The sequence below is a fragment of the Advenella alkanexedens genome (assembly GCF_019132845.1).
Lineage (GTDB): Bacteria > Pseudomonadota > Gammaproteobacteria > Burkholderiales > Burkholderiaceae_B > Advenella > Advenella alkanexedens.
In genome coordinates this window covers 1-57,671 of record NZ_JAHSPR010000010.1, presented here as the reverse complement: position 1 = coordinate 57,671, position 57,671 = coordinate 1, and the positions used below count along the sequence as shown (strand labels likewise).

Genomic DNA, 57,671 nt, shown 5'->3' with positions numbered 1-57,671 from the left:
TCACCCACCACCAAGTGATACCACAAGGCCTCGCATTAAGTTTAATTTTTCACCCAGTCATGCAAAGGATGCCGGACCAAGCCCCGAGCGGCGATTATCCGCTCAACAGGCACAGAGGCCCCCTGGTTGAATGCAGGCAACGCGACCTCAAGCTCATGCCCGACCTGCAAGGCATCTTCGTAAGAATTGAAAGGCGCGAAAAAACAGGCCCCCGACCCGGTCATGCGTGCCTTCACCTGCCGGACATCCAACCAGTCCACCAACTGCTGCAATCCGGGATGCTGGCGACAAGCCACCGCCTCCAGATCATTATGACCAAAAAAAGCGGGCTGGCTTAATGATGAGGCTTCAGATATGGGCAAAGACAGGCTTTGCTGCACGTCCTGAACCGTAACCAATGGGGTATTTCGACAAAGGTCGGGATCGGTGAAAATGGCCGGAGTGGGAATTCCCAGCCGGGGCTGAAAAACCAGGTACGCGTGCCCAGGCACACGACAGGCGGTAAATGCTTCACCAATACCTTCGGCAAACGTATTTTGACCAAACACAAACACCGGAACATCAGCCCCTAATGGCAAAGCCAGTTGCTGTAATTCCCAACGGCTTAATCCCGTTTGCCATAAGCGGTTAAGCGCAATCAGGGTACTTGCCGCATCACTGGAACCCCCCCCAAGGCCACCGCCGGCCGGAATGTTTTTTTGCACCTGGATCGTGGCCCCCTTGGCGGTGCCTGTCGCCTTTTGCAAAGCACGGGCAGCGCGCACAATCAGGTCGCTGTCGTGATCAATCCCTGGCAAGCTGGTTTGCCGGCATATCACACCATCATTACGCAACTCAAACTGCAGGCGGTCAGCCAGATCTATGAACACAAAAACCGTTTGCAGCAAATGATAGCCATCTTCCCGGCGACCGGTCACATGCAAAAAAAGGTTCAGCTTGGCCGGTGCCGGCACATCGTACAGATGCTTCATTATTCTTGACTATTCATTAATGACCAATCTGACCGTAATGGTCTGAAAGGGTTCGTTGCGCACCATGCCCAGTTTACGAGGACCTTTATGATCATAATCAGACAGGGTGACTTTCCAGCCAGCCTGGATAAATGAGCCCAACTTACCTTGCGCATCGCGTTGCTCCTGCTCTACGTTTGCCGGTGCCACAATGCCTTTGAGCCAGTAACGCAAGTCCGAAACCGGAATCTCGCTACCCAACACCTCGGCCACCAGGGCATCGGGATTTTCTGCCGTAACAATGGAGCCATCGGCATGAGTCAGCGTGGCACTGTCTGGCGTGACCGATACCCGGGCAAGCGTGGACCCCAAAGGGTTTCGCAAGTCCAGATCCAGGCGTTGCCTGGTATCAAACCATAAAAACCCGCCTTGCACGGCTTCTTTATTACGGTCAACGGTTTTATCCCATACCGTCAGGGCAAACCGCCCCGCCCGGCTGTAAGTGCCTTCATCCTGTTCGGGTTGTTTAAGGGCCGGTGCGCAGGCGGCCAGCGCACCCATCAAGCTCAACGCACCCACATAACGAAAAAACCGCTTGAACTGCTTCATTTTTTATCTCGCAAAGAAATACCAAGACGCTTGATTGCATCTTCCAGTGTCTTGTTTTGTTTTTCCAGTTCCCGGCCTTTTATGAAAATATCACGTGCCCGATTCTTTTCCCCCTTGACCCACAGCACTTCGCCAAGATGGGCAGCGATATCCGCCTGTTCGGACAATTCAAAAGCATTTTCAAGATACTCAAGCGCCAGCTCAAGATTGCCCAAACGGAACTGCAGCCACCCCATGCTATCCAGAATGAACGGATTATCGGGTGCCAGCGCAACCGCCCTATCCAGCAACAACTGGGCCTCATCAAGATGCATGTTGCGATCGGCAAAGACATAGCCCAAGGCATTATAAGCCTCCGGTGAAGACGGTTTGAGAGCGATCACTTCCCGCAACAAGGTTTCCATTTCTTCAAAACTTCCCTGCTGCTCGTACATCATGGCCAGCTCATACTTGATAAGGGCATTCCTGGGCATGTCGTTGTCGGCCTGCCTCAAATAACGAATGGCCTGATCCGCCTTGCCGGCATTACGATAAATAAGGGCTTGCGTCAGACGAATGCGCACGGCATCGTCTTCCTCTTCAGGCTGAAGCGATTTCAACAATGCGGTTGCCTTGGCCTCATTGCCGTTTTTGCCATGCAAGACGGCAATTTGCATTTGGATCTGTAGCTGCGCACTGGGATCATCAATTTTTTCCAATTGACTGATTGCGGCCCGATAATTTTGTTCTTCTTCGTAAATTTGTGCCAGCATAATCCGGGCATCCGCAGACTGTCCCTGGGCATCGGTTTCGGCATCAGACAGGGCCTCACGGCGCTGCGTCTGGACATCCAGAAACTGTTTAAGCAATTTTTTAGCCTGGGTCAGCTGCCTGGCCTGGTAATAAACCTGCGCTTCCATATACAACAAATCAAAGTCTTCCGGAAAGTTTTTTTCCATTTCCTTCAACTCATGGATCGCGGCATCAAACTCCCTGTCATTGACCATCTCGCTAATATAAAGCAAACGCAACCGTCGTGCGGTCGTATTGGCCCGAATGAAGTTGCCGACAAGCTCCATCGCCTCTTTCTTATGGCTTTCCCGTCCGTATTGCAGAACCCGTTCGGCAGCGGCATCAGAGGCGGCATCAAGCTCGAGGGCTTTCAGGGATGAGTGCCAGGCTTTATCCAGCTCTTTGGCCTGATAGGCCAAATCAGCCAGCAACATGAAAGTGGTCGACTCATCGTCCACCAATGCTTCCACCGCTTTTTCATACACATCCAGCGCCATTCTTTTATCATTCATTCTGGCAACAATGGAAGCAGTCTGATAAATCGCCCGTTCTTTATTCTTGGCCTGTTTCAGCCGCAATCTTAATGCATTTACCAGCCCTTCGGTTTCTCCGTTAGAAGCGGCCAGTGCCAAGGCGGTAGCAGCCGCCTCTTCATTGTCAGGGTCAAGTTTGTACCACAGCCTGGCCGCATCTGCCGCTTTCTGGCTGGAAGAACTGGCCAAATACAATTGCATGGCTTTCCTGGCCATTGGCACATCATTTTTTTCTTTGGCAAAATCAAATGCAGCCTGGGCAGCCAGCTCGAACTTCTCATCCTGAATGGCAAACTCGACCACCAGCAAACTGAAAATATCGTCCGCATTGGTATGGTCTACCAACTGGACCGGCTTAAGCTTATAGGCAGGAATGAAATCAAGAGCGGCATGCAAACGGGGCATGACCGGCGCCATTTCGTCCTGGGCGCAGGCAGGGATACCCCACAGGGTGGAAACCGAGACAGCAGAGAGGAGGAGAATTTTTCTGAAAACAGTCACAGATGGAAAAATGGCCATACCGGAAAAAGTTCATACAGGAATACTGATATTATCATTCTTAAGTACAATTTCAGGTAAAACCACTTGTTGGTAAATGTTTAAACACTTGCCAGCACCGTAAAAAACAACACTTTTCACCTAAGCAACATACCTAAGCAACATGCCAGAATTACCTGAAGTAGAAACCACCCGGCGCGGTCTGGACAGCGTCATTACCGGCCATCAACTTAACGAAATCCGCATTCATCATCACCAGTTCCGCTGGCCCATACCGGAAAACCTGAATCAAATCCTGCAAGGCCATGTTTTACAGGCTTGTGAACGGCGCGGCAAATATTTGCTATTAGCCTTTGAACATGGGGTTTTAATCATTCATCTGGGCATGTCGGGCTCCATTCGTCGTGTTGCGCCCGGCGAATTTTTACTTAAACACGATCATGTCGAGTTTGTTTTTGACAATGCCGAATTCCGCCTGAACGATCCTCGGCGTTTTGGCGCGGTTTTATGGCATCCGGCCGAAAACGGCGATATCCTGAACCACCAACTGTTGGCCAGGCTGGGCATTGAGCCCTTTGACCCGCAATTTACGGCCACTTACCTGCACAAGGCCTTGCAGGACAAGAAAAGCGCCATCAAAACCGTCTTGCTAAACGGTGAAATTGTAGTGGGCGTGGGCAATATTTATGCCTCGGAAAGTTTGTTCAGGGCGCGCATAAATCCTCAAACCACCGCACAAACCCTTTCCCTGGCTCGCTGCAAACGGCTACATCAGGCCATTATGGACACCCTGGCCGCCGCCCTTGAATCAGGCGGCAGCACACTGAAAGACTATACCGGCACCAACGGCGAAGTGGGTGCCTATTTTGCCATTCACGCTGCTGTTTATGATAAAGAAAACGTGCCTTGCAAATCATGTGGCACCCCAATCCGAAAAATCATCCAGGGCCAGCGTGCCACCTATTTCTGTCCTAAATGTCAACGCTATTGATGACTTTGCCCGGATTCATGATGCCATTAGGATCAAGCGCCCGCTTGATCTTGCGCATCAGGGACAATTCCACGGCAGACTTGTAATTGGGCAACAGGTCTTTTTTCAGTTGACCAACACCGTGTTCGGCACTGATGGAACCGTTAAAGGCATGCACGCTATTGTGCACCACTTCGTAGATTTCTTTTTGGCGGGACAGAAAACCTTCTTCCTGGCCAAGAGGCGCCCCCACGTTATAGTGCAGGTTGCCATCACCCAAGTGACCAAAAATGATATGGCGCACACCGGGAAAAGACGCCTGTAACAGCTCATTGGTTTTAGCCACAAATTCGGCAATTCTGGATACCGGAATAGACACGTCATGCTTGATGCCCTTGCCAATTTCCGCCTCCGCCAAAGGAATGCTTTCACGCAAATGCCACAGGTCTTTACTTTGCTGGATAGACTCGGCAATAACCGCATCCTGCACTTCACCCGCTTCTATCGCCTCACCCACCACCAACTCGAACCGCTCGCGGGCGTGCCCGGCACTTTCACTGTCGGAAATTTCAAGCAGGGCATACCACTCGGACTCAAGACTGGGGCCTTCGAACGGCATTTTTTGCTGGGGAAACAGCTTGGTCACCGACGTCAGGCAGTAATTGGACATCAACTCGAATCCGGTTAAAGAGGCGCCAAATCCGCTACGGGCACGTGACAGCATTTTAACTGCTGCATCAATATCATCCAGGGCAAGCAGTGCCGTACATTTGGCCACCGGCTGCGGGTACAGCTTAAGCGTGGCCGCGGTAATAATACCCAGCGTACCCTCACTGCCAATATACAAATTGCGCAAGTCATAACCGGTATTGTCCTTGCGCAAACCGCGCAGACCATCCCAAATTTCACCATCGGCCGTCACCACTTGCAGGCCAAGCGCAAGATCGCGGGCATTGCCATAACGCAAAACCTGGGTACCTCCGGCATTGGTGGCCAAATTGCCACCAATCGTGCAACTGCCCTCTGCCGCCAGACTTAACGGAAACAACCGCCCTGCCTTTGCCGCTGCCTCCTGGACCGATTGCAGGATGCAACCGGCCTGGACAGTGATGGTATCATTATCGGTATCAATTTCGAGCACCTGGTTAAGCCTGGTTAGCAAAACAACAATGGCATCACCTTTGTTGTTGGGCGTCGCTCCACCGCACAGGCCTGTATTCCCACCTTGCGGCACAACCGGAATATCGTACTGCAGGCAGGTTTTCACCACCTTTGCGACTTCTTCAACCGACCCCGGGCGAACCACCGCCTGCGCCTTGCCGGTATAACGACCGCGCCAATCGGTTAAATAAGCTTGCGCCTGTTCTGCGACAAGGACATGTTCAGCCCCAACGATTTCCTGTAAAACTGCCAAAATGCTCATATCACGACCTGTAAAAATTCTGTCCGTCATAAAACCACCTTCATGCGGACAACGGTGGTTTTATAATGTATGTAATTAATTTATTCTATCATTCTACCCAAATTGCATTCTATCGTTAAGTTTCACGTACGATTCAAAACGATTAGTTATCCCTATAAGGATTTATTACGTGGCGTCATTATTAGCAGCAAGTGTATTCAAGGCCTATGACATCCGGGGTACTGTCCCCGAACAACTCAATCCCGGATTTGCCTACCTGCTTGGGCGGGCGCTGGCTGCCCGGGCCAAAAAACAGGACATTACCACCATTGTCACCGGCTATGACGGGCGCAACAGCAGTCCGGAACTGTCCGAAGCCCTGCAACAGGGCATCAATGATGAAGGTGTCAATACCATCAACCTGGGCCAGGTACCCACCCCCTTGGTTTATTTTGTTGCCTATGCCAGAAATATTGGCACAGCGGTAGCCATTACCGGCAGCCACAATCCCCCGCAATACAACGGCTTTAAAATGATGATTGGCGGCAAGGCCCTTTATGGCAGCGAAGTTCTGCAATTGCGCGATGAAATGCTGGCCATTGAATCCCTGCCACTGGCCAAGATCCCCGGTAACAAAGAGAACCTGGACATTATTCCCGAATATATCCAGCGGGTTTGCAGTGATGTCAAACTGGCACGCCCCATGAAAATCGCGATAGACTGCGGCAATGGTGTGGGCGGCAACGTTGCCCCCGCCCTGTTCAGGCAACTGGGCTGCGAGGTGGACGAGCTGTTCTGTGAAGTGGATGGCAGTTTCCCCAACCACCACCCCGACCCGGCCGACCCGCACAATCTTGAAGACCTGATCCGGCACGTGCAAAACACCGATTGCGAGCTTGGACTGGCTTTTGACGGCGACGCCGACCGTCTGGGTGTGGTCACTAAAACCGGTACGATCATCTGGCCCGACCGCCAGCTCATTCTGTTTGCCCGCGATGTGCTGGAACGCTGTCCCGGTGAAACCATTATTTATGATGTCAAATGCAGCCGCCACGTGGCCGAAGGCATTTCACTGGCCGGAGGCAAACCCCTGATGTGGCAAACCGGACATTCATTGATCAAGGCCAAACTGGCTGAAACAGGTGCTCCGCTGGCCGGTGAAATGAGCGGCCATATTTTCTTCAAGGAACGCTGGTATGGTTTTGATGATGGCTTGTACACCGGTACCCGCCTGCTGGAAATCCTGTCTCGCCATGACAACCCCAGTGATATCCTGAATGCCATTCCCCAGGATATCTCCACCCCTGAACTGAAACTTGAAATGCAGGAAGGCCAGCCTCATGCCCTGATCAAAACCCTGCAGGAACAGGCTTCATTTGCAACCGCACGGGCCATCAATACCATTGATGGCGTACGCGCCGAATATGCAGACGGGTTTGGTCTGGCACGGGCCTCCAATACCACGCCGGTTGTGGTCCTGCGCTTTGAGGCTGAAAATCCGGCTGCCCTGGCCCGCATCCAGGATGAGTTCAGGCAAGTGTTTAGCACCCATGCCCCTGAATCCAAGCTGCCGTTTTAATTAAATATCAACTCTGCATTCCCAAATATCAACTCTGCATTCCCACGCGGGAGCGTGGGAACGAGTACGAGTAAATATGTATTCCCACGCGGGAGCTTGGGAATGAGTATTAGCTTGGGAATACGTATTATTTGAGACAAATAAAGCTTGAAACTTCAATCAAGAAGCTCACGATAAATTGCAAGGTGCTTATCAACCACCTTGCGAATATCAAATTCTTCCAAAGCCAGGATACGTCCTGCATTGCCCATGCTTAACCGCAGGTTGTCATCAGCCGCCAGTCGGGCCACTGCCTCATACAGTTTTTGCGCATCCCGGACTGGCACCAGCAAACCCGATTGCTCAATGTCTATGGCATCCCGGCATCCCGGCACATCGGTAGTGACCACCGCCCTGCCACAGGCCGCCGCCTCTACCAGCGATTTGGGCAAGCCTTCACGATAAGAAGGCAGCGCTACAATATGGGACTGGGCATACAGGCGGGCAATATCCTTGACCTCTCCCAACACCTTCACCTCGGGCCCCCAGCTTTGCACCTCAGCCTGGGTGACCGAAGCCGGATTGCCCGGGTCGGGCGTACCGGCCAGTTGCCAGCGTATGTCTCTGCCATGGCGGGCGGAGATTCCTGCCGCCTCGACAAACTCCATCACCCCCTTGTCTTTAAGCAAACGGGCAGCCATGGTCACCACAACCGGTTTGAGTGGCTCTGGCTGTGTGGCAAAGACAGCCACATCAACCCCCGACCCCCTGATTTTTACTGCCTGCGCTTCTTGCATGGCACCCATATCCAGCAAAATCTGTCTGTCATTGTCATTCTGGACAATCACACGACTATGCCTATGCCCCAGTGCCAAACGGTAAAGCTGCCGGGTGATTTGCCTGACCCAATCGATCCCCTTTCGTTCGCGGGTAAAAAGAAAACCCAGCCCGGAAATGGCATAAACCACCGCTTTCACCCTAGCCAGGCGGGCAGCAATACCCCCATACAAAACCGGCTTTATCGTGACCAAATGCACCAGGTCTGGCTGATAGTTGCGATATAAACGATACAGTGCATAAATGGTTCTTAGCTCGGCAAACGGATTCATGCCACTACGCGACATGGGAATCACAAAATGCCTCAGGCCATGCGCCACAATTTGTGCCACCGCCTGTCCTGGCATGGTGGCAACCGCCACCTCATAACCCTCCTCTTTTGCCTTCAGGGCAATAGGCAGGCGGTGCGACAGGAAAAAAGCCGGATTATTCACCACAAACAGTATTTTTCTGGACATATCCATCCTTTTATTTTGTCTTGCCGTTTTCACTTAGCATGTCCATCCAGGTTTGCCGGTATCCGGCAACCATTTTTTCAAGACTGAACGCATTCATGACCCGTTCCCGTACCTGCCGGGCCAAGGTGCTTTTACCGGTCTCTTCAATATAATCAAGGGCCTGAATAATTTTTTCAGCCAGCCTTTCAGGATCAGAAGCAGGAGCCACCCAGCCATCCTCCCCCACGATCAGGGCGGCATCCCCCACATTGGTCACCACATTGGGCACACCACACGCCATGGCTTCGGCCACGACATTGGGAAAGCCCTCGGCAATACTGGACAGCACATGCAAATCAAGGGCACTCATGATACTGGGCACATCATTGCGCATGCCCAGCAAAATGGTTTTCTCCCTGACCCCGTACTCAGTCAACAATCCCATTAACACCGGATTGCCGTCATCCATGTCCTTACCCACCAGGACACAATGCAAATCGGGCTGTTTGGCAAGGCATTGGGCAAAAGCCTTAATCAGGGTTGCATGGTCTTTTAGCGGATTCCAGCGCGCCACAAAACCCATCAGCGGGATCTGCTCGCCAAGTCCCCACTCATTTCTCAAGGTACGGCGGGCCGTCTCATTCCGGACCCAGCGGGACAGATCGTAGCCATTTTGAATAACCACCATTTTTCGAGGATCATATCCCCATTGAACATGACGATGACGGGCCTCTTCGGCACAACAGACAATCCGCTGGGGCACCCAGCGCGAAAAAAAGCCGCTCAGCCGGGCAAACAGATAGGCCGAACGGCTGCTCTTGGCCAGACTGGCACCCGAATTACGGATTCCCCAGGCAACATGCCGGAATCCTGCCACACGGGCAGCCAGACCGCCAATCAGGTCAGCATGATACATCCAGGTCTGGATCACATCAGGATCAAGCCGGGTCAGGCATTTTTTAAGTCGCCAGAAATCTGCCGGGCTCAGGCGCCCCGGGGTCATGCCCAACATTTCCACCTCAACCCCGGCGTCCATCAGCGACTGGCCATAAATACCGCCATCGGCAAATGACACGACAATATGTTCCACTTCCGGGTCTGGCCAGGTGACCAGACGAAACAGGACCGACTCGGCCCCGCCCTGCAAAAGACCGCTAATCAGATGCACGACTCGTATTTTTTTATTTGTCTTCATTCCATTTTGCCTGAAACCGGCACACCCACTTGCCTGAAAAGCGCATCCCACTGCAGCAAGACCGTTTCAAGCCTATATCTGGACCAGACCGCCTGTTTGCCACGGGCACCCAAAGCACACCGAAACTCATCATCACCGAAAAACCGCCGGATTGCCTTTTCCAGTTCAAGCCTGTCATTCAGGCGCACCAGCAAACCCACCGTTCCCTGTTGTGTCAACTCTGCCGGACCACTGGGACAATCAAAACTGATACAGGGCAATCCCAACGCCATTGCCTCGAGCAGGACATTGGGAAAACCTTCCACACGCGACGTCATGGCAAATGCATGGGCATGTGACAGTTCCGCCCAGGGTTCAGTCGTTTTACCCGGCAAGGTAATCCGCTGGCTACAACCCTTTTTTTTCACCTTGTCAATCAAGGCCGCACGCTCTGGGCCATCCCCCCAGATACATAAGTCCCAATCGGGATAGTCCTGGCTAACCGAGGTAAAAACATCGATCAGCACATCAAACTGCTTGGCAGGCACAAAGCGCCCCATAGCAACCAGTGTCTTGCGCCCGCTGACGTTACAAAGCCCATTGCAGCTCATCTGCTGCTCAATCCCCTCGGGCAGAGGATTCGGGATAACCGCCACATGCTTCAGGCCAGGCAGTACCTGCATGAACGCCTTTGCCGCATCGGCAGTCTGAATCATCACGGCATCAGCCTGAGGGTACAGCTTATTGCGCAACACCTTCAGAAAGCCGCCAATATTGCTACTCACCACTGGGTGGGTCCTTTCACAAACAATCAGGGGAATATCAATGCCGCGGGTTGCCATCAAGGCCGTCACATTCACATTGGTCAGAAAAGAAACGATCACATCCGGCTGTTCCGCCCTGATTCGCTTCCTGAGCACAAACGGTTTACTGAGCCGGCCCAGCCACTTCTGACGGGGCAACTCATCGGCCAGCCATCGCACCTGGACTTCGGAAGACAAAGGGTAAAACGATTGACCGCTCCCTTTTGAAAAACAAGGCACAAGCACCACTTGATGACCCTGTCTGACCCAGGCATTTGCCAATGTGGCGGCAACACGCTCGGCACCCCCTGCATTCATTGAACTGACCAGCAACATGATTTTCATAATGCCCAACCTTTTATTATGTCTTACGACCTTGCCGCAGAATATTAGCCCTGTATATCGTAATGATCCATCCAGGCTTGCAACATCAAGACCCCCCACAAATGAGGGCTCCAGTCAAACTGCTGCGCCTGGTGCTGTTGCCAGCGTTCATGTATCTGGGCCACATCAAGCAAACCCTGCTTGCGCAGGCGGACAGGATCAAGCAAATCGCTGGCCCAATCTTTCAGCGGACCTCTCAGCCACTCACCCATCGGTACCGAAAAACCCTTTTTAGGGCGATCCAGCAAGGAACGGGGCACCAGTCGGTATAAAAGCTGTTTCAACAGCCACTTGTTCTGGCCATCACGCACCCGGTATTTGTCTTCAAGACCCCAGGCAAATTCAAACATATGGGGATCCAGCAAAGGAACTCGCGTTTCCAGAGAGCACGCCATGGCAGCCCTGTCAACCTTGACCAGAATATCATCGGGCAAATAAGAAACCGTATCGACAATCATCATGGTTTCAAGAAAAGAACCAATGGGTGCCAGGCTGAAAGCGGTTGCCAGCTCCCGACCCCCCAACACCACGCTTGACGGATCTTTCCAGTATGAAACAAACTGCCGGTAAAAATCAACCGCATCGGTGGCACGCAGCACTTCCTGCAGCTTTTGCAATTTGTCTTTTTTATTGCCACCAAAACCCGGGGCCAGTTTTCCCGCTGCGCTGGCCACCAGCGAACGGACTAAAGGCACGGTTTTTTCACGACGATCCCACCAGGACGCAGCCCGCTGATAGCGGGAATAGCCACCAAACAGTTCATCCCCGGCGTCTCCCGATAAAGCCACCGTTACCGACTGGGATGCCATTTTCGTTACCAGCGCCATGGGAATTTGTGAAGAATCGGCAAACGGCTCATCGTACATGGCGGGTAACGATTGCACCAAGGCAAGGCCGTCATTGGCACTGACGTACAGCTCGGTATGATCGGTACCCAAATGTTGGGCAATAGACCTTGCATATTCGGCTTCATTATATTTTTTTTCATGAAAACCGATGGAAAAAGTCTTGACGGCCTGTGCGCTTTGCTGCTGCATCAAGGCGACAATCAGGGATGAATCGGTCCCCCCGGACAAAAACGCGCCCAGCTCCACATCGGAAATCAACTGTGACTGAATGGACCGGGAAAGTACGCCTGCCAGCGCATCAATCGCGGCATCATCAGATTCGTAATGAACCTTGGGTTGCTGCCGGGCTGTTTCATAAGCAGACCAGTAAACCTGTGGCTCCGGTTTGCGCCTGTTTTGCCAGTCCTGTTCAGACAGGCTTAACCAGGTGCCTGGGGGCAACTTAAAAACATCCTGAAAAATACTATGAGGCGCAGGAATGTAGTTGTGCCTAAGCAATAAAGTCACTGCATCACGGTTAAGTGTTTTTTCAAACCCGGGCACATCCATCATGGCCTTGAGTTCCGAGGCAAATACCAGCCCCTGCCTGGTAAAACCATAGTACAAGGGCTTTTCACCAAAGCGGTCGCGCGCCAGGGTTAGTTTTTTTTCTTGCTGGTCCCAGACCGCAATGGCAAACATGCCTATGGCCTTTTTCAGGGTTTGCGCGATGCCCCAGGCACAAAAACAGGCCAGCAACGTTTCGGTATCGGAATGGCCACGCCAGGCCGGTGCCTGAGCACTTTGTTCCAGTTGTGCACGCAATTCAAGATGATTGTAAATTTCCCCGTTAAACACCATCATGAAACGCTGGTCTGCCGAAGCCATGGGCTGGTGCCCCTGCACGGATAAATCCTGAATGGCCAGCCTGACATGACCAAAACCGATCTGTCCTTCCTGACTTAGCCAGACACCCTGGCTATCGGGGCCACGGTAAGCAATTTTGCGACAACTGTCACGCAGTATGTTTTCCTTGCCCTCGTAGCTGCCTGCAATACCCACTATTCCACACATGCTTACCCCTTTTGGCCATTCTTTTTATGGTCCAGGACTTCATTGAACACTTGCTCCCACAACCCTGAAATCCGGCGCATTGAGAAACGGTCACGAACATCAATTGCCCGCTTGCCCAACTCCACCTGTTTGGCCTGATTGAACATGAGGGCCGACAAATGGGCAGCCAGGGCCTCCTCATCTTCGGCGGGTTGCACCAGCACACCATCCAGATCGGGGCGAATGATTTCGCGAGGTCCGGTATCACAATCGAAGGCCACACTGGGCACGCCACAGGCCATGGCCTCAAGCAGGCTGTTTGACAGGCCTTCCGCGCGCGAACTCAACACGTAAATATCCACCATCCTGGACCAGGCAAGCATATTCCCGGCCCTTCCCGGCATGGAAATACGCTCATTCATGCCGGCCTCTTCAAGCTGCTTTTGCAACGCGTCCCGCTTGTCACCCTCACCCAAAATAACCAAATCCCATTCGGGATGCAAATGGGCAATAGAGGCAAAGGCATTGATTAACAAATCGAACCCTTTGTCATGATGCAAGCGCCCCACCCCCAGCAAAAGCTTGCGACCTGGTGCTTTTTCATATTGAATAGCCGGTTCTTTATTTTCAAGCGGCCAATGCACCGCATTGGGTATCACGGCAATATTCGATCCAGGTACATGCTTCTCAAGCCACGCTTCTGTCCCGTGAGTCAGGGCAATCACCTTGGAAGCCTTGGGGTAGGTATAACGACGCAGTTTTTGCCACAGGCCGGACAGTGTTTGGGACGGTGGATGGGTATGTTCGGTCGCAATCACATGACAACCCGAGATGCCCGAAGCAGCCAAAACCGCCAGAATGGAAGAGGTTGTCATGAAACCAATCACGATATCAGGACGGTGACGCCTGATTTCCCGGCGCAAAATATAAACTCGCCGCAAATTGGCCATAACCCCCTTAAGGCCAGCCGTATTCAGGCAAATCCGCTGCACCTGTTTATTCAACTCATAAGCATCTTCAGAGTCATCGGTCTGGGTCACCAGCAAGACATCATGCCCATTGGCAATCCAGCGTGCGGCCAAATCAACCGCCACCCGCTCGGCACCTCCTCCTCGAAGTGAATGAATAAACAGCATGATTCGCAAAGGAGGGGTTTTCGTATGCATCTCGAAAGACATATTTAATTCAGGCTGAAGAAGTTTTTTTTGTCGCGCCATATTTCAGGACCGCAAAAAAATAACAGAGATAAGACAACAAATACATGAGACTTGTCGCCAGCATAATGCCTTCGGCGCCCATTACAGGAGCAAGTATGACATTCATACATGCCTTTAATGAAAAATTGCCAATGGCAATAATGGCCATCAGTTTATAACGGTTCTGGCTGGCCATTAACTGAACCAGGATCAATACGCCAAAATAAAAAGGCAATTGCAATAGCCCCCAGCGCAGCACCGAGGCCACTTTCATTGTATCTTGTGCAGTAAATGCCCCATTTTCAAACAGGAGCTTTACCAGCCAGGGCGCCAGAAACCAGCCAAACAAAACCGCTATCGTACCCGCCATTAACATTAAAGCCGACCATTTAAGCGCCATGGTACGTGCCTGGGCGGGGTTGCCACGACTTTGCACATCGGCCAAGACCGGCAACGCTGCGCGGCCCACTGAAGCGGCACCGATCCCGATAACCAGCGACAGCAAACGGGTTGCATAACCCAGGGTTGCATTGGCATTATCGCCCAGACTGGCTGCCGCCATTTGATCAAGCGGCCCAACAAAACTCATGGCGACTTGCCCAATCAGCATAATACCGGCCGCATTCAGCAACATGGGCCACTGCGGTGATTGCAAACCCGGTCTGGGCCAGCGCCAATGAGCACCATCCGCCTTGCGTGCCAGCGCGGATAACCATATTGCCTGCACCAGATAACCCAGCAATGTACCCCATAGTAGCGGATAAACGCTGGTATTACCCGGTGTTATCAGGATAGCCAGCAGAATCATTAGGGCAGGTATACTGTCCAACAGGTTATTGATGTGCCGCTCGTGGGCCCGCAGTCGGGAAGTACATACCCCTATAACCAGCGTAAGCAGGACAGCAGGCGCAAAGGCTTGGATCAGCTCGCTACTGGCCTGTCTGGTTTGCTCACTTAAGTTGCCACCCGTATATTGCAAAACTTCTGGCCAGAAAAAATAGGTACCCATGGAAAGCAGTACTCCCAGCACCACAATCCAGCCCTGCAATTCACGAATAAAACGGGAGCGCTCATGCTGGCCGGCATACCGAACCTTGACCAGCGTAGGGATAAGAACGATTGAGAAGGCACCCACCATGGTTACCGGTAACCAATTGGCCATGGTTAGGGTGAACTGGTAAGCATCCACGACATCGCTTACCCCGTAACGGTGAGCCACCGCAATTTCCTTGATGGCACCGGCCATTTTCCCGATCAGTAAAAAGAACGCAACGCGCATTGCCCCTTGGGCAATACGCTTATGATCGGGGTGCAGGCGGTTAAGCCTGATACGAAGCTGCTTCAAAAAAAGACTATTTCAAGAATTGAATATACCAGGGCATAGCGGTTTCAATACCCTGAAGAATAGTATGGCTGGGCGCATAGCCCAACTGCGCCTGTGCCTTGCCGATATCCGCCTGTGAATGACGCACATCGCCCTGACGAAAATCACGGTAAACCGGTTGTTTGTCATACTGAATACCATTGGCAGCCAAGGTGGCAGACAAGTAGGAAAACAACTCATTCAGGCTGGTTCTTGCATTAACCGCCACGTTATACACCTCGAAACCACTTTCAGGCATATTGGCCCCCGCCAGCAGATTGGCCTGTACGGCATTATCCACAAAGCAAAAATCACGGCTGGTTTCACCATCACCATTGACCAGGACATCTTCACCCTTGATCATGGCAGCCGTCCATTTGGGAATGACGGCTGCATAAGCGCCATCAGGATCCTGGCGTTTGCCAAACACATTGAAATAACGCAGGCCAATTGAACGGAAACCATAGGTACGGGCAAAAACACTGGCATACAGCTCATCGACATACTTGGTTACCGCATAAGGCGACAAGGGATTGCCGATTTTATCTTCCACTTTAGGCAAATCGGGGTGATCACCATAGGTGGAGCTGGAAGCTGCAAACACAAATGAAGTGACCCCCGCATCACGGGCCGCCACCATCATGTTGAGAAAGCCGCCAATATTCACTTCATTGGTGGTAATGGGATCATTGATGGAACGCGGCACCGAACCCAAGGCTGCCTGATGCAACACGATATCCACACCTTCACATGCCTGGCGACAGGTTTCCAGGTTGCGGATATCTCCTTCGATAAAATTGAAGTTGCGCCATTGCGAGTCGGAAACCTGGCTCTGGACTTCATCAAGATTATGCTGATAACCGGTTGCAAAGTTGTCCAGCCCAACCACTTTCTGATTAAGCCGCAAAAGCGTTTCCAGCAGGTTGGAGCCGATAAAACCGGCACAACCGGTTACCAGCCATGTACGGGGCTGACGCTGTAAATCGGCTTTCAACATTTCAAATGCCTGACTCATGCTTTATTTTCCTTTTACCCAATTAAAGACGAATATCAGCCTGTTCTGCCGTTAACACGTATTTCAGGTCGTACAGAACATGGACAGGTTTGCCCAGCGCACGAATCGCCTCTGCACCCATTTCCACAAACTGCTTATGGGAAACGGCCAGAATGATGCCATCATAAACACCCTGCTGAACCTGGCTGACAGGAGTCACACCATACTCGCGCTGCGCTTCCTGGGCATCCACCCATGGATCGTACACATCGACATCCATATTGTATTCATCCAACTCCTTAAGGATGTCCACCACCCGGGTATTGCGCAGGTCGGGGCAATTTTCCTTGAAGGTTAAGCCCATTACCAGCACTTTGGCACCCTGGACCTGGATGCATTTTTTCGTCATGGCCTTAACCAGCTGGGCCACCACATAAGGCCCCATGCTGTCGTTCAGGCGACGACCGGCCAGAATAATTTCAGGGTGATAGCCAATGGACTGGGCTTTGTGGGTTAAATAATAAGGATCAACGCCAATGCAGTGACCGCCCACCAGACCGGGCCGGAACGGCAGGAAATTCCATTTGGTGCCCGCCGCTTCCAGCACGGCCTCGGTATCAATACCCATTTTATTGAAAATAAGCGCCAGCTCATTGATGAGCGCAATATTCACGTCACGCTGGGTGTTCTCAATCACCTTGGCGGCTTCGGCCACCCGAATGCTGCTGGCCTTATGGGTACCGGCAACAATAATTTCACGGTATAACTGGTCAACCACCTCGGCCACTTCAGGCGTGGAGCCGGAAGTGACTTTCTTGATGGTGGAAACACGGTGTGCCTTATCGCCCGGGTTAATGCGCTCGGGGCTGTAACCGGCAAAAAAATCCACGTTGTACTTTAAACCAGAGAATTTTTCCAGCACCGGCACACAATCTTCTTCGGTGGCACCGGGATAGACCGTGGATTCATAAATGACAATATCGCCTTTTTTCAGGACCTTGCCAATGGTTTCACTGGCTTTTACCAATGGTGTCAGATCGGGGCGCTTGTATTCATCAATGGGAGTGGGCACCGTCACAATGAAAGTATTGGCCTTGGCCAGATCTTCCTGATTGGCACTGAATTGCAAGTGTGGTGCTTCGGCAAGTTCTTCGCTGCTGACTTCCAGCGTGTGATCCTGTCCGCCCTGCAGTTCGGCAATACGGCTTTGGTTAATATCAAACCCCAATACCGGCCTTTTTTTGCCAAATTCAACCGCTAAAGGCAATCCTACGTAGCCCAGGCCGATAACTGCCAATTTAATATCTTGAACTTGCACGAATTTCTCCCAAAGGAATAGCTAAATAATTTTGCAGAATTTTTGATTGTAACAATCAGGGTTATCCAGAAAAACCAGAAACCCAAGATGATGAAATATATCTTTTGCGAATGTCATCGTTTACGTGAAACCGAAGGCAGCAACAGCCAGCGTGGACAACGCCATGCGACCAGGCGTGAATAAAGCCAAATATATACCGAAGAAAAAACCAGCATACTGATACAAAGCAAAACCGCGTCATCCCAGAAAATGGTGGCAGGCACCAGACCAATCAAGGTAAGCACCCACAGATAAGGTGAGGTCAAGGCATTACACAAAGCCGGCACGGCATCACGCCCCGTACGGCTGAAAGTGACCCGTACCAGGCGACGAAAAATAAGCTGATGCAAATGCAAGGCATCGGGCTGGTCAACCGGAACCCCGCGTTTGAAGCGACGTCGCCAAATCGAAAACAGGGTTTCGAAGACAGGATAAAACAACACCGCCAAAGCATAAAACGGCGATACCGATGGATTGCGTATGACCAGCAATACGGCCAGTTCAGCCAGCATGAAGCCAATAAAATAGGCGCCACCATCGCCCAGAAACACCCGACCGAAAGGAAAGTTCCAGACAAAAAAACCAACAATGGAAGAGGCCATGGCCAGCGCAATGGCAAAAATCGCCAAATCATTGACCTGGTAAGCAACCAACGCAATAGAGCTGGCCATGAGCATGGCAACCATGCCCGCCAAACCATTCATGCCATCGACAATATTAAGCGCATGCGTGCAACCGCCCACCGCGATCATGGTAAACAAAAGAGAAACGGGCCAGAAAGACAGGATAAGATCTATAAATGAAAAGCCTACCCGGCTGACGCCACCAAAAAACCACCAGGCAATCGCAGCCGATGCAAAAGCGGCCAGCAAGCGCTTGCCCGAACCGATATCTTTGGTAATGTCTTCTAAAATACCTGCCACAAATACCGGCATGGCAGCCACGAACAAGGCAGGCCATAACCAGTTAAGGGTGGTGTTGTCGGGACGGCCCAGCACCAGCAATCCGGCCAATGTACCGGCAAATACCGCCAGCCCGCCAATGCGGGGGGTTGATCGCTTATGCGTGGCCTGTGGTTTATTGAGATCATAGTCTCCGGTATAGGCACCATGCCACCGTTCGGACGCAACGATGAGGCCGCCCACCATAAAGGCCACTATGCTGATATATAAATATTGCCAAGTAAAATTCAAAGTAAACCCAAGGCGCAAAAAAACATTCAGGACTAATGACAAACCAAAAGGTTCAGTTTAAACCCGATTTTGGCATTAGCAATAAAACAAATCCGAATCATACAGGAAATAATAGATATCCCTTATTTATTTTAAATCCGAAATGAGTTATTGCTTATTGTATAGCGAACAGGCAAAAAAAATGCCCAAAATCTTGCGATTTTGGGCAAAATCCACCAAAGGAGGAGGGTGGAGGAGACAACCTTGGCATGACTGCTTTCTTGAAGCGCACATTAGAATGTTTTTTTAATTCTTAATGTGTTTCGTCATCCGATGTAGTAACTATAACCGAATTTCATGGTGCAATGCAAGAAAAATTACAGGTAAACCCTAAGAAAATCGTAACGAATGTTGTAAAAACAACAAAATTCACACGCGGTAGGCCAAAGTCGTCATGATTTTTGACATAAAACGCATGGCCTGTTTGACAGGTGCCGGCAATTCTTCAGCTCCATTAACCTCGGCCGTGGTCCTGTGCCCTATTTCATCGTCACGCATCTGTGTCACGATTTTACGTGAACGCTCATCCTGTGCAGGTAACGATGCCAGGTGTGACTCAAGGTGCTGCTCAACCTGTCTTTCCGTTTCTGCCATGAAACCCAGATTTTTGGGCACGCCAGCCACACTGGCCATGACACCCAGCGTAAACGAGCCGGCATACCACAAAGGATTCAACAGGCTGGTATGGCTTTTCAGCTCTCCAAGCCGATCATGACACCAGGACAAATGATCCACCTCTTCCTCGGCGGCATGCAGCAATACCTGCCTGATCTGCGGGTCTTTGCACATGATTGACTGACCGCGATACAAAGCCTGGGCACATACCTCTCCCACATGATTGACCCGCATCAAACCGGCTGCATGCCTTTTTTCAGCCTCACTCAACTCAGGATCAGTCACATCAGGCTCACCAGCCGGATTGGGACGGGTGGCCTGTGCCGCCCCCGAAAGCACCTCAAGCGCCTTGTTAACTTCGATAAACAAAGTATCAAGCCCTGATGGCTGTCGACGGAAAGCCGGTTGCGTTCCTGTGTTAGTGATGTTCTGTGTCATAACAATCTCCGGTAATACTGAATGGTTCGGAATTCTAGCCATCTATTTTAGCCAATTGAAACCCGCCTGCCCCCCCAAACCCGTCAACATCCCTGTTTATATCTTGCCTTTTCCAATATAAGCACCACAACTGCCTTAAACTTGACTCGTACCCATCGCCGACTGACTCAGTCCTGTCTTTTCTGCTAGCGGAGCCAAACTGCCCGCTCCCATGCGGCCCAATCAAGTAGAATGACAGGTATCTCACCAACAAATTCCGGCAAGGCCTCTTGTTCTTGCGAAAATCGTTATTTCAGGACTCTTAACATGCAGTGTACCGTTGAATGGAATGGCCCCGAGGGCATGCTTTTTGTTTCAAAAACCGGCAGTGGCCACGTTACTGCCATGGATGGCGCCCCCGAAGGAGGCGGCAACAACCTGGCCCCTCGCCCAATGGAAATGATACTGACCGGTGCCGGTGGCTGTGCCGCCTACGACGTGGTACTCATCCTGAAACGTGGCCGCCAGGACATCTCCCACTGCAGCGTCGCCATTACAGGCGAGCGGGCCGATACCGACCCCAAGGTTTTCACCAAAATCCACTTCGTGTTTACCGTCAAAGGCAAAAACCTGTCTGAGAAAGTCGTTGAACGGGCCGTAAACCTGTCCCATACCAAATACTGCTCAGCCGTTGCCATGCTGGAAAAAACAGCCGAAATCACGCACGAAACCAAAATCCTGGAGGCTTGAGTCATGCGTCAATACGAAGACCTCATGCGACACGTCTATGAAAACGGCGCCAGCAAAACTGACCGGACCGGCACCGGCACCCGTTCGGTCTTCGGTTATCAAATGCGCTTTGACCTGTCCGAAGGCTTTCCCATGGTCACCACCAAAAAGCTGCATACCAAAAGCATCTTCATAGAACTGCTCTGGTTCCTGCGCGGTGACGCCAACGTCAAATGGCTGCAAGAACGCGGTGTTAGCATTTGGGACGAATGGGCCGATGAAAACGGCAACCTTGGCCCAGTTTACGGTGTACAGTGGCGCTCATGGCCCACCCCTAACGGTGAACACATCGACCAGATCAGCCAGGTTATTGAACAAATCAAAAACAACCCCGATTCACGCCGCCTGATCGTGTCCGCCTGGAACGTGGCAGACATCGGCAAAATGAAGCTGCCTCCCTGTCACGCCTTCTTCCAGTTTTACGTAGCCGAAGGAAAATTATCCTGTCAGCTTTACCAGCGCAGTGCCGACATTTTCCTGGGCGTTCCCTTTAACATTGCCAGCTACGCCCTGCTCACCCACATGGTGGCCCAACAATGCAACCTGGAAGTTGGCGAATTCATCTGGACCGGCGGCGACTGCCACCTGTACAGCAACCACCTGGAACAGGTCGAACTGCAACTGTCTCGCGAACCCTTCCCCTACCCCAAACTCAACATCAAACGCAAGCCTGCATCCATTTTTGAGTACGAGTACGAAGACTTCGAAATCCTGGATTACCGGCACCACCCCCATATCAAGGCACCCGTGGCCGTTTAAACAGGCACAAGACAGCAATAAACAAGCATTAATCCAGTAAGAAACACCCAAGCACATGACCTCTTTAAACATCATCGTCGCCTACACCGACAACCACGTCATCGGTAAAGACAACACCATGCCATGGCACATCCCGGGCGACCTGGCCAACTTCAAAAAAACCACCGTGGGCAGTCCCATTATCATGGGCCGTAAAACCTGGGAATCCCTGGGTCGCCCCTTGCCTGGCAGACGCAACATCGTCATCACGCGCAATCAGGACTACCAGGCTACCGGTGCGGAATGCGTCCCTACCCTTGAAACAGCCATCACCGCCGCCACCGCAGACGGCGTAGAAAATGTCTTCATCATCGGTGGCGAACAAATCTTCCGCTTAAGCCTGGACCAATGCGACAAGATATATGCCACCGAAATCCACGCCAACATTGAAGGCGACACCTACTTCCCGGCCCTGGACAAAACCCGCTGGAAAGAAACCAGCCGGCAAACCCAGCCCCAAGAAAACGGCCTAAGCTACGACTTCGTCATTTACGAAAAAGCGTAACTGACTGGTTGCCAATAACGTGGGAACTGGGGTTTGTGTGTAACCACCCGGGACTGGGATGGTGCACACAACCACCCCGTCAGGCTTCGCCTGCCACAAATCTGAAAACCATCCCTTTCAAGAAGAAACCACCCGCCCAAAACAAAGAAAAGCGGATTCATCGTTCAGGTGCAGCGAATCCGGCGCGTAGCGGCGTCAGAGCAAACCTGAATGATGAATCCGCACCTTTCAAAAAGAACGGGCTCAAATAACTAAAGACTCAAATCACCAAAATCAAACATAGTCCTTAAGCGGCGGACAAGTACAAACCAGATTCCGATCCCCATAAGCATTATCCACCCGCGCCACCGGTGGCCAATACTTGCCATCCGATGACACCGAATACGGATAAGCCGCCTCGGTACGGGAATAACCATGTTCCCAAACATCCGCCACCAGCATCTGCGCCGTATGTGGTGCATTCACCAGCACATTATCCTGCGCATCCACCTGCCCCTTCTCGACCTGCTCAATCTCCTTGCGAATCGCAATCATCGCATTAATGAACCGATCCAACTCCCTCAGGCTCTCCGACTCGGTCGGCTCAACCATCAGCGTACCCGCCACCGGAAAACTCATCGTGGGCGCATGAAAACCATAGTCCACCAGACGCTTGGCCACATCATCCACCGTAATCCCGCTACTTTCCTTAACAGGACGCAAATCCAGAATACACTCATGGGCAACGCGCCCATTACGTCCCGAATACAATACCGGATAATAAGGCGCCAGCCGCTTCGCAATATAATTCGCATTCAGCAAAGCCACCTCGGTCGCCCGTTTCAGGCCTTCGGCCCCCATTAAAGCGATATACACATAAGAAATGGGCAAAATACTGGCAGACCCGAAAGGTGCCGCAGACACCGGCCCCATCAACGCATGGTCATCACGATGCCCCCGCTCATCCAACACACCTGGCAAATAGGGCGCCAAATGGGCACGCACCGCAACCGGCCCCACACCTGGCCCACCGCCGCCATGCGGAATACAAAACGTCTTGTGCAAGTTAAGATGAGACACATCGGAACCGAACAGGCCTGGCTTGGCCAGCCCCACCATTGCATTCATATTTGCACCATCCAGATAAACCTGCCCGCCTGCCTGATGCACCAGTTCGCAAATCTCGGTAATCGCCTCTTCAAACACACCATGCGTAGAGGGATATGTCACCATCAAGGCCGCGACCCGATCACCCAGCTTTTCCAACTTCACCTTAAGATCACTCACATCCACATTGCCATTTTCATCAGTCGCAACCACCACGACATCCATGCCCGCCAAATGCGCCGAGGCCGGATTGGTGCCATGCGCAGACGCGGGAATCAGACAAACATTGCGTTGATGCTGGCCATTGGCCTGATGATAGGCACGAATCGCCAAAAGCCCTGCATACTCTCCCTGGGCCCCTGAATTGGGTTGCATACTAATCGAATCGTAGCCCGTGACCTCACACAAGGCATGCGAAAGACGATCAAGCAGCTCCTGATAACCGGCCGCCTGATCGCGCGGTGCATAAGGATGCAGGTTTGCAAACTCGGGCCAGGTAATGGGCATCATCTCTGCCGTCGCATTCAGTTTCATGGTGCAGGAGCCCAATGGAATCATACTGCGATCAAGAGCCAGATCTTTATCGGCAAGGCTGCGTAAATAACGCAGCATATCAGTTTCGGAATGAATACTGGAAAAAACCGGATGCGACAAAATGGCAGACTGCCTGGCCACACTATTGGGCACAAAAACATCCAGTTCGGCATAAAGCCCGGCCACATCTGGCGCTGCCCTGCCAACACCGGCTGCAATCACATTCACCAGCTGCTGAAGATCTTCAAGCGTTACCGTTTCATCCAGAGACACCGCAAAACTGTCATTGTCAGGCTGACGCAGATTGATTTGCGCATTCAGGGCTGCCTTGATCACCTCAGCCGCCAAGGCTGTTTTTACCTGCAAGGTATCAAAGAAAGTATCGTTAACCGTACTCAAGTCCAGTCGGGCCAGGGCTTCTTTTAACACCAGCGTACACACATAAACCCGCTGCGCAATCGCACGAATACCATTAGCCCCATGATAAACCGCATACATGCTGGCCATTACCGCCAGCAGGACCTGGGCCGTACAAATATTGGACGTGGCCTTTTCACGGCGAATATGCTGCTCACGGGTTTGCAAGGCCAACCTTAATGCCGGGTTCCCCTGGGCATCTAGCGAAACCCCCACCAGGCGACCGGGCATATTGCGCTTGAAGGCATCTTTACAGGCCATGAACCCGGCGTGTGGACCGCCAAACCCCAAAGGCACCCCAAAGCGCTGCGCACTGCCAACGGCAATATCGGCATGCCATTCGCCGGGGGCTTTCAAAATGGCCAGGGCCAGCAAATCGGTAGCGACGGCAACAACCGTGCCTTTTGCCTGCAGGGCCATGGTCAGACTGGCGTAATCAAGTACCCCGCCAAGACTATGCGGATACTGCAGCAATACCCCAAAACAATCCGGGATATCTTCCAGCTCATTGCCACAAACCACCTCTATCCCCAGGGCTTCGGCACGAGTACGAACCACCGCGACGGTTTGCGGATGACAATGCATGGACACAAAAAACACCTGGCTTTTGGATTTTGATACCCGCTTTGCCAAGGTCATGGCCTCGGCAGCAGCCGTGGCTTCGTCAAGCAAAGAGGCATTGGCCACCGGCAATCCGGTCAGATCAGCCACCATTGTCTGGAAATTCAGCAAGGCTTCCAAACGGCCCTGGGAAATTTCAGGCTGATAAGGGGTATAAGCGGTATACCAGGCCGGATTTTCAAGAATGTTGCGCAAAATCACATTCGGCGTGTGTGTGCCATAGTAACCCTGCCCGATATAGTTCCGATACAGTTTATTGCCCGATGCAATACGCTTGAGTTCAGCCAGCACATCGGTTTCACTGCGGGCATGATCCAGCACCAGAGGGCCTGCCAGACGAATACCCGCAGGCACAATTTCCTCAATCAGGTCATCCAGGCTTTCAGCCCCGATAACAGACAGCATTTTTTTCTGCTCGGCCTCGGTAGGCCCTACGTGTCGACCAATAAACGCCTGGGACACATCCTTATGTGTACGCAACATATCTTTATCCCATAAAAATGGTGATTATTCAGCCTGCTCCTGATAACCGGCGGCATCCAGCAAGGCTTCAAGATCTGCCGGGTTATTGGGCTTTATCTTGAAGATCCAGTTTGCGTAAGCGTCTTCGTTGATCAAATTGGGCTCCTCTTCAAGGCTTTCATTAAAAGCCACAATTTCACCATCAACAGGCGCATAAATATCTGAAGCGGCCTTGACCGACTCAACCACTGCCGCTGTTTCACCGGCCTTCAGGGTATCACCCACATTCACATCTCCCACATAAACCAGATCACCCAACTGATCCTGTGCATTGTCGGTAATACCGACCAGGAATACGTCACCTTCTGCCAAAACCCATTCATGAGTCTTGGTATATTTACGATCGGTAGGCAAATTCATTGATTAATCACTCCTGATTGACAAATTTATTTATATATAACAAACACGTTTTAAACGTAATATTGACACTGATTTGTTCAAGATTTCCAAGACCCGTGAGCCGCAAAACCGCCGGATCAAGACACTAATGGCTTGCCATGTCGCACAAAAGGCAAGGCGCACAAGGTTGCCGGCAGCCATTTGCCACGCAGCTCCACCTGGACCGGGTCACCGGCCTGAACGCCTTCAGGCAAACGGGCAAAACCGATGGAAAATCCTAAAGTGGGTGACATGGTACCACTGGTAATCTCGCCCTCGCCCAATTCGGTCCTGACTTTCATATGAGACCGCATCACACCGCGCTCATTCAGCTTGATGCCCATAAAAGCATTGCGCTTTGGATCCTGGGAAATGGCCTGGCGGCCAATAAAATCACGGGCTTCGTCTTTAAAACTGACCGTCCAGGCCAAACCCGCCTGGGCGGGCTGGATGGTTTCATCCATATCCTGACCGTATAAATTCATGCCGGCCTCAAGGCGCAAGGTATCACGGGCACCCAGGCCACACGGTTTTACCCCCTGAGCCAGCAGATCATTCCAGAAAGCCACCACCTGTGTGGCAGGCATCACGATTTCAAAACCGTCTTCTCCGGTGTAGCCGGTACGGGCCACCATGAAATCCGGCTCAATAAAGACCGCTGTAAAAGGTGTCAGGGATTCGGTTTGCGTTTTCAGGCCGGAACGGACATTCCAGACCTTCTCCCGGGCATGCGGCCCCTGCACGGCAATCATGGCCAGGTCATGACGGGGTGTAATCACGACCTGCCCTGGCCCCTCTTGTTGAGCCTGCGCCTGCAGCCAGGCCACATCAACCCCGGCCCTGCCGGCATTGACCACCAAACGCCAGTTATCAGGCGCAAAGAAATACACAATCAAATCATCAATCACCCCTCCTTCGGGGTTGAGCATGCAACTGTATAAAGCCTTACCTGGAACAGTGAGCCTGGCCACATCATTGGCCAGCACATGGCGCAAGAAATCAAATGACCCCGCCCCGGAAACATCGATATTCAACATGTGGGAAACGTCGAACATCCCCACGGCATTGCGCACCGCGTGATGCTCTTCGATTTGTGAACCATAGGACACCGGCATGTCCCAGCCGCCAAAATCCACCATTTTGGCGCCCAGCGAAACATGCGTGTCGTGCAAAGGGGTAAATTGAAGATTTTCAGATGACATGGGGAAACCCTGATTGGTATTTTATTGATTGGCAAAGAAACTGCCCGGATATGGCAAGGCCATGCAAATAACTACCTGAACCTCCCATTTCTGAAAATTATATTACTAATTAACGGCAATAAATAAGCTGTTTTCTAGGTATTTACCAGAACTGCCCACCAGACTGATTCATGTTACAAACTAACCTCCTGGTTTTACCAAGTACCAATCATTTAACGGGTCTACGTATTTTTGTCATATCACTATCATGAAAAGTCTGTTAATGTAGACCCGATTACAACCAAAAGGAGCCAACTATGGATAATGGTTTTTATGCAACCCTGATTGCTGAATCAAAGACAAACCCCGGCATTACCGTTATTGAAGATGCCCGTATCCGTGGTGGAGATGCCAATTATCTTTACTCTGGAACCATTCAGGCCACTACACCTGATGAAGTGGTGGCCAACCTGAAAATCAAGGCCTATAAAGCCCAGACCAACGAAGCATTCGGCACCACCAACGATGCCTTTGACCTGTCCCTGACCGGTGTCAAAACCGAAACCGGCTTTGAAATGACCGGCTACTCACCCAGTGGTCGTGAAATCAAAATTGCCGCCACCAAAATAGCCAATATAGATTTATAAACTTTTTGGCCAAGCCTTGCAGGCTGCTTGTTTTCAAAGATTAAAGCACCTGCCCGCAGGCCACTCCGGATGCCCAGGCCCACTGGAAATTATAACCACCCAGCCAACCTGTTACATCAACCACTTCACCTATAAAATACAGGCCTGGCAGTTTTTTGGATTCCATGGTTTTCTGATCCAGCTCTGCGGTATCCACCCCCCCTTTCATGACTTCGGCTTTTTTATACCCGGCCGTACCAGTTGGTATTAATTGCCAGTCATGAATCAGGGTGGCCAACTCTCTTATTTTTTTGTCGGGCATATCAGCCAGGCGCGTATCATGGGCAATGCCCAGGTTTTCAAGCCAACACTCTGCCAGCCGTTTGGGCCACATATTACCCAATACGGTTAACAACTGCTGGCGGCTGCCCGATTTCTTTTCAATCAATGCAGACTCAAGATCCTGCTCTGGTTGCAGATCAAGCATGATGGGGCTGCCTGGCTCCCAATAGCTGGAAATCTGTAAAATGGCAGGCCCCGATAAACCTCGATGGGTAAACAGCAGATCTTCATGAAACTGCGGTTTCTTTTTACCGCTACCGGTCGCCACCACCGCTTCAAGTGACACACCCGCCAGCGTACTGAAACGCCGCCAGGTGTCAGCATCAAATGTCAGGGGCACCAGGGCCGGACGGGGCTCCACCACTTTCAGGCCAAACTGGCGGGCGATTTTCATGCCATAGTCACTGGCACCCAGCTGGGGAATGGCCATCCCGCCAGTGGCCACTACCAGCTTTGCGGCACGAATCGTTCCCGCTGATGTGTGCAGCACAAATGACTGCTCTTCCGGCCGTTGGATCTCATTGACGGTACACCCCATACGCCAGGCCACCTTGCCCAGATCACATTCAGTACGCAGAACATGAATAATGTCCTCACTGGAGTGATCGCAAAACAGCTGCCCCTTGTGCTTTTCATGCCAGGCTATCTTGTATTTCGCCAGCAGGGCCAGAAAATCCTGCGGAGTATAGGCCGACAGGGCCGAGCGGCAAAACCGGACATTGCTGGAAATGAACTGCTGGTAGGTGGTCCCCAGATTGGTGAAATTGCATCGACCACCGCCAGAGATACGAATTTTCTCGGCCAGCTTGGTGGCATGATCAATTAATACCACTTTCCGGCCACGCTGGCCGGCGACAGCGGCACACATCATGCCTGCCGCCCCCGCACCAATGATGGCAACGTCAAACACCGTACCGTTACTCATCAAGCTTCAGACAATCCACATACAGACGGGTATTGCCGTTTTTATCAACGTCAGTACCCAAACCATGAATGAACGTTTCAAAACCGGGGAATTTTGCGTTGAAAGAACGGGCAAACTGCAAGTACTCCACAATGGTTTTATTGAAGCGCTCGCCTGGAATCAACAGGGGGATACCCGGAGGATAAGGGGTTAACAAAACACCGGTTACCCTTCCTTCAAGATCATCAATGCTCACCCTTTCAACGTCCCGATGCGCCATCTTGTCGAAAGCATCGGATGGTTTGAGCGCGGGCACCATATCACTTAAATACACTTCGGTGGTCAGGCGGGCCACGTCATGATCCCGGTATGCCTCGTGAATCATCTGGCATAAATCGCGCAGACCCATATGTTCGTACTGCTTATGGTTCGCGCAAAAATCGGGCATGATACGCCACAGGGGTTGATTTCGGTCGTAATCATCCTTGAACTGCTGCAATGCCGTCAGCATGGTATTCCAGCGGCCTTTGGTAATGCCAATGGTAAACAGGATGAAGAAAGAGTACAGTCCGGTTTTTTCAACCACAATACCGTGCTCGGTCAGGTACTTGGAAACCAGTGCCGCCGGAATGCCGGTGGCATCAAAACTGCCATTGATATTCAGGCCCGGTGTCACAATGGTGGCCTTGATCGGGTCAAGCATGTTAAAGCCTTCGGCCAGATCACCAAAACCGTGCCATTCCTCGCCTGAACGCAGGAACCAGTCTTCCTGTGTACCAATATCATCAGCCACCAGACGGTTGGGACCCCATACCCTGAACCACCAGTCATCCTTGCCATATTCAGAAGCGACTTTACGCATGGCACGACGAAAATCCATGGCTTCGCGGATGCTTTCCTCTACCAGGGCGGTACCACCCGGCGGCTCCATCATGGCTGCCGCCACATCACAGGAAGCAATGATCGCGTACTGGGGAGAGGTTGAGGTATGCATCAAATAAGCTTCATTGAAGATATTGCGGTCCAGTTCGCGGGTTTCGGATTCTTGCACCACAATCTGGGAAGCCTGTGAAATACCCGCCAGCAGTTTATGGGTGGAATGCGTGGCATACACCATGGCATTCTTGCTGCGCGGACGTCCTTCACCAATGGCATGCATATTGTTGTAGAACTCATGAAAAGCAGCATGCGGCAACCATGCTTCATCGAAATGCAGGTTTTCAACCATATCACCCAGCCTTTCCTTGATCATTTCAACGTTATAAATAACGCCGTCATACGTACTTTGGGTAAGCGTCAGGATTTGTGGCTTCTTGTTAAGCGCATTGCGGGCAAACGGATTGGCCTCTATTTTCTTCATGATGTTTTCAGGCTCGAACTCCTCAAGGGGAATCGGACCGATAATCCCCAGGTGATTGCGTGTTGGACGCAAAAACACCGGAATGGCACCCGTCATGGTAATGGCATGCAAAATGGATTTGTGACAGTTACGGTCTACCACCACCACATCATTGGACGCAACGTTGGCATGCCACACCACTTTATTGGAAGTGGACGTACCGTTAGTCACAAAAAAGCAATGATCGGCATGAAAAATACGGGCCGCGTTTTTTTCTGATTCGGCAATCGGTCCGGTATGATCCAGTAACTGCCCCAATTCTTCGACCGCATTACAAACGTCGGCACGCAGCATGTTTTCACCAAAAAACTGGTGAAACATTTGGCCTACCGGACTTTTCAGGAAGGCAACCCCACCCGAATGGCCCGGGCAGTGCCAGGAATAAGAGCCATCCTGGGCATATTTAACCAACTCACGGAAAAACGGTGGTGGCAGGCTGTCCTGATAGCTGCGCGCTTCGCGGATAATATGGCGTGCCACGAACTCGGGCGTGTCTTCAAACATATGAATGAAACCATGCAATTCCCGCAAAATATCATTGGGGATATGCTGGGAAGTTCTGGTTTCACCGTACAGGTAAATCGGAATTTCAGCATTACGAAAACGCAATTCGCCAATGAACGACCGCAGGTTCTTAATCGCAAACGCAACGTCTTCTGGAGAATCCACATCAAACTCTTCGTCGTCAATGGATAAAATAAAGGCACTGGCCCGGCTTTGCTGCTGGGCAAACGAACTGAGATCCCCATAGCTGGTCACGGCCAGCACCTCTACCCCTTCCGCCTTGATGGCATCGGCCAGGGCTCGTACACCAAACCCGGAAGCACTTTCCGAGCGAAAATCTTCGTCAATAATAACGATGGGAAAGCGAAACTTCATTCGAAACTCCTTCACTCACAATACGGTGAGCAACTATTATGTTCTTGGCAGTGTTACGCCCTGTTGACCCTGATACTTGCCGCCACGGTCTTTATATGAAGTCTCACATTCTTCATCACTTTCCAGAAACAGCATTTGGGCACAGCCTTCACCGGCATAAATTTTGGCCGGCAAAGGAGTGGTGTTTGAAAATTCAAGCGTCACATGGCCTTCCCATTCGGGTTCGAGGGGCGTGACATTGACGATAATTCCACAGCGGGCATAGGTGCTTTTGCCCAGACAAATGGTCAGCACGTTGCGGGGAATCCTGAAATACTCCACCGTACGGGCCAGAGCAAAGGAATTGGGCGGAATAATGCATACATCACCCACAAAATCAACAAATGATTTTTCATCAAATGACTTGGGGTCGACAATCGTGGAGTTGATATTGGTAAAAATCTTGAACTCATTGGCACAACGGACATCATAGCCGTAGCTGCTGGTACCATAGCTGACGATTTTCTCACCATTTACCGAGCGAACCTGCCCCGGTTCGAAGGGTTCGATCATACCGGCAGCCGATGCCTCCCGGATCCAACGATCATTCTTTATGCTCATTGCCTTACTCTCAGTGAAATTGCACAAACCGATTTTGTCTTTCGCCAAAACCGGCTTCATAAATTGAATATAGAATTGTAGCCTTACCTGAAGACCGGCAACTCTGATTTCCCTCAATCCCGGAAAAAACGCCGATAGACAAATTCAATACCATTCGTTGTACCCACTTTTGCATCAACCGTTATATATCTGAACAGTTTATAACTGGCCTTGACTACCGTACCGGTTCCTGCCAAAGCCTGTTCCACACTGACAGTCACCCCATTGGCGAATTTCTTGCTGGCAACAAAAAACTGGGTTGACAAATTACTGGAAGAATCAAACTCCAGACCGGAGGCCACAGTTTGCTCAGGCAAAACACTGCCTGATTTGCCCAAGTCACCGGTACGCACGGCCACATCATCTATCCCCAATTGCCGGTAAAAAGGCTCACCACCCCCCAAGATGGATGACCCCACCGAAAACAGCAAGGCAATATCCCCACCGTTACTGTCAGGGCCACGCCCCATAATCAGCCAGGACAATTTTTCAACTTCGCTCACATCAGGATAAGAGACCAGCGTAATCCGTGGTCTTCTGGCCGTGCCCACCACTCGCAAACCGGCCTCTACCTCGAGACCGGTCCGGATGGCTTCAATATCCAGCACCGGATTTTCAATATTGCCCTGAAAGGTGATCCGTCCGCGACGAATTTGCAAACGCTGTCCATACGCCTCGATGGCACCACCACGGGTGCGAAATGCCCCTAATGCCGTCAGGCGACCATCTCGTTGAGTAATATTCAGGTCACCCACAAGACCCGAGTTCAGGCCCATGCCCACCAGATAAAACCGCGGCCCCAAATCAACCGTAAAATCCAGATTCAGGTTTGTGGTGGACTGACTTGGCACCACCTCTTTCTGGCCAGGCTGAAGCACAACCACGTCGCTATCCACCGTGGGGACAGTACCAAGAATATCAATACTGGCCCACCCGGCATCGACCGTTACCTTGCCATCAATATCAATATTAGGCAGGCTGGCATCAATATCAACACTGCCACTGACCATGGCAAAACGGTCAGCCCGTTGTACGATCGGATAATATTCAAGCACTACCTTGGCATTACCCTTGGCTGTCATCAGGTTCCAGCGACCGGTAATATTCATGCTGCCTTTCTGGGCCGGCGGGTTTTCTTCAATCCATTGCCGGGTACGCCACTCGGTTGGCACCACCCGGATGACCGAAGGAAAATGCAGGGTGTTGATCACAAATTCATTATTGCGGAAAGTACCATTAAGTGTCCCGTCCAGCAGGCGCACCCCATTTTCAATTTGCACAACCCTCACTTTATTGCCCGTTACCGATCCTGAGGTTGACCATTGACCCGATGTACTGCTTTGCGCCGTCATATCAAGATTGATACTGCCCCCCAGGTCAAGCAGCTCTCCGGTGAAAGCGGAAAGCCAGGCAATATCGTCCAGCCGGCCTTTAAGGGCAACGCTGGTCCCACCATTGATATCAGGCGTCATGCCATTCATGCGACTATTGACACGGGCTGTCAGGGTACCTTTGTCCCGGGTATCAATAAGCAGATCGGCCGATACCTGACTTTGGGTTCCTGATACCGGATTAGCCTTGACAGCCAGGGACATTTGCTTCAAACCCAATGCCAGGGGATTCTGAAGAGGAACCACGAAATCACCGCCAATCCGCTTCAGGTTGGCCGTACCTGCCAGGGTACCATTAAACTGCAGATCCCAGTCAAAATCAAAGAGCAGGTTTTCATCAACAGCCTGCTTCTTGCGATTGTCGACAATCCTCCCGTTGCTCTTCTTGTTGTTTTCCAACATACCCAGCACTTCCTGCATGTCTTTGACCAAAGCAGGATTAATTAAGAGGCGATTGATAGACCCCTTGCTGGCCCAGTGTCCATCCCGGCCACTGGCACCCTCTTGGTTGATCACCACTTCATGCTTGCCTGGCAGGCCAATCCTTAACTGGGACACACCCAGTTGCCACTCAGGCTTGCCCCCCGCCCCGGCAGGCAGGAGCATGGCCTCCAGCGGTTTTTCCTGATTGGCCGAGAATCCGGCATGTGAGACCTGGAGCCGCTCAAGGGTACCCTTCCAGCCATCAGCGCCCGCAGCCAGTTCTCCCCAGAAGCCCTTTAACCCTACATCAAAACCAACCGGTGCCCGACCCAATTCTGTTGACTTGCCCTGTGAAAACGTGCCTTTAAGCCCAAGCACGTGACTGGCAAGCGAACCATCGAGATTGCCATTCAAAACCAGGCTGCCCGGCAAACCTGGCCAGAAATCGGAAAACCGCGGAGCATTCACCGACAAGCTCAGTTTATCAGTGGCCTGCCCGAAAGCACCTGCTGACTTGATGGCACTGCCGCCCAACGTCAGGTTGATATCGGCCCTGGGAATGGTATAAACATGTGGATCAATCGCACCAACAGCCACACCACCGGATGAACCCAGTTGGCGCAACAGGGCAACATCAAACTTGCCTGCCAGTTTCTGCTTATTCCACTGACTGCCCTCGTCAATATCCCCTTTGACTGACACATTCAAAAGACCAACATCCGGAGACAGTTCCGAATCCAGCTCCAGCCTTGCCCCAACCACTGAAGAAGGAATAATGCCTTCAAGCAGTTTACCCAGCGCCAGCTTTTGCGTGGCCAATGAACCCAGAATACGATACGAGCGATTGGCCTCATTGGGCGTTACCGTTACCCGGGTTTGCAAGGCAGAGCCATCAGGAAGACTGACACTGATATCAGCATCATTCAAGTAATAGGCAGACAGCATATCGGCATTGATATTGGCACTCAGGCTTGATTTCTCACCCTGACCCAAAGCGCTCAGGTGGATAAGATCACCCTGGCCTTCACCACCCGGCTGCTGCGTGATATCCAGGCTTAACGCATGAAAATCAAGTGGTATCGGTGTGGCAAACGGCAAAACACCGGTACCATTGGTTCGCTCAAGATTCAAACTCCCCAGCAAGAACCGGTCAAAGTCCAAATTCCAGTCGGCATCCAGCACCACTTCCCTGCGTTCTTCTTTCTTTTTACCATTGGCGCTGGCCAGTTTTTGTTTCAGGGCTGGATCTATTAATTGTCTTACCTGATCAATCAGTTCAGGGCTAATGGCCAAATCCTTGATGGCTCCGCTGGTTTGCCATTTCCCGTTACTGCCCCGGGCCCCTTCCTGCAAGATGGACACCCGATGATCATCGGGCAATTCAAGGCTTAAGGCAGATGGACCAACCGTCCACTGCATATCACCAACCGCGGAAGGCATCAGCGAAAACGACAAAGGTGAAGTTTGCAACAGCCGGATACCGGCATGTTTGGCATCCAGTACGCCAAGGGTACCCACCCAGCTATTGCCTTCCCGGGCACTGGCCCAGCGTCCGCGAAGATCCAGATTCAGAGTGACCGGTGCCTTGCCAAGACGATTATCGGCGGCATCGGCATACATGGCCTGCAAAGCCAGCTTGTGATTCGGCAAATTACCATCCAGAACACCATTGAAATGAATGCTGCCCGGCAAACCTGGCCAGAATGAGGCCAGTGTGGGCGCATTCACATCAAGCGCCAACTGGCTGTGTGCCTGTCCAAAACCGCCCGAACCGGCTATCCGGTTATTGCCCTGCACCAGGTAAATATCGGTCTCTGACACGCTCAGGTTTTCATAATTGGCCCTGACCGCTTGCGGTGCTGAAGGATCAATACCAACCGGGGTGGACGCAAACAAGCCACTGGTATCAATACGGGTTTTCAAATGCCCGTCCAGGGGCTGATTGTTCCACCGGCTTGGCGGGCTGAAACGGGCATCAAGCACCACACTCCTGATTTCCTGTTGATCCAGCAAATCTATGTCCACACGAATATCGGTATTCAATAAGGCCGGGGGCACTGTGCCCGCCAGCAGTTTGTCCAGCGCCAGGTCTTGCATGTGTAACGTGGTACTGATTTTATCCCCGCTGTTTTCACCCTGGTTTTCATGCACCACGGTTTTCAGCTGCAGGCGGGAGTTATCAGTAAGGCCCAGGTTTACATGACCATCCCGTAAAGGAAAAGGCGAGTCCAGATCAAGATTCAGGCTCATATCCAGGGAAGACTTGTTGCCCTGCCCGGTAGCACCAATGACCATCAGTGGGGACTCATCAAGCTGATGGGTTTCTTTCACCCGAATCGCCAGGGTATTGAAGTCCAGAGGAATGGTTACCGCCAGTGGCAAAATGCTATCGCCTGCGGTACGCTGCAAATTGACCGTACCGGTCAAGGCCTGCACTTGCTGGAAATCCCAATTACCATCGTAAACAACATCGGCGATTTGTTTGGCTTTTGCAGCCACCGGTTTTGCGTCGTTTCCACCTGCCAGGGCCTGCTGGATATCAGTCATCAAGGAATGACTAAGCGTTAAATCAGAGAACGCCCCCTGTGTTTTCCAGCCACGCTGGCTGCCTTCAGACAACCGGTGCGCCAGGGTTGCCGGCTTGCCATTCAAAACCAGCTTGAATTGCGACGCCCCCACTGACCATTGCTTTTCCTGGTCACGGGCATCCGGGGCAAAATAAAGCGCCAACGCATCCTGCTGCTCCAGGCGAATGTTCGCATGTTGCAGCCTCAGGCCGGCAATATCACCCTGCCACACCGGCTGCCCCTGCTCATTTTGAATCAACGCACCGTTAAGGCGGGTTTCAAGACTGACAGGTGCCTTGCCCAGTTCCCTGACCCTGGATTCAGCAAATGTGGCTTTCAGAAATGCGCCATGCTTAGCCAACGAGCCGTTCACCTCTGCATTGGCGCTGCCGCTGCCTTCAAGACCCGGCCACAGGCTGGCCAATTCAGGCAGATTGATATCCAGCAACAAACGGCTGTCAGCATGACCAAAGCCGCCCGATGAGCGGATTTTATTTCGGCCCTGAACCAGATCAATATGCGCGTTGTCGATATAAATCGCATCGGCCGAAGACAGATTCTTAAGCTGCAAGTTGATATCACCCGACAAAGGCTGTCGGTTCCAGCGGCTGGCCGCATCTATCTTTGCCTGCACATCCAACTGATGCAACCTGCCCAGCCCGGCAAAGTCTGCCTTGAAGCCGAAACGGGCAGTTAACAGTGACTCCGGTACGGCACCGGCCAGCAGTTGATGCAAGGCCAGCTGATTACTCAGCAAACTGCCCTCCAGCCGGTCTGTACCCTCAATGCCCTGTTTTTCTTTCAGTTCGGCATTAAGCACCAGCGAAGCACCATTTTCAAGTGCCAGTGCCAAATGTGCATTTTCCAGGGGAACCGGTGCAAACAGGTTTAACACGGTATTGGCGTCCAGATTTACGCCCTGCCCACTTCCTTCCAGGGCAATATCCAGGCGCTCGGCCGAACCCTGTGCCTGCAGATCAAGATTAAAAGTACAACGATTGCCATGTTGCCCCCTGAATATGGAGGTAACCAGAAAACGATCCAGACAAATGGGGGAATCGCGGTTTTCACTGGATGTCATGGCCTGAAGATCCAGTTCCAATGGCCAGGGCGATTTGAGTTGGGTAATTTTAAGATTGCCACTTAAGTCACTATTGACCAGGTCATGACTGATATGCACGCTGTCAATTTTCCCGCTGGCCTGTTCCTGGTTAACCCGCAAATTGCTAACCCAAAACCCGCTTAAACCAACCGGCAAATGACTGCCATCGGCCTGCACCAGTGAAAAGTTGCCTATGCGAACGGTATCCACCTCTATGGTGACGGGCAGGCCCGGCATGGTAAAAGGCCCCGATTCCGTTTCTGGCTCTGGGGATGGCACCGGCAACAGGCGGATATCCAGGTCTCCCACTTCCATATGGGTCACTTTAAGACGCCGATTGAAAAGCTCCAGCCATTGAACCTGAACACGGGCATTGTTTGCCACCACGCTTACTTCAGGTGTATCAAGCACCAGCCGTCCAAGTTTAAGGCCGCGCCAGATTGTCCCCTCAACCTCATCCATTTCACCGCCCACCTGGGCGAGCACAGTACGCAAAGTCCATTTGCTGCCAGCACTGGTACCCAATGCCCAGAACAGAAAAGCGGCCAGCAGGAAAAGCACCACTAAAGGACTGGTTTTCCAGTTAAACCAATTTTTCAAATGCCCGCGGATCCTGCTCAAAATGCCACCCCTAAAGAAAAGTGCAGTCTTAGTTTACGGTCACGCTGCCCCCATGCCAAATCAAGCGATAAAGGCCCTGCTGGCGTCTTGACAAGCGCCCCCACTCCATAGCCAACGGCAATTTTCATGTCCCGGAAAGAAGGCGCTGCGTCACCGGCATCGATAAACACACTCATGCCAAAACGGTCATCAAAGTAATGCATGTACTGGGCACCCATCACCGCCAGCGAACGGGTGCCGACAACGGCATTTCCCACATGGCGGCCAAACTCATTGTATTTATAACCACGAATAGAGCGGGGACCACCTGTCCGATAACCGAAGTCATCCGGAATAGGTGTATTTTTGGAGCCCAATACCTGTCCCGCCTCGGCTCGCAACGTAAAAACATCCCGTTTACCCACCGGCCACCATTGCTGCACCCGCACACCAACCCGGCCAAAAGTCTGCTGCTTGTTCAGCGTCATACCGGCCCCCAGGCCCAGGGCAATCAGATTCCCGTCACGCGGATCGTATCGGTCATTAAGATCCCGTCGCAACAAGTCCCAGGTACCCACCACAGTTGGCAAAGAATAACGCGCTTCATCTTCACGCTTGACAGAATCGTACGCAACCAGCACTCCCCAGTTGGATTCATAATCAACCCGGCTTTCCGGGTCCAGTTTGAATTCACGTTTTCGTTTCCAGCCCAGGCCAAAACGGGTCACATCTTCATTTTGAATATCGGAATGACGGGCCATGATCCCAAAACTGTCCCTTGATCCGTCATAATTGGGTGGCAAGGTAAAATCAAGAAAGGCACGCTGACTCTTGAAATCGAAGCCGGCACCGGTTTCCATAATAACCGGAAGCCCCCAAACCACATTTTGCTTATACAGGCCTTCAACTCGAATTCCACTAATGTCGTCCACCCCCAAGGAGCCGGCAACAGAGCTTGCCGGACCTTCAGTTACCCGAACAGATACCGGCAGCTCCACCTGTTCCATATCGTAAACTTCCGAGCCTTCAGGGGTTTTCAGGGAAACGAATGCCCCCCTGAAAAAGTTGGTTGACTGCAAGGCCTGCTGCCACTCATCAAGTTGATCCTGAACGAAGGGATCACCCGGTTTATAGCGGATATAACGACGCACCAGACTTTCGGGAACACGGCGCAGGCCAATGACCTCGATATTGCCCAAGGTGACTGCCGGCCCACTATTGACCTCGGTGACGGTATCAACCGTGGATGTTTCGGGGTTCACCACTGCCTGGGAGTGGATCATGCGGGCAAGATAAAAGTCGCGGTCCATCACACCTTCAAGCAAGGCGCTTTTTGAGGCGCTCCACCGGGCATTAATGAAATCTTCCCCCACCGGCAAGCCCCAGTTTTTTTTCAGGGCCTCTACCCGCTGGACATATTGGGCACCGGTGATACTGCCCAAAAAGCGGTTCTCCACCGATGCCACCCTGGACACCTTACCAGGCTCAATATAAATATCCCAGGTTTCACCTGCCACGTCCTCACCCACTTCAAGGTCCACCTTGGGGGCAAAATACCCTTGCGTGGCAAGGGCGGAAATCACGGCCTCACGGCCCCGGCTGCGAATCCGCTCGGCTTCGCCACCGTCCTGATCATCAGCCAGACGCACCACGGCACTAATACCATCATTAACACTTCTCAATACTTCTGGACTTAATCCACTGGGATCAATCACCACCTCGGGCTTGCCAGCAGAAAACGCCATTGAAGTGGCGGACAGGAGGAGTGGTAAAAAAATGACGTGCCGGGCTGTAAAGTGCATCGGATTGGATCGTTAACGGGGTTGTATTACATATTATTTAACTTCATAACGGTTTTACCACTACTGAAGGAAACTTGCCACTCATATCTACCGCCAAATCGGAAACCGTCACCGCCAGTTTTCGGGCAATGTGACGGTATGACCTAGCCGCTTCACTGCCAGGGTCCGAGACCACCGTAGGCTTGCCCGAATCGGTCTGCTCACGCACTGCCAATGTAAGCGGCAAGCTGCCCAACCATGGCACCTCCAGTTCCTGGGCCATTTTACGCCCACCGTCATGACCAAACAAAGGCTCAACGTGTCCACAGTTTGAACAGACATGCATGGACATATTTTCAATAACACCCAAAATGGGCACATTGACCTTCTGGAACATGCGCAGACCTTTGCGGGCATCAGCCAGCGCAATGTCCTGTGGCGTTGTCACAATAACCGCACCAACAACCGGCACTTTCTGGGCCAGCGTCAATGCAATATCGCCGGTTCCGGGCGGCATATCCACAATCAGATAATCCAGATCAGGCCAATTCGTTTGCCTTAACAATTGCTCCAGGGCCTGTGCAACCATGGGACCACGCATGATGGCCGGAGAGTCCCCGTCAATCAAGAAACCAATCGAATTGACATAAACACCATGTGCCTCAAGAGGCTCCATGCTTTTGCCATCGCGTGATTCCGGCTTACCCGAAACACCCAACATCAATGGCTGGCTGGGACCATAAATATCCGCATCAAGAATACCAACTTTTGCACCAGACTGCGACAGAGCCAGCGCCAAATTGACAGAAGTTGTACTTTTTCCTACGCCACCCTTGCCTGAAGCGACCGCAATAATATTTTTTATTGATGCAATTGGTTTCAAGCCCCCTTGAACCACGTGGCTTTTGATACCATCTAAGTAATTGATCCGGGTTTGAGCCGCGCCCGCCCTGGTGCAGGCGTTGGTTATTTGTTGTTCGATATTGCTTTTATCTTCGGCAGGATAATAACCCGGGAACAATTTGACTTCTACGGTATCACCCTTGATTTCCAGGTCTCTTTCCCTGAACTTTTTAGCCAGGGACATGCCAGTAAGTGGATCCCGCACGGACTGCAACTCGGAAAGAATGGTATTTATTTGTAAACGCATTGTTTTATCACTTTTAAACTTACTTGAGTAGAATAGTCAATCATACCGTTTTTATTATCAGCAGGTGAAGATAAACCTGCCTCTATCATGGGGTTTCCATACACAATGAAAGATTTTCTAGACAGTACCCTGAAAAGCATTCTCTTCGTCATTCTGGCCATTGTAGGCCTGTGCATGGCATTCATCTTCATGGCATCAACCGCCATTGCCCTGGGTGTTATGTATGTGATTGCCCGCGTTCGCGGACAAAATTTTTCTGCCGGCCAGTTCTGGACCCAATCACGCACACGGGCCCGCCAGACCCAAACCGACTTCCAGGAAAAATTCCACAAACGCAAATTTTCCACCAGCGCCAAAGACGTGACCGACGTTGAAATACGTGAAATAAAATAAGAAACCGTTTTTCATTTAGGCTTTTTCTGTAAGATGGAAGGATTTCGACGATTTTCTGTTGTCTTTTCGTGTTTACTCCGCCCGTTTCCGGTGGAAAATAGTCTGCCGGTTCCGTTAAAACCGGCATTTTCGTCTAAAATCATTCAACTGTTTAATTTTTACTGTAATTGTTCATGACACGCACGATTTTTGTTACCACCGCACTCCCTTATGCCAACGGCTCATTTCATATTGGCCATATCATGGAATACATCCAGGCCGATATCTGGGTTCGCACCATGCGCATGTCGGGCCATACCGTTCATTTTGTCGGTGCCGATGACGCCCATGGCGCTCCCATTATGCTCAAGGCCGAAAAAGAAGGCATCAGCCCGGAAGAACTCGTTGCCCGTTATGCCAATGAACGTCCCACTTACCTGAATGGTTTCCACATCAAGTTTGACCACTGGCACAGCACGCACAGTGAAGAAAACACACAGCTGTCGGGTGACATTTACAAGGCCCTGAAAGCAGCCGGTTTCATCAGCAGCAAAACCATCGAGCAGTTCTACGATCCGGTCAAGGGCATGTTTCTGCCCGATCGTTATATCAAGGGTGAATGCCCCAAATGCCATGCCAAAGACCAGTATGGTGATTCCTGTGAAGTGTGCAGCGCCGTTTACGCCCCCACCGAACTGATCAACCCTTACTCCACCCTGACCAATGCCACGCCGGTATTGAAATCGTCCGAGCACTTTTTCTTCAAGCTGTCCGACCCGCGCTGCGTTGAGTTCCTGAAAGAGTGGACCAACGGCACCAATGCCCGCGGCCAAAAACGCCTGCAAAACGAAGTACTGGCCAAAACCCGTGAATGGCTGGGCAACGCTGAAGATGGCGAAAGTCAAAGCAATCTTAACGACTGGGACATTTCACGCGATGCCCCCTATTTTGGCATTGAAATCCCCGATGAACCCGGCAAGTATTTTTACGTATGGCTGGACGCACCGGTTGGCTACCTGGCCTCTTTAAAAGCCTACTGCAAGAAAACCGGCCTTGACTTTGACGGCCTGCTGGATCCCAACGGCAACACCGAACAGGTTCACTTCATTGGCAAGGACATTATTTATTTCCACGCCCTGTTCTGGCCCGCAACGCTCAAGTTTTCAGGCCGTAAAGTACCTGATTCCCTGTTCGTGCACGGTTTCATTACCGTCAGTGGCGAGAAAATGTCCAAAAGCCGTGGCACCGGCATTTCGCCCATCAAATATCTTGAACTGGGCATGAATGCCGAATGGATGCGTTACTATATCGCCGCCAAACTGAATGCACGGGTTGAAGACATTGATTTCAACCCCGATGATTTCATTGCCCGCGTCAATAGCGACCTGATTGGCAAATACATTAACATTGCCAGCCGTGCCGCCAACTTCATCAGCAAACACTTTGATGGAAAACTGGCTTACCAGGGCGATATCAACGCTTTCACCACAGAAATCGCCAGTGTCACCGAAAACGTTCGCAATGACTTCGAGGCACGCGAATATGGCCGCGCCATCCGCACCCTGATGGCCTACGCCGACAAGGTCAACCAGGCCTTCGACAACGCCCAGCCCTGGGTACTGGCCAAAGGCATCAGCACTGCTGAACAGGACCAGAAAGACAAACTGCAGGATATCTGTTCGCGCGCCATTGCCGGCTTCAAGGCTTTGTCAGTCATGCTGACCCCCGTCTTGCCCGCGCTCTCCAAGCGGATTGCCACTGAGCTTTTCGAACAAAACAGCGACTTCACCTGGCAGGATGCCGCGCAATTGCCTGAACACATCGCCCCCTTCAAGCACTTGATGCAACGGGTCGACCCCAAAATGCTGGATGACCTGTTCGAACCGCCAGCACCAGAAGCACTGATTCCCGGTGGCGAGCCCATTGCCGAAACCATCAAAATTGACGATTTCGCCAAGATTGACCTGCGCATTGCCAAAATCGTCAACTGCGAACATGTGGAAGGTTCCACCAAACTGTTACGCATGACCCTCGATGTCGGCGAAGGCCGTCACAGAAATGTTTTCTCAGGCATAAAAGAAGCATATAATCCAGAAGATCTGGTGGGTAAACTAACCGTTATGGTTGCCAACCTGGCTCCTCGTAAAATGAAATTCGGCATTTCCGAAGGGATGGTGCTTGCAGCCAGCCATGCCGACGAAAAAAACCACCCCGGCATTTACATTCTCGAGCCTTGGGAAGGTGCACAACCCGGTATGCGTATTCACTAACTAACAGCAAGATCAATTTATCTCGCAACAGGATGGCATATGGATGGAGTCTGGTGGCAACAAGCCAAAAAGATCAGCAGTATCGTAAAAACAGCAGGCCCGTTCATGTTCCTCCAGGAACTGATCAACCAACCAAAGTTTACCGGCGCCATTTGCCCCAGCTCCAAAAAGCTGGCCCGGCAAATGGCCCGGCACATTCCCCTGGACAATGATGGTATCATCATTGAGCTGGGCGGGGGAACGGGCGTGATTACTCAGGCCATCCTGGATCACGGCGTTTCCCCCGACAAACTTTATGTGATTGAATTTTCTCACACCTTTGCCTGTCATTTAAAAACCCGGTTTCCCCATATTACCGTCATCAATGGCAATGCTGCCCATCTGGATACCCTTATTCCACACGGAGCAAAAATCAACGCTGTGGTTTCCAGTCTTCCCCTGATCTCCCTGCCACCCGATACCTGCCAGCAAATTCTGCAACAATGGCATACCCTTTTAAAAGATCAAGGCCTGGCCATTCAATTCACCTACAACCTGCGCTCACCGCTTTGGAAAACCCATATCCACGCAAGCCAGTTTCACAGTGAAATCGTCTGGGGCAATATTCCTCCGGCAAAAGTCATGACATTTAAGTTTTAGCACCCATATCTTCAACTTGTTGCCTCGTATCAAATACAATTATGGCTTAACGAGTGAAATTAACATGAGTACTGAAAATACAAACCCCGCACCGGTTGCCGAAGGCACCGAAAAGCCCGAACAACCGTTCGGGCACATCAAAAGCTTTGTTCACCGCCGCTCACACATGACGCCTGGCCAAAAACTGGCCATAGAGCGACTGATGGACAAATGGTCGATTGCCTACAAACCGACTAGCCTGAACTATGAAAAAGTATTCGGCAGACAGGCCCCCACCATTCTTGAGATTGGTTTTGGCATGGGCGAAACCACTGAAAAAATCGCACTGGCCCGCCATGAAGAAAACTTCCTGGGCGTAGAGGTATTCAATGCCGGTGTTGGTGCCATGCTCAAACGCATTGAAGCATCCTCACTGGACAATGTACGCATTATCCAGCACGATGCCGTTGAGGTGGTCAAGAACATGCTACCCGCCAACAGCCTGGCTGGCGTGCATATTTACTTCCCCGACCCCTGGCCAAAAAAGCGGCACCACAAGCGCCGTCTGATCCAGCCCGAGTTCGTACAACTGCTGGTTAGCCGGCTACAACCGGGCGGTTATATTCATTGCGCCACCGACTGGGAAAACTATGCAGAACAAATGCTGGAAGTCCTGTCGGCCAACCCCGAGCTGGAAAACACCGCCAAGGATTACGCACCCAAGCCCGATTATCGCCCGCAAACCAAATTTGAAACCCGTGGCCTGCGCCTGGGTCATGGTGTGTGGGACCTGGTTTTCAAAAAGAAAGAGGATTAGTCTGCCATGTACCCACCCATAGAGCCCTATAAAACCGGTTTTCTGGAAACCACCGACGGCCACCAGGTTTACTGGGAACTTTGTGGCAATCCCCAGGGAAAGCCAGCCGTGTTCCTGCATGGCGGACCGGGCTCCGGGTGTGGTCCCCAGCACCGTCAACTGTTTGATCCATCCAAATACAATGTCCTGCTGTTTGACCAGCGCGGCTGCGGCCGCTCGCTTCCACATGCCAGCCTGCACAACAACACCACCGCACATCTTATTGAAGACATGGAATGCCTGCGCCGTGACATCATGGGCGCAGAAAAATGGCTGGTCTTTGGTGGTTCATGGGGCTCTACCTTATCTTTGGCCTATGCCCAGACCCATCCCAATCGTGTCAGTGAACTGATTGTACGGGGCATTTTTACGGTACGTAAAGAAGAACTGCGCTGGTTCTACCAGGAAGGTGCTTCATGGCTGTTTCCCGACTACTGGGAAGACTACCTGGCCCCTATTCCACCTGAAGAACATAATGACTTGATTGCCGCCTATCAGAAACGGCTGACCGGCAACGATCTTGCAGAGCAAATCAAGGCAGCCCGGGCCTGGAGCTTATGGGAAGGAAGAACCATCAGCCTGCTGCTGAATGAAGCCCATGTCAGCAGCCATGTCGATGATTATTTTGCCATCGCCTTTGCCCGTATCGAAAATCACTATTTTGCGAATGGCGGTTTCATGAAAGAAAACCAGCTGCTGGACAATGCCCATAAACTGCACGGTATTCCCGGCATTATCATTCAGGGACGCTACGATGCCTGCACGCCGGCCAAAACCGCCTGGGAACTGCACAAGGCATGGCCACAAGCCGAATTCCAAATCATTGACGATGCCGGCCATGCATTTAATGAGCCGGGCATCCTGAAAGCCCTGCTTGCCGCCACCGACAAATTTGCCGATAACGCGTCTTAATGATATTTCTTAACGAATTCAATTTTGAAGCCAACAAGCCTATGCTTAGCCACCCGGATAAAATTTACCCGGGACAGATTCTGCGCATTCCCCAATAATGCACTGGCATGACTAATAAAAAAGTCCGCCCCAACAGGCGGACTTTTTTGTATTACTTCTTGAAACCGCCAAAACCACCCATGCCCATGTTTTTCAGGCCCTTGAGCCCTCCCATGGCACGCATCATCTTACCCATACCGCCTTTCTTGAACTGCTTCATCATGCCCTGCATTTGCTCAAACTGCTTAAGCAATTTGTTCACTTCCTGCACTGGCACCCCAGCACCCGCCGCAATACGACGTTTGCGCGATGCTTTCAGCAATTCGGGTTTGGCCCGTTCCTGGGGCGTCATGGAATTAAGAATACCCTCGGTACGGCGCAATTGTTTTTCGGCCTGGCCACTTTGCAACTGGCCCGCTGCCTGGGCGAACTGTGCCGGCAGTTTTTCAAGCAGGGAACTCATGTCCCCCATTTTCTTGACTTGCTGCAACTGATCACGAAAATCATTCAGGTCAAAACGGTCACCCGATTTGATCTTGGTGGCCAGCTTCTGGGCTTCGGCAATATCAATATTGCGCTGGGCCTGTTCAACCAGCGAAACAATATCGCCCATACCCAGCACCCGCTGAGCCATACGCTCGGGATGAAAAGGTTCAAGACCATCGAGTTTTTCGGAAACCCCGATAAACTTCAGGGGCTTGCCGGTAATATGCCGCACCGACAGGGCGGCACCACCCCGGGCATCACCATCGAGTTTGGTCATGACCACACCAGTCAGGGGCAAGGCTTCGGAGAAGGCCTTGGCCACATTCACGGCATCCTGACCTTGCATGGCATCCACCACAAACAGGGTTTCAATGGGCTTGAGCACTTCGTGCAGCATACTGATTTCAGCCATCATGGCTTCATCAATACCCAGACGGCCGGCCGTATCCACCAGCAAGACATCATAATGATGCCGTTTTGCATGATCGACGGCTGCCAGGGCAATATCACGCGGTTTCTGGCTGGCATCGGACGGGAAGAAATCCACCCCAACCTGGGTGGCAACCGTTTTCAACTGTTCAATAGCGGCCGGACGATAAACGTCGGCACTGACCACCAGCACTTTTTTTCGGCCGGCCTTGCGACCATTTTGCAGTAAATCGCCCCCACTAATCAGTTTGGCCAATTTACCGGTCGTCGTGGTTTTGCCAGCCCCTTGCAGACCGGCCATTAACACAACGGCTGGCGGCTGGGTTGCCAAAGACAGCTCGGATGCCTGCGGCCCAAGATCCCCCCCCATTAAAGCGGTAAGCTCTTTATGAACCACCCCCACCAGGGCCTGTCCTGGACTTAGGCTGCCGGCGACTTCCTCACCCAGCGCACTTTCCTTGACCCTGGCAACAAACTCACGCACCACGGGCAAAGATACATCGGCCTCAAGTAATGCCAGACGTACCTCGCGCAGCATTTCCTGCGTATTGGCTTCGGTCAGGCGGGCCTCTCCCCGGATGGTCTTCATGACCCGGGACAAACGATTAGTTAAATTATCGAACATGAATTTTGCACTTTAATAAATGAATTACCAGGATTAGAGGCTATACTATGTTTTTGTTACCTCAATAACCCAACCCCTACAATCAAGATATCAGTTTATGTCAGCTGACATTGTATTGCACTCTCTGGCCGCATTGGCCTATCTTCTGCTTAGTTTGTCAATTTGGCGCCCCATTGTGCAACAAAACACCATCAGGCAAACCGGCTCCGTCCGTAGCGTATGTCTTTTGGCCACCTTAGTGCTGCAAGGCATCGCCGTACACTGGGCGATCGTGCACGCAGAACATATCAGGCTGAACTGGTCACAGGGCCTGTCCATTACCATCTGGCTGGGCATGATCGTGTTCTGGATAGAAAGCAGGCTGAACAAAATAGACGGGCTGCTTTTGCTGCTGCTGCCGATTGCCAGCTTTATCTGTCTGCTGGCCGCCCTTTTTCCTTCCAGCCCAGACAGCCTGGTCATTCCCTCACAAACCCATCTGTTCAAGATCCACTTGCTGATCTCACTGTTTGCCTATAGCCTTATTGCCATCGCCGCCATACAGGCATTCTTAATGACCGCCCTGGACCAATACTTGCATAAACCCGTCAATTTTCAGGAAAATCCCTCGCTCACCACCCGCATCCTTGAGGCCCAGCCACCACTCATGCAGCAGGAACGCATCCTGTTCAAACTGATCTGGATTGGTTTTGGCGCTCTCAGCCTGTCTATTGTCACCGGCATTATGGTGTCGCTCAACAAAAGCGGCCAGTTCCTGCCCATGGACCACAAAACCATTTTCACCCTGCTGGCCTGGCTGGTATTCAGCATACTGCTGATTGGGCGAAGCCTTTGGGGCTGGCGTGGCCGATTGGCCTTGCGCTGGACGCTAACCGGTTTTGCCCTGCTCATGCTGGCCTACACGGGTACCCGTTTTATCTTTGACGTTATTATGCACAAGAGTGTCTAATGAGATTTTTTCTCTTTATCATCCTGATCATCATCCTGATGCTGGCCATCCGCATGTTTGCCGGTCGCGTTCAGACGCTTTTCAAAAACATGCAATCAAACGCCAGCCAGCCTCCCGCCACCCGGCAAAGCCAGGCCAGCGAAGCCATGGTGCAATGTGCTCACTGCCATATTCACCTGCCCCGCTCGGAAGCCTGTCTCATCCATGGCAAAACCTGGTGTTCCGAAGAGCATGCCCGATTGGGCCAAAAACAATGAGCATGCCATTTTTACAGCTGGACCGCCACGGATGGCTGAAGACAAGCAAAAACATTCGCCTGGTGCCTTCCCCCAACTGTGACAAACGCCCGGTTAATGAAACCGTCTCGCTACTGGTCATTCATAACATCAGCCTGCCGCCTTACCAGTATGGCGGACCGTACATAGAGCAGCTGTTTACCAACCGCCTTGACCCACACGCACACCCCTTCTTTGAGTCAATCAAACACTTGCGGGTGTCGGCGCATTTTCTTATCCGCCGCGATGGGGAAATTGTCCAGTTCGTGAGCACTGAAAACCGCGCCTGGCATGCAGGCGTCTCCCGTTTTAACGACCGCGAACGCTGCAATGATTTCTCTATTGGCATTGAGCTGGAAGGCTGTGACTTTGAGCCTTTCATGCCTGAACAGTATGAAACCCTGAGCCATTTGAGCAAAGTGCTAAAGGCCCGCTACCCCTTAAGGGCGGTACGTGGTCATGAACATATCGCACCCGGCAGAAAAACCGACCCGGGCCCCTACTTTGACTGGCAAAAATACCAAACAGAAAGTGGCTGGGCCAAACGGCAAATGCCCGAACCCCGATAAAAACCGGCGCCGGGCATTGTCGTTATACCTGCGTCAGGATGCGATTAGGCAGACTTGAGCAACAAGGCATTCATCCGCTTCACAAACGCAGCCGGATCCGCAATCTGGGCACCTTCAGCCAGCAGGGCCTGATCCAGCAACACATTGGCCCAATCGGCAAATTCCTCATCTTCAGCCGCCTGAAGACGGGTAATGATGGCATGCTCGGGGTTGATTTCCAGGACAGGTTTGAAATCTGGGGTTTCCTGGCCTGCCGCCTGCAACATGCGCAGCAAGTGCGGGCTTAATTCATTTTGTCCAACCACCACGCAAGCCGGAGAATCAACCAGGCGCAGCGTTACATTAACATCCTTGACCTTGTCTTTCAAAACCTCTTTCAGCCGTTCCACCAAAGGCTTGAAGGACTCAGCCACTTCTTCCTGCTTTTTCTTTTCCGCTTCATCGGCCAGTTCAGCAAGATCCAGCCCACCTTTGGAAACCGATACCAGCTGTTTGCCCTCAAACTCGCGGAAATGAGACATCATCCATTCGTCCACACGGTCTGACAGCAACAAAACCTCGATACCTTTTTTGCGGAAGATCTCCAGGTGCGGACTGTTTTTGGCCGCATTGAAAGAGTCTGCCACCACGTAGTAAATCCGGTCCTGCCCTTCTTTCATGCGTGAGATGTAATCAGCCAGGGAGACATTCTGCAAAGGCTCATCGGTATGGGTAGAAGCAAAACGCATCAGTTTGGCAATCCGCTCAAGGTTGGACGGATCTTCACCGGTACCTTCTTTAAGCACCTGGCCAAATTCAGCCCAGAAGGTCGCGTAGTCTTCGGGTTTATTCTCGGCCATGTTTTCAAGCAGGGACAGGATACGTTTTACCGAGCCTTCGCGAATGGAACGGACATCACGGCTTTCCTGCAGAATTTCACGGGAAACGTTAAGCGGCAAATCAGAAGAGTCAATCACACCGCGCACAAAACGCAAGTACGATGGCAGCAGCTGTTCGGCTTCATCCATGATAAAGACGCGTTTCACATACAGTTTTACGCCACGCTTGCCATCACGGTCCCACAAATCAAACGGTGCACGTTTGGGAATATACAGCAACTGGGTATATTCGCTGCGTCCTTCCACCCGATTATGGGTCCAGGCCAGCGGATCTTCAAAATCATGGCTGACATGCTTGTAAAACTCTTTATACTGCTCGTCGGTAATGTCAGACTTGTTACGGGTCCATAGTGCGCTGGCCTGGTTAACCGCTTCCCACTCGTCCTTTTTAACCATCTCGCCTTTTTCCGAGTCATATTCTTCTTTCTGCATAAGTACCGGCAGGGAAATATGATCGGAATAACGGCGCAGGATCTCACTTAACTTCCAGTGGCTAAGGAACTCATCTTCATCGGCACGCAGGTGCAAGGTAATATCGGTACCGCGCGATTCCTTTTCAATTGGTTCAATAGTGAAGTCGCCCTGGCCTTCGGACGTCCAGCGCACGCCTTCACTGGTAGCGACACCGGCACGACGGCTTTCAACCGTAACCTTGTCGGCCACAATGAATGAAGAATAAAAACCCACGCCAAACTGGCCAATTAACTGGGCATCTTTTTGCTTGTCGCCACTTAACTGGGAAAAAAACTCTTTCGTGCCAGAACGGGCAATCGTGCCCAGGTTGGCGATTGCCTCGTCGTGGCTTAAACCAATGCCATTATCGGAAATGGTAATGGTACGGGCCTCTTTGTCATAGCTGACCCTGATTTGCAAATCGGCACCGCCTTCCAGCAAGGCAGGATTATCAATCGCTTCAAAACGCAGCTTGTCGCAGGCATCCGAGGCATTGGAAACCAGCTCCCGCAAGAAAATTTCCTTGTTGCTGTACAGGGAGTGAATCATCAAATGCAGTAATTGCTTGACTTCCGCCTGAAAACCCATGGTTTGCGGGCCGGCTTGAACAGTTGCTTCTTCTTGACTCATAGTAATTGGCAAAATAAAAAAATTGGAATGGAGTTTGAAATAACAACAGGCGGCAAGGCCTGAAGGCTTCATACCCACTTGGGGACAAATCGTTTTTTTTCAAGGGCCCGGCAAGCTTTTGGTTAAAAGCGTATAATGAACGGTCTTCTGGCATTATTGCCGCCTGTTATTGCCTGCCTTCTTTTACCTGCTCAGCTTTAATGCCACCAGGCTTGTTAAACCGGCAAACAATAACAATCTTCTTCCCCAAAAAAAACCACCATGCAAGAAAAAAAATTGTGGACCCCTGATTTCATTATCATCACCGGGGTTAACCTGCTTATTACCATTGTCTTTTATTTCCTGATTGTTACCCTGGGCGATTATGTGACCCAGCGTTATGACGCTTCAATCAGTATGGCCGGGCTGGCCGTTGGCATTTTTATTGTGGGCGCCCTGACCAGCCGTCTTCTTATTGGCCAGCTGGTTGATGTGATTGGCCAGAAAAAAACCCTGCTGATCGGCCTGGTGGCCTTCAGCCTGACCAGCTGTCTGTATTTTTTCAGTGACTCCATTTATTCTTTACTGCTGGCCCGTTTTCTGCACGGCATGGCCATTGGTATCGCCAGTACCGCCTGTGGCACCATTGTGGCGCACATTATTCCGTCCCACCGCAGGGCCGAAGGCATTGGCTACTACAGCCTGAGCACCACCCTGGCCTCGGCTATCGGCCCATTCCTGGGTTTGTGGATGAGCCAGAATTTCAATTTCCAATGGATTTTTGCCTTTTGCCTGCTGGTCAGCCTGCTGGCCCTGGCAGCCTCTACCTTCCTGAAAGCCGGCTCTGCCAAACACGCGACCGAACAGCCTTTTCACTTTACCCTGGGTGATCTTGTGGAACGCCAGGCCTTGCCGGTTTCAACGGTCATGTTCCTGCTGGGACTGTGCTTTGCCAGCGTGCTCACCTTCCTGAACAGCTACTCGATTGAGCTGGAGCTGGTGACGGCAGCCGGTTTCTTTTTTATTGTTTACTCTTTCGTCATCCTGTTTTCACGCCCGATTGCCGGCAAAATCCTGGACAAAAAAGGTTCTAACGTGATCGTGTACCCCTGCTGCCTGTTACTGGCCCTGGGGATGGCGGCCATGGCAACAGCCGATTCAGCCCTAATGTTGCTTATAGCAGCCGCCCTGATTGGCATGGGTTACGGCAGCCTGCAATCGGCCCTGCAGGCTGTTGCCATCAAGGTGGTTAACCCACATCGCATGGGACTGGCCACCGCCACGTTTTATATCTGTCTGGATGCCGGACTGGGTTTTGGCCCTTACCTGTTGGGAATCATTATTACCGAAACCGGCTACCGCAACCTGTACTGGCTCATGGCCGGGCTGGCCCTGCTATGCATGCTGCTGTTTTATATGGTGCATGGCCGCCATGTTGCGTATTTTCGTGAGCGGGACAGACTGGAAGAACAATAAACCATTTCCAAGCGCCTGGCATGCCTGATACATTAGCGCCAATCGTCAATATTACGATTGGTTAGCCGGGTGGCGCTTTCACGCTTTTGCGGATCAAAAACAAAAGCCTTGCCAAAGCCCTGCACCAGTGTGCCTTTTGATGGTAGCAAGCAAACCATGACAAAGTCAGGCAAGGACGCCAATAAACCGACCGTTTTACCGGCCCGTTCCGTCAGGGCCGCCAGTGCGCTTTCATACTCTTCGCTGTTTTTATCAACCGTTTCCGCCCTGGCCTGATAGCTTAAACGCACACGGGCATAGATGTTTTTGGTTTTGCTTTCATCGTCTGCCAGCAAAATAGCCAGATTGGGGTTTTGCTGCAAATTGACCGTGTGCGTGGCCAGACCGGACACCAGAATATAAAAACGGTTATTAAGCCATGTGAAAGGGGTGTAGCTGGCATTTGGCTCTCCCTGCTTATTGTTGGTTGCCATCATCAGGGAAAGGCATTCATTGTGTAAACGGTCTATTTCAGCTTGAAGATCGGTATCCATGAGTTTCCTGCTGGTTTGAAGTTATGGGGTAGATGTTTTTACCCATACTTTATAGCCGGCTTGTTTTTTTGTGTTGCATAAACGACAAATTTTCATGAAAACTTTCTTTTATCGTGAAATAAGACTGCCAGTGCTGTAAAAAAATAAAAAACCGGATATAATTTCATCTTTCCTGCCTATCGTTACAGGTTGCAGTTTTATTACCAGTAACGTCAAAATTGCCCGGGTGGTGAAATTGGTAGACGCAGGGGACTCAAAATCCCCCGCCGCAAGGCGTGCCGGTTCGATTCCGGCCCCGGGCACCACAAGATAATCAATGGACGTCAACAGACGTCTATTTTTTTGCCTAAAACCCTTTATTTATGCGGCTCTCAGGGCATTTTCAGTCTACTGAAGTCAATTGAAGTCTACCGGCATCAAGCATTTGCTGTTGGTATAAATGTTGGTATACACTGGTTCGATATCATTTATACCAACAATTGGACCACAATATGGCTTTAAACGACGTTCAGATCAGAGCAGCGAAACCCACCGACAAACAATACAAATTAACGGATGGCGAAGGAATGTATTTGTTGGTCCATTCCAACGGATCCAAATATTGGCGGCTGAATTATCGTTTTGGCGGCAAACAAAAAACACTAGCGCTTGGCGTATACCCCGCCACCCCCCTGGCAGCTGCTCGCGAAAAACGAGCACAAGCCAAACAAATGTTAGCTTCCAACATAGACCCGGGTGAACAAAAAAAGCAAGAACAATTTGAACAAAACAACGGCGACTCATTTGAGGAAGTTGCTCGTGCCTGGCATGCCAATAATAAAAAATGGTCCGAAGCACATAGCGCCCGGATTTTACAAAGCCTGGTCATGGACGTATTTCCTACAATAGGCAAAACCAGCATCAAAGACCTGAAAACACTCGATCTCCTTGTACCCATCCGAAAGGTCACAAGCTCCGGTCGCCTTGAGGTCGCCTCACGCCTACAGCAACGTATTACATCCATCATGCGCTATGCCGTTCAAAGCGGCCTAATCGACTACAACCCGGCCCAGGACATCGCCGGCACCATTCCTGCCAGCAAAGTAAAGCATCGCCCTGCCCTGGATTTTGAACGCATTCCAGAGCTCTTGGAACGAATATCCAACTACAAAGGCCGTCCATTAACACAGATGGCCGTAGAACTCTCATTACTGGTGTTTATACGCTCCAGTGAACTACGTTTTGGTCGCTGGAGTGAGGTTGATTTTGAGCGTGCAATATGGACCATCCCTGCCGAACGAGAAGCCATAGAAGGCGCCAAGTTTTCTCACCGTGGAGCAAAAATGCGTACCCCGCATCTGGTCCCATTAAGTAAACAAGCAATAAATGTATTGAGACGCATTTATCAATGGACAGGTAACCATGAACTTATTTTTACAGGTGATAATAATCCTAAAAACGCCATGAGCGAGAACACGGTTAACAAAGCACTACGCACCATGGGTTACGATACCAAAACGGAAGTGTGCGGACACGGCTTCAGGACAATGGCCTGCAGCGCGTTGATTGAATCGGGCTTGTGGTCGAAAGATGCGGTGGAACGGCAAATGAGCCACCAGGAACGAAACTCGGTCCGGGCGGCATATATTTATAAGGCGGAGCACTTGGATGAACGACGACTGATGATGCAATGGTGGGCTGACTTTCTGGATGCGAATAAAGTCAAGGCGGTGAGTCCGTTTGAGTTTACAAATACATAATGGATACTTATAAACGATGTGATGCTATTTGGCACACCGATGGATTATGGTAGTTAAGATTTATTCAAGGAGAGAAAAACAATCCAAATGCAGTCACTTGTCACTTAAACAATCACATTCACTTCCGCCTCCAACGGGTAATTAAATGCCCCTCAAAGTGAATTCAGAAATATATTTAATTGTCAGCTAATTTGAATTGTAAGCGTTCGGCCAACAGGCACATGCCGTCACCACTCCACCACAGCACCTTGATGCGGTCGCCTTTGCGTCCACGAAATACAAACACATGACCACTGAAGGGATCCTGTTGCAAGACGTCCTGGGCAATGGCGGCCAAACCATCAAAGCCCCGGCGCATATCGGTCACACCTGCCGCCAGCCAGACGCGGGTTCCTGCGGGTAAGCCAATCATTTAAGCGCCTCAATGACCATGGATAATAACTGTGTCGGACACTGGTGATGGACCTGTAAGTTCCCCTTGGGTAGCGTGATCGTTAAAGCCACCTGTGTTTGATCGTGCCGGTGCGGATCCCGTCCCTTAATCGTCATCTTTTGATGGGCAAGAGACTGTTTCGTCACGGTAACGGGCAAAAAGGAAGTGTCTTGATATTTGGCGGGGGTTGTTTCCAGCTGCTGGTTATGGTATTCATTACGCCAGCGGCATAATTGATTGGGATGCAAATCGTGTTCACGGGCAACCTCAGCGACCGTTAATTCATTGCTGAGCAAATGCTCAACCACGCTGCGTTTAAAATCTTTGGTGAAATGACGGCGAGAAAGACGCCGGTACGCGTCTGTAGAAGTGTGAGTGCTGTTCATAAGTTCCAACCTAAAAATAGATTGGAACCTATTGTCGTTTTTCTACGAGGAAATTCAAGACGGCACTGGTCGGAGCATTACGGTGAAGCATGTTGTCGTTAATGTTGTGGGCGCGGGCAATGGCCGCTACCGATACGGCGGAGTTTTTGCACAAGGCAACCAGATGGGATTTAAAGGCCGGGCTGTGCGTCCGCCGACGGGGTAACGGGGTTGGTTCCGGGCTGATTTCTTCTAGATAGTCCATACGTGTCCATTTGCGATAGTGGACAAGTATGTTCATATTTTATTAGCGACTTGAAAAGATGACTTTACCGGACAGTTACGGTACCCAACCAGATCTGGTCGGTACGGATCATCGCAATAACCTGAGCAGCAAACCGGAACACTGCTCCAGTTGGTGCAGGGGCACACTCAACGTGACCTGGAGATCTTTACCTTGCATCTGCAACTGGCAGGAATGACTACTCACCGGTGCGGGTAGGGAAACCGCAACAAAGGGTATAGCCGTGTCGCTTTGCGTGGCCAGATGCTTGCCTTCGCGTTCATGTTCGCGTACCCAGCGGCGCAATAGGTTGGCATTCAACCCATGGCGTAGCGCCAGACCGGCGAGTGAAACACCGGGTTGTTGACTGGCCTTGACCAGCTCCGCCTTGAAGTCGGCAGAATAAGACCGTCGCACGGGCTTGAGGGGCATAATGTCATTCATGATCGTGTCCACTTAAAAGGTAATGGACACGATCTTGACGGACTAACCGGGGATCTTCAAGGTGTGTTCACAGAACACATACTGGGAAGCCACATACATCACGCCATAAAGCAACGCAGCCAGCATAAGCCAGCCTATCAGCATAAATGCACACGCTACTATGACTGCTAATGCTGTTTTCAAGGTTTAATCACCATCTATCGCTGACCCTATTGCTATAAGTATCGTTGCGCCTATACCGCCGCCGTACACAAGCAATACTGGGAACCAATTTGAATTGGCTATTGCCTCGTACCATGGCGCAAAAGCCAAAGTCACTGGCGCGAGAAAAAATGCAATAGCACCACCTATGAAGCCCAAATGATCGACCACTATGCCGAGAGATATGAAGAACCCCCATAATCCCGCAACGAAATAGACGATGTACCCTGGAATCTTAAAAATTGCACCCATGTTGTTTTCCTCTTTTACGCATAACGCCGTGTTAAGGGGCCGCAGCAGCGCAGCAGCGGAGGTCCCAGTGAGCAAGGCGAACGATCTTGAACACCTTGTTAGGCTCGCCTTGGCGCAAGGTACACCTGCCTAATTTTGTAAACAAACTCTGGCTTATTGGCATACCGCAAGGCGGTATCCCACAATGGATTAGTTCGATCATTTATGTTTTTTGCAAGAGCTTTTATTTCAGGTGGTGCATCGTCACGGAAAAAATTTTTGTTGTCTCGATTCTTATCGTAGCTCACACCAGTTATTTTGAATTTCCTTGGCGCTATTCCTTTCAATTTTTGCTGCTCGATGTCTTTGTGTGCTGTTTCCCACGTTATGGCTCGAACCATTAACATGTAACGGTGCTCATAGAATTTCCCATCAACTGTAAATTGCGATTTTGAAGGATATTGTGGTTGAATTTTTCGCCGATAGAGCCCACCAACCACAAACCTGAAATGTAAATTATCGGATGACATTTCATATCGTCTGCAATCAACGACATCAACCCAATGCCCTCTGGTATCCTCAATATGTTTCTTAGCAAACAGAACCGCAAATGCTTCATCTGTGCCAGCATATTTGAGGTACTTTTTAAGCAATTTTTCATTCATATTTTAACCATTGCACCGTAAATTTTTACCGCCTAACATTTTATTAGTAAGCATGCTCGTTTTGTCACCCGCTGATGCTTACCGTTAATTAATATAATCACTTGTATTAAATAGACTTTCTTTAAAAATATAAGACACTCTGTTATTACAAATCGTGCATGCCGTCTATCCTGCTTGCACGATGCACATTATCTAACCCAAAGAACTCATAACACTTTAATTTATTTAGCATTAAATTAAAACTCTACCGGTAAACAAGCATCTCTAGGCGTAAAAAACAGGCACTTTTTTAAATCCCAGCTAGAATAGGCTGTATAGGCAGACAGTTGCAAGACAAGGAGCGTTTT

The 57,671-nt window shown here is 51.3% G+C and carries 48 protein-coding genes, 1 tRNA gene and 1 pseudogene; 18 read left to right on the top strand and 32 right to left on the bottom strand.

Features of this window, described 5'->3' with window-relative positions; genetic code table 11:
* Window positions 1-41: 41 nt before the first annotated feature.
* Genes ispE through KU392_RS12125 form a run of 3 tightly spaced genes read right to left on the bottom strand, consistent with a single transcriptional unit; the run spans window position 42 to window position 3,382 of the window.
* Entirely contained in the window at window positions 42-971 is a 930-nt protein-coding gene (gene ispE, locus KU392_RS12135) for a 4-(cytidine 5'-diphospho)-2-C-methyl-D-erythritol kinase (RefSeq protein WP_169295465.1), read from the bottom strand.
* Window positions 972-980: 9 nt separating this feature from the next.
* Window positions 981-1,559 carry a lipoprotein insertase outer membrane protein LolB gene (gene lolB / locus KU392_RS12130; RefSeq protein WP_169295466.1) on the bottom strand — a complete coding sequence of 193 codons (579 nt, stop codon included), beginning with the start codon at window positions 1,557-1,559 and terminating at the stop codon, window positions 981-983.
* Entirely contained in the window at window positions 1,556-3,382 is a 1,827-nt protein-coding gene (locus KU392_RS12125) for a tetratricopeptide repeat protein (RefSeq protein WP_169295467.1), read from the bottom strand. Before KU392_RS12125 ends, lolB begins: the two co-directional genes overlap by 4 nt.
* 142 nt (window positions 3,383-3,524) lie before the next feature.
* On the opposite strand from KU392_RS12125, the gene mutM reads away from it, so the two are divergent.
* Window positions 3,525-4,352, top strand: coding sequence for a bifunctional DNA-formamidopyrimidine glycosylase/DNA-(apurinic or apyrimidinic site) lyase (mutM, locus tag KU392_RS12120; protein ID WP_169295468.1), 828 nt, complete (start codon window positions 3,525-3,527; stop codon window positions 4,350-4,352).
* On the opposite strand, the gene KU392_RS12115 is transcribed toward mutM, so the two are convergent.
* Complete coding sequence (locus tag KU392_RS12115) at window positions 4,333-5,754, bottom strand: FAD-binding oxidoreductase (protein ID WP_217735451.1); 1,422 nt, start codon at window positions 5,752-5,754, stop codon at window positions 4,333-4,335. The two genes, mutM and KU392_RS12115, sit on opposite strands and share 20 nt — an antisense overlap.
* Before the next feature lie 169 nt (window positions 5,755-5,923).
* On the opposite strand from KU392_RS12115, the gene KU392_RS12110 reads away from it, so the two are divergent.
* Window positions 5,924-7,312 carry a phosphomannomutase/phosphoglucomutase gene (locus KU392_RS12110; RefSeq protein WP_287811829.1) on the top strand — a complete coding sequence of 463 codons (1,389 nt, stop codon included), beginning with the start codon at window positions 5,924-5,926 and terminating at the stop codon, window positions 7,310-7,312.
* Window positions 7,313-7,467: 155 nt separating this feature from the next.
* Here KU392_RS12110 and KU392_RS12105 read toward each other — a convergent pair whose 3' ends face one another.
* The 10 genes from KU392_RS12105 to coq7 form a co-directional block, all read right to left on the bottom strand.
* On the bottom strand, window positions 7,468-8,592 hold the full coding sequence (locus KU392_RS12105; protein WP_169295469.1) for a glycosyltransferase family 4 protein: 1,125 nt from the start codon (window positions 8,590-8,592) through the stop codon (window positions 7,468-7,470).
* 4 nt (window positions 8,593-8,596) lie between these two features.
* Window positions 8,597-9,760, bottom strand: a complete 1,164-nt coding sequence (locus tag KU392_RS12100; protein ID WP_169295470.1) for a glycosyltransferase — start codon at window positions 9,758-9,760, stop codon at window positions 8,597-8,599.
* Window positions 9,757-10,887, bottom strand: a complete 1,131-nt coding sequence (locus tag KU392_RS12095; protein ID WP_169295471.1) for a glycosyltransferase family 4 protein — start codon at window positions 10,885-10,887, stop codon at window positions 9,757-9,759. Before KU392_RS12095 ends, KU392_RS12100 begins: the two co-directional genes overlap by 4 nt.
* Window positions 10,888-10,931: 44 nt before the next feature.
* Window positions 10,932-12,827 carry an asparagine synthase (glutamine-hydrolyzing) gene (asnB, locus tag KU392_RS12090; protein WP_217735434.1) on the bottom strand — a complete coding sequence of 632 codons (1,896 nt, stop codon included), beginning with the start codon at window positions 12,825-12,827 and terminating at the stop codon, window positions 10,932-10,934.
* 2 nt (window positions 12,828-12,829) lie between these two features.
* On the bottom strand, window positions 12,830-13,984 hold the full coding sequence (locus KU392_RS12085) for a glycosyltransferase family 4 protein (protein ID WP_246587464.1): 1,155 nt from the start codon (window positions 13,982-13,984) through the stop codon (window positions 12,830-12,832).
* A gap of 7 nt (window positions 13,985-13,991) precedes the next feature.
* Window positions 13,992-15,347 (bottom strand): murein biosynthesis integral membrane protein MurJ, encoded by a 1,356-nt coding sequence (gene murJ / locus KU392_RS12080; RefSeq protein WP_169295474.1) that lies wholly within the window; start codon window positions 15,345-15,347, stop codon window positions 13,992-13,994.
* Between the two features lie 7 nt (window positions 15,348-15,354).
* Complete coding sequence (locus KU392_RS12075; RefSeq protein ID WP_169295476.1) at window positions 15,355-16,380, bottom strand: SDR family oxidoreductase; 1,026 nt, start codon at window positions 16,378-16,380, stop codon at window positions 15,355-15,357.
* Window positions 16,381-16,402: 22 nt separating this feature from the next.
* Window positions 16,403-17,677, bottom strand: coding sequence for a Vi polysaccharide biosynthesis UDP-N-acetylglucosamine C-6 dehydrogenase TviB (gene tviB / locus KU392_RS12070; protein WP_217735433.1), 1,275 nt, complete (start codon window positions 17,675-17,677; stop codon window positions 16,403-16,405).
* Between the two features lie 113 nt (window positions 17,678-17,790).
* Window positions 17,791-18,864, bottom strand: a complete 1,074-nt coding sequence (locus tag KU392_RS12065) for an MraY family glycosyltransferase (RefSeq protein ID WP_169295570.1) — start codon at window positions 18,862-18,864, stop codon at window positions 17,791-17,793.
* A 453-nt stretch (window positions 18,865-19,317) separates the two neighbouring features.
* Window positions 19,318-20,001 carry a 2-polyprenyl-3-methyl-6-methoxy-1,4-benzoquinone monooxygenase gene (coq7, locus tag KU392_RS12060; protein ID WP_169295478.1) on the bottom strand — a complete coding sequence of 228 codons (684 nt, stop codon included), beginning with the start codon at window positions 19,999-20,001 and terminating at the stop codon, window positions 19,318-19,320.
* Window positions 20,002-20,307: 306 nt separating this feature from the next.
* Here coq7 and KU392_RS12055 point away from each other — a divergent pair, with 306 nt between their 5' ends.
* Genes KU392_RS12055 through KU392_RS12045 form a run of 3 tightly spaced genes read left to right on the top strand, consistent with a single transcriptional unit; the run spans window position 20,308 to window position 22,072 of the window.
* Window positions 20,308-20,730: an OsmC family protein gene (locus KU392_RS12055; protein ID WP_169295480.1), complete on the top strand. Its 423-nt coding sequence runs from the start codon at window positions 20,308-20,310 to the stop codon at window positions 20,728-20,730.
* Window positions 20,731-20,733: 3 nt separating this feature from the next.
* Window positions 20,734-21,528: a thymidylate synthase gene (locus KU392_RS12050; protein WP_169295481.1), complete on the top strand. Its 795-nt coding sequence runs from the start codon at window positions 20,734-20,736 to the stop codon at window positions 21,526-21,528.
* 55 nt (window positions 21,529-21,583) lie between these two features.
* Window positions 21,584-22,072, top strand: coding sequence for a dihydrofolate reductase (locus KU392_RS12045; RefSeq protein WP_169295482.1), 489 nt, complete (start codon window positions 21,584-21,586; stop codon window positions 22,070-22,072).
* Between the two features lie 273 nt (window positions 22,073-22,345).
* Here KU392_RS12045 and gcvP read toward each other — a convergent pair whose 3' ends face one another.
* The 3 genes from gcvP to gcvT all read right to left on the bottom strand — a co-directional run bounded on the left by gcvP (window position 22,346) and on the right by gcvT (window position 26,832).
* The gene (gcvP, locus tag KU392_RS12040; protein WP_217735432.1) at window positions 22,346-25,213 is read right to left on the bottom strand and encodes an aminomethyl-transferring glycine dehydrogenase; all 2,868 of its coding nucleotides are present in this window, start codon (window positions 25,211-25,213) and stop codon (window positions 22,346-22,348) included.
* Between the two features lie 24 nt (window positions 25,214-25,237).
* Window positions 25,238-25,612: a glycine cleavage system protein GcvH gene (gcvH, locus tag KU392_RS12035; RefSeq protein ID WP_169295484.1), complete on the bottom strand. Its 375-nt coding sequence runs from the start codon at window positions 25,610-25,612 to the stop codon at window positions 25,238-25,240.
* 116 nt (window positions 25,613-25,728) lie between these two features.
* On the bottom strand, window positions 25,729-26,832 hold the full coding sequence (gene gcvT / locus KU392_RS12030) for a glycine cleavage system aminomethyltransferase GcvT (protein ID WP_169295485.1): 1,104 nt from the start codon (window positions 26,830-26,832) through the stop codon (window positions 25,729-25,731).
* Window positions 26,833-27,128: 296 nt separating this feature from the next.
* Here gcvT and KU392_RS12025 point away from each other — a divergent pair, with 296 nt between their 5' ends.
* Window positions 27,129-27,458 (top strand): GrlR family regulatory protein, encoded by a 330-nt coding sequence (locus KU392_RS12025; RefSeq protein ID WP_169295486.1) that lies wholly within the window; start codon window positions 27,129-27,131, stop codon window positions 27,456-27,458.
* Between the two features lie 40 nt (window positions 27,459-27,498).
* On the opposite strand, the gene KU392_RS12020 is transcribed toward KU392_RS12025, so the two are convergent.
* The 6 genes from KU392_RS12020 to apbC all read right to left on the bottom strand — a co-directional run bounded on the left by KU392_RS12020 (window position 27,499) and on the right by apbC (window position 40,614).
* A complete protein-coding gene (locus KU392_RS12020) occupies window positions 27,499-28,704 on the bottom strand; it encodes a BaiN/RdsA family NAD(P)/FAD-dependent oxidoreductase (RefSeq protein WP_169295487.1) in 1,206 nt (401 codons plus the stop codon).
* A complete protein-coding gene (locus KU392_RS12015) occupies window positions 28,697-30,961 on the bottom strand; it encodes an arginine/lysine/ornithine decarboxylase (RefSeq protein ID WP_169295488.1) in 2,265 nt (754 codons plus the stop codon). Before KU392_RS12015 ends, KU392_RS12020 begins: the two co-directional genes overlap by 8 nt.
* Window positions 30,962-30,997: 36 nt before the next feature.
* Entirely contained in the window at window positions 30,998-31,561 is a 564-nt protein-coding gene (gene dcd / locus KU392_RS12010; protein WP_169295489.1) for a dCTP deaminase, read from the bottom strand.
* A 113-nt stretch (window positions 31,562-31,674) separates the two neighbouring features.
* Window positions 31,675-37,683, bottom strand: a complete 6,009-nt coding sequence (locus KU392_RS12005; RefSeq protein WP_217735431.1) for a translocation/assembly module TamB domain-containing protein — start codon at window positions 37,681-37,683, stop codon at window positions 31,675-31,677.
* Between the two features lie 17 nt (window positions 37,684-37,700).
* Complete coding sequence (locus KU392_RS12000) at window positions 37,701-39,428, bottom strand: autotransporter assembly complex protein TamA (RefSeq protein WP_246587463.1); 1,728 nt, start codon at window positions 39,426-39,428, stop codon at window positions 37,701-37,703.
* A gap of 100 nt (window positions 39,429-39,528) precedes the next feature.
* Window positions 39,529-40,614, bottom strand: coding sequence for an iron-sulfur cluster carrier protein ApbC (gene apbC, locus KU392_RS11995; protein WP_169295492.1), 1,086 nt, complete (start codon window positions 40,612-40,614; stop codon window positions 39,529-39,531).
* A 105-nt stretch (window positions 40,615-40,719) separates the two neighbouring features.
* Between apbC and KU392_RS11990 the strand changes: the two genes are divergently transcribed.
* From KU392_RS11990 to KU392_RS11965, 6 genes and pseudogenes are all read left to right on the top strand, one after another.
* Window positions 40,720-41,007: a hypothetical protein gene (locus tag KU392_RS11990; protein WP_169295493.1), complete on the top strand. Its 288-nt coding sequence runs from the start codon at window positions 40,720-40,722 to the stop codon at window positions 41,005-41,007.
* A gap of 173 nt (window positions 41,008-41,180) precedes the next feature.
* Window positions 41,181-43,256: a methionine--tRNA ligase gene (metG, locus tag KU392_RS11985; RefSeq protein WP_169295494.1), complete on the top strand. Its 2,076-nt coding sequence runs from the start codon at window positions 41,181-41,183 to the stop codon at window positions 43,254-43,256.
* 39 nt (window positions 43,257-43,295) lie between these two features.
* Complete coding sequence (locus KU392_RS11980; protein WP_246587462.1) at window positions 43,296-43,895, top strand: class I SAM-dependent methyltransferase; 600 nt, start codon at window positions 43,296-43,298, stop codon at window positions 43,893-43,895.
* 58 nt (window positions 43,896-43,953) lie between these two features.
* Window positions 43,954-44,691, top strand: coding sequence for a tRNA (guanosine(46)-N7)-methyltransferase TrmB (trmB, locus tag KU392_RS11975; protein WP_371808427.1), 738 nt, complete (start codon window positions 43,954-43,956; stop codon window positions 44,689-44,691).
* Window positions 44,692-44,697: 6 nt separating this feature from the next.
* A complete protein-coding gene (pip, locus tag KU392_RS11970; RefSeq protein WP_217735429.1) occupies window positions 44,698-45,642 on the top strand; it encodes a prolyl aminopeptidase in 945 nt (314 codons plus the stop codon).
* A gap of 23 nt (window positions 45,643-45,665) precedes the next feature.
* A pseudogene (locus KU392_RS11965) lies at window positions 45,666-45,740 on the top strand (peptidoglycan-binding protein LysM); the annotation flags it as partial.
* Window positions 45,741-45,793: 53 nt separating this feature from the next.
* Here KU392_RS11965 and ffh read toward each other — a convergent pair.
* Window positions 45,794-47,221 carry a signal recognition particle protein gene (gene ffh / locus KU392_RS11960; RefSeq protein WP_169295497.1) on the bottom strand — a complete coding sequence of 476 codons (1,428 nt, stop codon included), beginning with the start codon at window positions 47,219-47,221 and terminating at the stop codon, window positions 45,794-45,796.
* 97 nt (window positions 47,222-47,318) lie between these two features.
* Between ffh and KU392_RS11955 the strand changes: the two genes are divergently transcribed.
* From KU392_RS11955 to ampD, 3 genes are read left to right on the top strand one after another with little or no spacing between them, the layout of a single operon-like run.
* A complete protein-coding gene (locus tag KU392_RS11955) occupies window positions 47,319-48,170 on the top strand; it encodes a cytochrome C assembly family protein (protein WP_169295498.1) in 852 nt (283 codons plus the stop codon).
* Window positions 48,170-48,427, top strand: a complete 258-nt coding sequence (locus KU392_RS11950) for a PP0621 family protein (protein ID WP_169295499.1) — start codon at window positions 48,170-48,172, stop codon at window positions 48,425-48,427. The genes KU392_RS11955 and KU392_RS11950 overlap by 1 nt, the downstream gene beginning before the upstream one ends.
* A gap of 2 nt (window positions 48,428-48,429) precedes the next feature.
* The gene (ampD, locus tag KU392_RS11945; protein ID WP_217735428.1) at window positions 48,430-49,014 is read left to right on the top strand and encodes a 1,6-anhydro-N-acetylmuramyl-L-alanine amidase AmpD; all 585 of its coding nucleotides are present in this window, start codon (window positions 48,430-48,432) and stop codon (window positions 49,012-49,014) included.
* 44 nt (window positions 49,015-49,058) lie between these two features.
* Here ampD and htpG read toward each other — a convergent pair whose 3' ends face one another.
* On the bottom strand, window positions 49,059-50,975 hold the full coding sequence (gene htpG, locus KU392_RS11940; protein WP_169295501.1) for a molecular chaperone HtpG: 1,917 nt from the start codon (window positions 50,973-50,975) through the stop codon (window positions 49,059-49,061).
* Between the two features lie 261 nt (window positions 50,976-51,236).
* Here htpG and KU392_RS11935 point away from each other — a divergent pair, with 261 nt between their 5' ends.
* Window positions 51,237-52,430, top strand: a complete 1,194-nt coding sequence (locus tag KU392_RS11935; RefSeq protein WP_217735427.1) for an MFS transporter — start codon at window positions 51,237-51,239, stop codon at window positions 52,428-52,430.
* Window positions 52,431-52,462: 32 nt separating this feature from the next.
* On the opposite strand, the gene KU392_RS11930 is transcribed toward KU392_RS11935, so the two are convergent.
* Window positions 52,463-52,963: a HugZ family pyridoxamine 5'-phosphate oxidase gene (locus KU392_RS11930; RefSeq protein ID WP_217735426.1), complete on the bottom strand. Its 501-nt coding sequence runs from the start codon at window positions 52,961-52,963 to the stop codon at window positions 52,463-52,465.
* A 220-nt stretch (window positions 52,964-53,183) separates the two neighbouring features.
* Here KU392_RS11930 and KU392_RS11925 point away from each other — a divergent pair.
* Both KU392_RS11925 and KU392_RS11920 read left to right on the top strand, forming a co-directional pair.
* Window positions 53,184-53,268 (top strand) — tRNA-Leu (locus KU392_RS11925).
* Window positions 53,269-53,454: 186 nt separating this feature from the next.
* Window positions 53,455-54,702, top strand: a complete 1,248-nt coding sequence (locus KU392_RS11920; protein WP_217735425.1) for a tyrosine-type recombinase/integrase — start codon at window positions 53,455-53,457, stop codon at window positions 54,700-54,702.
* A gap of 175 nt (window positions 54,703-54,877) precedes the next feature.
* Here the strand turns inward: KU392_RS11920 and tnpB are convergent, their stop codons facing one another.
* The 6 genes from tnpB to KU392_RS11890 form a co-directional block, all read right to left on the bottom strand.
* Window positions 54,878-55,114 carry an IS66 family insertion sequence element accessory protein TnpB gene (gene tnpB, locus KU392_RS11915; protein ID WP_217735424.1) on the bottom strand — a complete coding sequence of 79 codons (237 nt, stop codon included), beginning with the start codon at window positions 55,112-55,114 and terminating at the stop codon, window positions 54,878-54,880.
* Window positions 55,111-55,521, bottom strand: coding sequence for an IS66-like element accessory protein TnpA (tnpA, locus tag KU392_RS11910; RefSeq protein ID WP_217735423.1), 411 nt, complete (start codon window positions 55,519-55,521; stop codon window positions 55,111-55,113). The genes tnpB and tnpA (KU392_RS11910) overlap by 4 nt, the downstream gene beginning before the upstream one ends.
* A 28-nt stretch (window positions 55,522-55,549) precedes the next feature.
* Window positions 55,550-55,801, bottom strand: coding sequence for a transposase (locus KU392_RS11905; RefSeq protein WP_217735422.1), 252 nt, complete (start codon window positions 55,799-55,801; stop codon window positions 55,550-55,552).
* Between the two features lie 72 nt (window positions 55,802-55,873).
* On the bottom strand, window positions 55,874-56,227 hold the full coding sequence (gene tnpA / locus KU392_RS11900; protein ID WP_217735421.1) for an IS66-like element accessory protein TnpA: 354 nt from the start codon (window positions 56,225-56,227) through the stop codon (window positions 55,874-55,876).
* 186 nt (window positions 56,228-56,413) lie between these two features.
* Window positions 56,414-56,680 (bottom strand): hypothetical protein, encoded by a 267-nt coding sequence (locus tag KU392_RS11895; RefSeq protein WP_217735420.1) that lies wholly within the window; start codon window positions 56,678-56,680, stop codon window positions 56,414-56,416.
* A gap of 98 nt (window positions 56,681-56,778) precedes the next feature.
* On the bottom strand, window positions 56,779-57,324 hold the full coding sequence (locus KU392_RS11890) for a hypothetical protein (RefSeq protein WP_217735419.1): 546 nt from the start codon (window positions 57,322-57,324) through the stop codon (window positions 56,779-56,781).
* Window positions 57,325-57,671 lie beyond the last annotated feature (347 nt).

Excerpts from the sequence above, each read along its gene's own strand:
- KU392_RS12105 (WP_169295469.1), bottom strand. The coding sequence starts at position 8,592 with ATGGATATGTCCAGAAAAATACTGTTTGTGGTGAATAATCCGGCTTTT.
- htpG (WP_169295501.1), bottom strand. The coding sequence starts at position 50,975 with ATGAGTCAAGAAGAAGCAACTGTTCAAGCCGGCCCGCAAACCATGGGT.
- KU392_RS11955 (WP_169295498.1), top strand. The coding sequence starts at position 47,319 with ATGTCAGCTGACATTGTATTGCACTCTCTGGCCGCATTGGCCTATCTT.
- ispE (WP_169295465.1), bottom strand. The coding sequence starts at position 971 with ATGAAGCATCTGTACGATGTGCCGGCACCGGCCAAGCTGAACCTTTTT.
- KU392_RS12075 (WP_169295476.1), bottom strand. The coding sequence starts at position 16,380 with ATGAGTCAGGCATTTGAAATGTTGAAAGCCGATTTACAGCGTCAGCCC.
- KU392_RS12050 (WP_169295481.1), top strand. The coding sequence starts at position 20,734 with ATGCGTCAATACGAAGACCTCATGCGACACGTCTATGAAAACGGCGCC.
- mutM (WP_169295468.1), top strand. The coding sequence starts at position 3,525 with ATGCCAGAATTACCTGAAGTAGAAACCACCCGGCGCGGTCTGGACAGC.
- KU392_RS11895 (WP_217735420.1), bottom strand. The coding sequence starts at position 56,680 with ATGGGTGCAATTTTTAAGATTCCAGGGTACATCGTCTATTTCGTTGCG.
- KU392_RS12020 (WP_169295487.1), bottom strand. The coding sequence starts at position 28,704 with ATGAGTAACGGTACGGTGTTTGACGTTGCCATCATTGGTGCGGGGGCG.
- KU392_RS11920 (WP_217735425.1), top strand. The coding sequence starts at position 53,455 with ATGGCTTTAAACGACGTTCAGATCAGAGCAGCGAAACCCACCGACAAA.
- KU392_RS12125 (WP_169295467.1), bottom strand. The coding sequence starts at position 3,382 with ATGGCCATTTTTCCATCTGTGACTGTTTTCAGAAAAATTCTCCTCCTC.
- KU392_RS11950 (WP_169295499.1), top strand. The coding sequence starts at position 48,170 with ATGAGATTTTTTCTCTTTATCATCCTGATCATCATCCTGATGCTGGCC.
- KU392_RS11980 (WP_246587462.1), top strand. The coding sequence starts at position 43,296 with ATGGATGGAGTCTGGTGGCAACAAGCCAAAAAGATCAGCAGTATCGTA.
- KU392_RS12085 (WP_246587464.1), bottom strand. The coding sequence starts at position 13,984 with ATGTCTTTCGAGATGCATACGAAAACCCCTCCTTTGCGAATCATGCTG.
- ffh (WP_169295497.1), bottom strand. The coding sequence starts at position 47,221 with ATGTTCGATAATTTAACTAATCGTTTGTCCCGGGTCATGAAGACCATC.
- KU392_RS11890 (WP_217735419.1), bottom strand. The coding sequence starts at position 57,324 with ATGAATGAAAAATTGCTTAAAAAGTACCTCAAATATGCTGGCACAGAT.
- tnpA (WP_217735423.1), bottom strand. The coding sequence starts at position 55,521 with ATGAACAGCACTCACACTTCTACAGACGCGTACCGGCGTCTTTCTCGC.
- gcvP (WP_217735432.1), bottom strand. The coding sequence starts at position 25,213 with ATGTTGCGTACACATAAGGATGTGTCCCAGGCGTTTATTGGTCGACAC.
- KU392_RS12045 (WP_169295482.1), top strand. The coding sequence starts at position 21,584 with ATGACCTCTTTAAACATCATCGTCGCCTACACCGACAACCACGTCATC.
- KU392_RS11930 (WP_217735426.1), bottom strand. The coding sequence starts at position 52,963 with ATGGATACCGATCTTCAAGCTGAAATAGACCGTTTACACAATGAATGC.
- KU392_RS11990 (WP_169295493.1), top strand. The coding sequence starts at position 40,720 with ATGAAAGATTTTCTAGACAGTACCCTGAAAAGCATTCTCTTCGTCATT.
- gcvT (WP_169295485.1), bottom strand. The coding sequence starts at position 26,832 with ATGTCATCTGAAAATCTTCAATTTACCCCTTTGCACGACACGCATGTT.
- tnpA (WP_217735421.1), bottom strand. The coding sequence starts at position 56,227 with ATGAATGACATTATGCCCCTCAAGCCCGTGCGACGGTCTTATTCTGCC.
- KU392_RS12025 (WP_169295486.1), top strand. The coding sequence starts at position 27,129 with ATGGATAATGGTTTTTATGCAACCCTGATTGCTGAATCAAAGACAAAC.
- asnB (WP_217735434.1), bottom strand. The coding sequence starts at position 12,827 with ATGTGTGGAATAGTGGGTATTGCAGGCAGCTACGAGGGCAAGGAAAAC.
- KU392_RS12000 (WP_246587463.1), bottom strand. The coding sequence starts at position 39,428 with ATGGCGTTTTCTGCTGGCAAGCCCGAGGTGGTGATTGATCCCAGTGGA.
- gcvH (WP_169295484.1), bottom strand. The coding sequence starts at position 25,612 with ATGAATTTGCCTACCGATCGTAAATATACCAAGACTCATGAATGGGTT.
- KU392_RS12115 (WP_217735451.1), bottom strand. The coding sequence starts at position 5,754 with ATGAGCATTTTGGCAGTTTTACAGGAAATCGTTGGGGCTGAACATGTC.
- dcd (WP_169295489.1), bottom strand. The coding sequence starts at position 31,561 with ATGAGCATAAAGAATGATCGTTGGATCCGGGAGGCATCGGCTGCCGGT.
- metG (WP_169295494.1), top strand. The coding sequence starts at position 41,181 with ATGACACGCACGATTTTTGTTACCACCGCACTCCCTTATGCCAACGGC.
- KU392_RS12015 (WP_169295488.1), bottom strand. The coding sequence starts at position 30,961 with ATGAAGTTTCGCTTTCCCATCGTTATTATTGACGAAGATTTTCGCTCG.
- tnpB (WP_217735424.1), bottom strand. The coding sequence starts at position 55,114 with ATGATTGGCTTACCCGCAGGAACCCGCGTCTGGCTGGCGGCAGGTGTG.
- KU392_RS12100 (WP_169295470.1), bottom strand. The coding sequence starts at position 9,760 with ATGAAGACAAATAAAAAAATACGAGTCGTGCATCTGATTAGCGGTCTT.
- ampD (WP_217735428.1), top strand. The coding sequence starts at position 48,430 with ATGCCATTTTTACAGCTGGACCGCCACGGATGGCTGAAGACAAGCAAA.
- apbC (WP_169295492.1), bottom strand. The coding sequence starts at position 40,614 with ATGCGTTTACAAATAAATACCATTCTTTCCGAGTTGCAGTCCGTGCGG.
- KU392_RS12095 (WP_169295471.1), bottom strand. The coding sequence starts at position 10,887 with ATGAAAATCATGTTGCTGGTCAGTTCAATGAATGCAGGGGGTGCCGAG.
- lolB (WP_169295466.1), bottom strand. The coding sequence starts at position 1,559 with ATGAAGCAGTTCAAGCGGTTTTTTCGTTATGTGGGTGCGTTGAGCTTG.
- coq7 (WP_169295478.1), bottom strand. The coding sequence starts at position 20,001 with ATGACACAGAACATCACTAACACAGGAACGCAACCGGCTTTCCGTCGA.
- KU392_RS12055 (WP_169295480.1), top strand. The coding sequence starts at position 20,308 with ATGCAGTGTACCGTTGAATGGAATGGCCCCGAGGGCATGCTTTTTGTT.
- KU392_RS12065 (WP_169295570.1), bottom strand. The coding sequence starts at position 18,864 with ATGGTGGGCGGCCTCATCGTTGCGTCCGAACGGTGGCATGGTGCCTAT.
- KU392_RS11905 (WP_217735422.1), bottom strand. The coding sequence starts at position 55,801 with ATGAACATACTTGTCCACTATCGCAAATGGACACGTATGGACTATCTA.
- pip (WP_217735429.1), top strand. The coding sequence starts at position 44,698 with ATGTACCCACCCATAGAGCCCTATAAAACCGGTTTTCTGGAAACCACC.
- KU392_RS11935 (WP_217735427.1), top strand. The coding sequence starts at position 51,237 with ATGCAAGAAAAAAAATTGTGGACCCCTGATTTCATTATCATCACCGGG.